52 protein-coding genes (2 of these 52 only partly in view) are annotated in these 57,671 nt (G+C 33.8%); 31 read left to right on the top strand and 21 right to left on the bottom strand.

Annotation, left to right across the window (positions count from 1 at the left end; genetic code table 11):
• Together thrA and M0M57_RS14805 are read left to right on the top strand one after the other, a co-directional pair.
• A protein-coding gene (gene thrA, locus M0M57_RS14810; RefSeq protein WP_248433845.1) for a bifunctional aspartate kinase/homoserine dehydrogenase I crosses the window boundary here: on the top strand, positions 1-2,133 show its 3' portion. Its footprint begins 315 nt before the window's first position; only the last 2,133 of its 2,448 coding nucleotides appear in the window; its start codon lies beyond the left edge, outside the window; its stop codon occupies positions 2,131-2,133.
• Positions 2,134-2,255: 122 nt separating this feature from the next.
• Complete coding sequence (locus tag M0M57_RS14805; protein ID WP_248433844.1) at positions 2,256-3,176, top strand: homoserine kinase; 921 nt, start codon at positions 2,256-2,258, stop codon at positions 3,174-3,176.
• Positions 3,177-3,184: 8 nt separating this feature from the next.
• Here M0M57_RS14805 and M0M57_RS14800 read toward each other — a convergent pair whose 3' ends face one another.
• Both M0M57_RS14800 and M0M57_RS14795 read right to left on the bottom strand, forming a co-directional pair.
• The gene (locus M0M57_RS14800) at positions 3,185-3,529 is read right to left on the bottom strand and encodes a hypothetical protein (protein WP_248433842.1); all 345 of its coding nucleotides are present in this window, start codon (positions 3,527-3,529) and stop codon (positions 3,185-3,187) included.
• Positions 3,530-3,532: 3 nt separating this feature from the next.
• The gene (locus tag M0M57_RS14795) at positions 3,533-4,702 is read right to left on the bottom strand and encodes a THUMP domain-containing class I SAM-dependent RNA methyltransferase (RefSeq protein WP_248433840.1); all 1,170 of its coding nucleotides are present in this window, start codon (positions 4,700-4,702) and stop codon (positions 3,533-3,535) included.
• 71 nt (positions 4,703-4,773) lie between these two features.
• Between M0M57_RS14795 and M0M57_RS14790 the strand changes: the two genes are divergently transcribed.
• The 12 genes from M0M57_RS14790 to M0M57_RS14735 all read left to right on the top strand — a co-directional run bounded on the left by M0M57_RS14790 (position 4,774) and on the right by M0M57_RS14735 (position 12,489).
• Positions 4,774-5,538, top strand: coding sequence for a class I SAM-dependent methyltransferase (locus M0M57_RS14790; RefSeq protein WP_248433839.1), 765 nt, complete (start codon positions 4,774-4,776; stop codon positions 5,536-5,538).
• Positions 5,538-6,272, top strand: a complete 735-nt coding sequence (locus M0M57_RS14785; protein WP_248433838.1) for a ZIP family metal transporter — start codon at positions 5,538-5,540, stop codon at positions 6,270-6,272. The genes M0M57_RS14790 and M0M57_RS14785 overlap by 1 nt, the downstream gene beginning before the upstream one ends.
• Positions 6,273-6,443: 171 nt before the next feature.
• On the top strand, positions 6,444-7,259 hold the full coding sequence (gene murQ, locus M0M57_RS14780; RefSeq protein ID WP_248433837.1) for an N-acetylmuramic acid 6-phosphate etherase: 816 nt from the start codon (positions 6,444-6,446) through the stop codon (positions 7,257-7,259).
• Positions 7,260-7,305: 46 nt separating this feature from the next.
• The gene (locus tag M0M57_RS14775; RefSeq protein ID WP_248433836.1) at positions 7,306-8,031 is read left to right on the top strand and encodes a hypothetical protein; all 726 of its coding nucleotides are present in this window, start codon (positions 7,306-7,308) and stop codon (positions 8,029-8,031) included.
• Positions 8,032-8,037: 6 nt separating this feature from the next.
• On the top strand, positions 8,038-8,265 hold the full coding sequence (locus tag M0M57_RS14770; RefSeq protein WP_248433835.1) for a DUF6095 family protein: 228 nt from the start codon (positions 8,038-8,040) through the stop codon (positions 8,263-8,265).
• Positions 8,249-8,824: a DUF1572 domain-containing protein gene (locus M0M57_RS14765; protein ID WP_248433834.1), complete on the top strand. Its 576-nt coding sequence runs from the start codon at positions 8,249-8,251 to the stop codon at positions 8,822-8,824. Before M0M57_RS14770 ends, M0M57_RS14765 begins: the two co-directional genes overlap by 17 nt.
• 10 nt (positions 8,825-8,834) lie before the next feature.
• Positions 8,835-9,203, top strand: coding sequence for a DNA topoisomerase IV (locus M0M57_RS14760; RefSeq protein ID WP_248433833.1), 369 nt, complete (start codon positions 8,835-8,837; stop codon positions 9,201-9,203).
• 34 nt (positions 9,204-9,237) lie between these two features.
• Positions 9,238-10,014, top strand: coding sequence for a TerC family protein (locus M0M57_RS14755; RefSeq protein WP_248433832.1), 777 nt, complete (start codon positions 9,238-9,240; stop codon positions 10,012-10,014).
• Between the two features lie 75 nt (positions 10,015-10,089).
• A complete protein-coding gene (locus M0M57_RS14750; protein WP_248433831.1) occupies positions 10,090-10,926 on the top strand; it encodes an alpha/beta fold hydrolase in 837 nt (278 codons plus the stop codon).
• A gap of 1 nt (position 10,927) precedes the next feature.
• Positions 10,928-11,413 (top strand): RNA polymerase sigma factor, encoded by a 486-nt coding sequence (locus tag M0M57_RS14745; RefSeq protein WP_248433830.1) that lies wholly within the window; start codon positions 10,928-10,930, stop codon positions 11,411-11,413.
• Positions 11,410-11,979 (top strand): hypothetical protein, encoded by a 570-nt coding sequence (locus M0M57_RS14740; RefSeq protein ID WP_248433829.1) that lies wholly within the window; start codon positions 11,410-11,412, stop codon positions 11,977-11,979. Before M0M57_RS14745 ends, M0M57_RS14740 begins: the two co-directional genes overlap by 4 nt.
• 72 nt (positions 11,980-12,051) lie before the next feature.
• Positions 12,052-12,489 carry a DUF4252 domain-containing protein gene (locus tag M0M57_RS14735; protein WP_248433828.1) on the top strand — a complete coding sequence of 146 codons (438 nt, stop codon included), beginning with the start codon at positions 12,052-12,054 and terminating at the stop codon, positions 12,487-12,489.
• Between the two features lie 128 nt (positions 12,490-12,617).
• Here M0M57_RS14735 and M0M57_RS14730 read toward each other — a convergent pair whose 3' ends face one another.
• Positions 12,618-13,298: a TrmH family RNA methyltransferase gene (locus M0M57_RS14730; RefSeq protein ID WP_248433827.1), complete on the bottom strand. Its 681-nt coding sequence runs from the start codon at positions 13,296-13,298 to the stop codon at positions 12,618-12,620.
• Positions 13,299-13,356: 58 nt separating this feature from the next.
• Between M0M57_RS14730 and M0M57_RS14725 the strand changes: the two genes are divergently transcribed.
• The 3 genes from M0M57_RS14725 to M0M57_RS14715 are packed head-to-tail and all read left to right on the top strand — an operon-like array spanning position 13,357 to position 15,423.
• Positions 13,357-13,890, top strand: coding sequence for an RNA polymerase sigma factor (locus M0M57_RS14725; RefSeq protein WP_248433826.1), 534 nt, complete (start codon positions 13,357-13,359; stop codon positions 13,888-13,890).
• Positions 13,887-14,684 carry an anti-sigma factor gene (locus M0M57_RS14720; protein WP_248433825.1) on the top strand — a complete coding sequence of 266 codons (798 nt, stop codon included), beginning with the start codon at positions 13,887-13,889 and terminating at the stop codon, positions 14,682-14,684. The genes M0M57_RS14725 and M0M57_RS14720 overlap by 4 nt, the downstream gene beginning before the upstream one ends.
• Positions 14,685-14,733: 49 nt before the next feature.
• Positions 14,734-15,423, top strand: coding sequence for an SIR2 family NAD-dependent protein deacylase (locus M0M57_RS14715; protein WP_248433824.1), 690 nt, complete (start codon positions 14,734-14,736; stop codon positions 15,421-15,423).
• Here M0M57_RS14715 and M0M57_RS14710 read toward each other — a convergent pair whose 3' ends face one another.
• Complete coding sequence (locus M0M57_RS14710; protein WP_248433823.1) at positions 15,424-15,828, bottom strand: DoxX family protein; 405 nt, start codon at positions 15,826-15,828, stop codon at positions 15,424-15,426.
• Between the two features lie 173 nt (positions 15,829-16,001).
• Here M0M57_RS14710 and purB point away from each other — a divergent pair, with 173 nt between their 5' ends.
• The 3 genes from purB to M0M57_RS14695 are packed head-to-tail and all read left to right on the top strand — an operon-like array spanning position 16,002 to position 19,881.
• On the top strand, positions 16,002-17,348 hold the full coding sequence (gene purB, locus M0M57_RS14705) for an adenylosuccinate lyase (RefSeq protein WP_248433822.1): 1,347 nt from the start codon (positions 16,002-16,004) through the stop codon (positions 17,346-17,348).
• Between the two features lie 57 nt (positions 17,349-17,405).
• Positions 17,406-18,017, top strand: coding sequence for an NAD(P)H-dependent oxidoreductase (locus M0M57_RS14700; RefSeq protein WP_248433821.1), 612 nt, complete (start codon positions 17,406-17,408; stop codon positions 18,015-18,017).
• The gene (locus M0M57_RS14695) at positions 18,010-19,881 is read left to right on the top strand and encodes a monovalent cation:proton antiporter-2 (CPA2) family protein (protein ID WP_248433820.1); all 1,872 of its coding nucleotides are present in this window, start codon (positions 18,010-18,012) and stop codon (positions 19,879-19,881) included. The genes M0M57_RS14700 and M0M57_RS14695 overlap by 8 nt, the downstream gene beginning before the upstream one ends.
• A 62-nt stretch (positions 19,882-19,943) precedes the next feature.
• Here the strand turns inward: M0M57_RS14695 and M0M57_RS14690 are convergent, their stop codons facing one another.
• A complete protein-coding gene (locus M0M57_RS14690) occupies positions 19,944-20,630 on the bottom strand; it encodes an SIMPL domain-containing protein (protein WP_248433819.1) in 687 nt (228 codons plus the stop codon).
• A 145-nt stretch (positions 20,631-20,775) separates the two neighbouring features.
• Entirely contained in the window at positions 20,776-21,417 is a 642-nt protein-coding gene (locus M0M57_RS14685) for a rhomboid family intramembrane serine protease (RefSeq protein WP_248433818.1), read from the bottom strand.
• A gap of 103 nt (positions 21,418-21,520) precedes the next feature.
• Here M0M57_RS14685 and M0M57_RS14680 point away from each other — a divergent pair, with 103 nt between their 5' ends.
• A complete protein-coding gene (locus tag M0M57_RS14680; RefSeq protein WP_248433817.1) occupies positions 21,521-22,390 on the top strand; it encodes a lysophospholipid acyltransferase family protein in 870 nt (289 codons plus the stop codon).
• 3 nt (positions 22,391-22,393) lie between these two features.
• On the opposite strand, the gene M0M57_RS14675 is transcribed toward M0M57_RS14680, so the two are convergent.
• The gene (locus M0M57_RS14675; protein WP_248433816.1) at positions 22,394-23,875 is read right to left on the bottom strand and encodes an aminotransferase class V-fold PLP-dependent enzyme; all 1,482 of its coding nucleotides are present in this window, start codon (positions 23,873-23,875) and stop codon (positions 22,394-22,396) included.
• Positions 23,876-24,020: 145 nt separating this feature from the next.
• Between M0M57_RS14675 and M0M57_RS14670 the strand changes: the two genes are divergently transcribed.
• Together M0M57_RS14670 and M0M57_RS14665 are read left to right on the top strand one after the other, a co-directional pair.
• Positions 24,021-24,950 (top strand): TolB-like translocation protein, encoded by a 930-nt coding sequence (locus tag M0M57_RS14670; protein ID WP_248433815.1) that lies wholly within the window; start codon positions 24,021-24,023, stop codon positions 24,948-24,950.
• Positions 24,951-24,954: 4 nt separating this feature from the next.
• Positions 24,955-25,362, top strand: a complete 408-nt coding sequence (locus tag M0M57_RS14665) for a 5-fold beta-flower protein (protein WP_248433814.1) — start codon at positions 24,955-24,957, stop codon at positions 25,360-25,362.
• Here M0M57_RS14665 and def read toward each other — a convergent pair.
• Together def and glmM are read right to left on the bottom strand one after the other, a co-directional pair.
• Positions 25,359-26,006 (bottom strand): peptide deformylase, encoded by a 648-nt coding sequence (gene def, locus M0M57_RS14660; RefSeq protein ID WP_248433812.1) that lies wholly within the window; start codon positions 26,004-26,006, stop codon positions 25,359-25,361. The two genes, M0M57_RS14665 and def, sit on opposite strands and share 4 nt — an antisense overlap.
• A 1-nt stretch (position 26,007) precedes the next feature.
• Entirely contained in the window at positions 26,008-27,408 is a 1,401-nt protein-coding gene (gene glmM, locus M0M57_RS14655) for a phosphoglucosamine mutase (RefSeq protein ID WP_248433811.1), read from the bottom strand.
• 117 nt (positions 27,409-27,525) lie between these two features.
• On the opposite strand from glmM, the gene M0M57_RS14650 reads away from it, so the two are divergent.
• From M0M57_RS14650 to M0M57_RS14635, 4 genes are all read left to right on the top strand, one after another.
• Positions 27,526-28,110: an acyl carrier protein phosphodiesterase gene (locus M0M57_RS14650; RefSeq protein WP_248433810.1), complete on the top strand. Its 585-nt coding sequence runs from the start codon at positions 27,526-27,528 to the stop codon at positions 28,108-28,110.
• Positions 28,107-29,789: a gamma-glutamyltransferase gene (gene ggt / locus M0M57_RS14645; RefSeq protein ID WP_248433809.1), complete on the top strand. Its 1,683-nt coding sequence runs from the start codon at positions 28,107-28,109 to the stop codon at positions 29,787-29,789. Before M0M57_RS14650 ends, ggt begins: the two co-directional genes overlap by 4 nt.
• A gap of 37 nt (positions 29,790-29,826) precedes the next feature.
• A complete protein-coding gene (locus M0M57_RS14640) occupies positions 29,827-31,641 on the top strand; it encodes a chloride channel protein (protein WP_248433808.1) in 1,815 nt (604 codons plus the stop codon).
• 62 nt (positions 31,642-31,703) lie between these two features.
• Positions 31,704-32,660, top strand: coding sequence for a Fic family protein (locus M0M57_RS14635; RefSeq protein WP_248433807.1), 957 nt, complete (start codon positions 31,704-31,706; stop codon positions 32,658-32,660).
• Positions 32,661-32,718: 58 nt separating this feature from the next.
• Here the strand turns inward: M0M57_RS14635 and M0M57_RS14630 are convergent, their stop codons facing one another.
• Entirely contained in the window at positions 32,719-33,240 is a 522-nt protein-coding gene (locus tag M0M57_RS14630; protein ID WP_248433806.1) for a hypothetical protein, read from the bottom strand.
• 108 nt (positions 33,241-33,348) lie between these two features.
• On the opposite strand from M0M57_RS14630, the gene uvrA reads away from it, so the two are divergent.
• Together uvrA and M0M57_RS14620 are read left to right on the top strand one after the other, a co-directional pair.
• On the top strand, positions 33,349-36,180 hold the full coding sequence (gene uvrA, locus M0M57_RS14625; protein WP_248433805.1) for an excinuclease ABC subunit UvrA: 2,832 nt from the start codon (positions 33,349-33,351) through the stop codon (positions 36,178-36,180).
• A gap of 29 nt (positions 36,181-36,209) precedes the next feature.
• Entirely contained in the window at positions 36,210-36,935 is a 726-nt protein-coding gene (locus tag M0M57_RS14620; RefSeq protein ID WP_248433804.1) for an LOG family protein, read from the top strand.
• A gap of 60 nt (positions 36,936-36,995) precedes the next feature.
• Here M0M57_RS14620 and M0M57_RS14615 read toward each other — a convergent pair whose 3' ends face one another.
• Complete coding sequence (locus M0M57_RS14615) at positions 36,996-38,255, bottom strand: aminotransferase class I/II-fold pyridoxal phosphate-dependent enzyme (protein ID WP_248433803.1); 1,260 nt, start codon at positions 38,253-38,255, stop codon at positions 36,996-36,998.
• Between the two features lie 166 nt (positions 38,256-38,421).
• On the opposite strand from M0M57_RS14615, the gene M0M57_RS14610 reads away from it, so the two are divergent.
• Positions 38,422-39,177 carry an NYN domain-containing protein gene (locus M0M57_RS14610; RefSeq protein ID WP_248433802.1) on the top strand — a complete coding sequence of 252 codons (756 nt, stop codon included), beginning with the start codon at positions 38,422-38,424 and terminating at the stop codon, positions 39,175-39,177.
• A gap of 217 nt (positions 39,178-39,394) precedes the next feature.
• On the opposite strand, the gene M0M57_RS14605 is transcribed toward M0M57_RS14610, so the two are convergent.
• The 7 genes from M0M57_RS14605 to M0M57_RS14575 form a co-directional block, all read right to left on the bottom strand.
• A complete protein-coding gene (locus tag M0M57_RS14605; protein WP_248433801.1) occupies positions 39,395-40,186 on the bottom strand; it encodes a T9SS type A sorting domain-containing protein in 792 nt (263 codons plus the stop codon).
• A 167-nt stretch (positions 40,187-40,353) separates the two neighbouring features.
• On the bottom strand, positions 40,354-41,685 hold the full coding sequence (locus M0M57_RS14600; protein ID WP_248433800.1) for a pectate lyase family protein: 1,332 nt from the start codon (positions 41,683-41,685) through the stop codon (positions 40,354-40,356).
• An 18-nt stretch (positions 41,686-41,703) separates the two neighbouring features.
• The gene (locus tag M0M57_RS14595; RefSeq protein ID WP_248433799.1) at positions 41,704-44,922 is read right to left on the bottom strand and encodes a pectinesterase family protein; all 3,219 of its coding nucleotides are present in this window, start codon (positions 44,920-44,922) and stop codon (positions 41,704-41,706) included.
• 5 nt (positions 44,923-44,927) lie between these two features.
• Positions 44,928-46,007, bottom strand: a complete 1,080-nt coding sequence (gene pelA / locus M0M57_RS14590) for a pectate lyase (RefSeq protein WP_248433798.1) — start codon at positions 46,005-46,007, stop codon at positions 44,928-44,930.
• A gap of 134 nt (positions 46,008-46,141) precedes the next feature.
• Positions 46,142-47,923 carry a RagB/SusD family nutrient uptake outer membrane protein gene (locus tag M0M57_RS14585; protein WP_248433797.1) on the bottom strand — a complete coding sequence of 594 codons (1,782 nt, stop codon included), beginning with the start codon at positions 47,921-47,923 and terminating at the stop codon, positions 46,142-46,144.
• A gap of 17 nt (positions 47,924-47,940) precedes the next feature.
• On the bottom strand, positions 47,941-51,171 hold the full coding sequence (locus M0M57_RS14580) for a SusC/RagA family TonB-linked outer membrane protein (protein ID WP_248433796.1): 3,231 nt from the start codon (positions 51,169-51,171) through the stop codon (positions 47,941-47,943).
• Positions 51,172-51,206: 35 nt separating this feature from the next.
• A complete protein-coding gene (locus M0M57_RS14575) occupies positions 51,207-52,667 on the bottom strand; it encodes a glycoside hydrolase family 28 protein (RefSeq protein WP_248433795.1) in 1,461 nt (486 codons plus the stop codon).
• Between the two features lie 235 nt (positions 52,668-52,902).
• Between M0M57_RS14575 and M0M57_RS14570 the strand changes: the two genes are divergently transcribed.
• Positions 52,903-53,925, top strand: a complete 1,023-nt coding sequence (locus M0M57_RS14570; RefSeq protein WP_248433794.1) for a LacI family DNA-binding transcriptional regulator — start codon at positions 52,903-52,905, stop codon at positions 53,923-53,925.
• Positions 53,926-53,985: 60 nt separating this feature from the next.
• Here M0M57_RS14570 and M0M57_RS14565 read toward each other — a convergent pair whose 3' ends face one another.
• The 3 genes in view from M0M57_RS14565 to M0M57_RS14555 are tightly spaced (at most 10 nt apart) and all read right to left on the bottom strand, a layout consistent with a single transcriptional unit that may run on beyond the window.
• Positions 53,986-55,596 carry a UxaA family hydrolase gene (locus M0M57_RS14565; protein WP_248436763.1) on the bottom strand — a complete coding sequence of 537 codons (1,611 nt, stop codon included), beginning with the start codon at positions 55,594-55,596 and terminating at the stop codon, positions 53,986-53,988.
• Between the two features lie 10 nt (positions 55,597-55,606).
• The gene (locus M0M57_RS14560) at positions 55,607-57,073 is read right to left on the bottom strand and encodes a tagaturonate reductase (protein ID WP_248433793.1); all 1,467 of its coding nucleotides are present in this window, start codon (positions 57,071-57,073) and stop codon (positions 55,607-55,609) included.
• A 3-nt stretch (positions 57,074-57,076) separates the two neighbouring features.
• Positions 57,077-57,671, bottom strand: partial view of an MFS transporter gene (locus tag M0M57_RS14555; protein ID WP_248433792.1) — the 3' end only. 938 nt of this gene lie beyond the right edge of the window; only the last 595 of its 1,533 coding nucleotides appear in the window; its start codon lies off the right edge, out of view; it ends in the stop codon at positions 57,077-57,079.

Below are 57,671 nucleotides of genomic sequence, written 5' to 3'. Positions count from 1 at the left end.
TGCTATTTATTGGGTGAATTGACCGCTCGTACTTCAGATATGATTGTGAGTTTTGGTGAACTATTATCATCTTACATCATTGCTGAAGCGATGAAACAAAAGGTAGCAAATAGTAGTTTTAAAGACAGTCGCGAACTCATCAAAACAGATACAAATTTTGGTAAAGCTGAAGTATATTTTGAATTAACAAACAAAAATATTCAAAATTATTTTTCAGAAGATTCTACACAAGTGACTGTCATTCCTGGTTTTATTGCCTCGTCATCAAATAAAAACACAACAACTTTAGGTCGTGGTGGTTCCGATTATACAGCAGCAATTTTAGCAGCAGCCTTGAACGTAACAGAATTGGAAATTTGGACCGATGTGAACGGAATGTTTACCGCCAATCCTAAAATTGTAAAACAAGCTCAACCCATTGAAAAAATCACGTATGAAGAAGCTATGGAATTGTCTCATTTTGGAGCAAAAGTGCTTTATCCGCCTACAATTCAGCCGGTTTTGAGTAAAAATATTCCAATTTGGATAAAAAATACGTTTGAACCGGAAGCTTTTGGAACCTATATTTCATCTGAATCCAATCCAAACGGAAATCCCATTAAAGGAATTTCGCATATCGACAAAATCAGTTTGATAACGTTAGAAGGTTCAGGAATGGTGGGTGTTGCCGGAGTTTCCAAACGTTTGTTTGAAGTATTGTCAAATCATTCCATCAATGTTATTTTTATCACACAAGCTTCTTCAGAACATTCCATTTGCATTGGAATTTTGAATGCGGATGCAGATTTGGCAAAAACAGCGATTGATAAAATCTTTGAATTAGAAAATTCACAACAAAAAATCAATCCGTGTGTGGTTGAAAAAGATTTGTGTATCGTGGCTTTGGTAGGCGAACAAATGAAAAATCACCAAGGAATTAGTGGGAAAATGTTTAGTACATTAGGCAAGAATAACGTAAATATTCGTGCGATTGCCCAAGGTGCTTCAGAGCGAAATATTTCTGTGGTAATCAATGAAAATGATGTAAAAAAAGCATTGAATACATTACACGAACGCTTTTTTGAAGAGCAAACAAAGCAGCTGAATTTATTTGTGATGGGCGTTGGAAATGTAGGCGAAAAATTCATCGAACAAATTCACCAACAAAAGAAATTCTTAAAAGAAAATTTAAAAATAAATCTGCGGGTTATTGCACTTTCCAATTCCAGAAAAATGGTTTTTGATGAAGAAGGAATTTCATTAAAAGATTGGAAAACTGATTTGGATAATGGTGAAAAAACTTCAAAAGCTGATTTTATTGAAAAAACAAAAGCCCTCAATCTTCGCAACAGCATTTTTGTTGATATTACGGCGAATACTGAAGTTTCGAAAACCTACGAACATTATCTTCGAAAAAATATTGCGGTGGTAACGTGCAACAAAATAGCTTGTTCATCTGAGTATGATAATTATTTGAATTTGAAACGCTTATCGCGAAAATACAATGCTCCTTTTTTGTTTGAAACGAATGTTGGAGCTGGTTTGCCAATTATTGATACGTTGAAACATTTAATTGCATCTGGAGATCGAATTCATAAAATTCAAGCCGTTTTATCAGGAAGTTTGAACTTTATTTTTAATAATTTTAGCGAAACCTATACTTTTCACGACGTAGTGAAAGAGGCCGGCGTGCAAGGATTCACCGAACCTGATCCAAAAATCGATTTAAGTGGTGTTGATGTGGCTCGAAAAATTCTGATTCTTATTCGCGAAAGCGGTTATCAAATGGAAATGGAAGACATTGAAAATATTTCGTTTTTACCAAAAGAATGTATGGAAACCAAAACCAATGAAGACTTTTTCAAATCCTTAATCAAACACTCGAGTCATTTTGAGAATTTATTAAAAGAAGCGAAAGAAAAAGATTGTCGTTTGAAATTTGTTGCTAAATTCGATAACGGAAAAGCCAGTGTTGGTTTACAATTTATTCCAAAGGAAAGTCCGTTTTACAATTTGGAAGGAAAAGACAATATAGTTGAATTTTTCACCGATCGATATGTAGATCAACCGCTGATAATCAAAGGAGCCGGTGCCGGTGCTGCTGTGACTGCTTCGGGTATTTTTGCGGATGTGATTCGGATTGGAAATGTATAGAATTGTTTAAAATAGTTTAAATGGTTTAAATGTTTAAAAGTTGTTGGTATCTACTAACTCAACCAATTTAAACAAACTTAAACCATCTAAACTATTTTAAACAAACTTAAACCCTAACTAAAATGAACCAAATAAAAATATTCTGCCCTGCCACCGTAGCCAACTTATCCTGTGGATTTGATGTGTTAGGATTGTGTTTAGAAGGCATTGGCGATGAAATGATTATTCGCAAAAGCGATGAAAAAGGAATCCGAATTACAAAAATAACCGGAGCCGATTTGCCTTTGGAAACAAATAAAAATGTAGCGGGTGTTGCCGGATTGGCAATGTTAAACCACTTGGATTTAGAATTTGGATTTGAGATTGAAATCCACAAAAAAATTAAAGCCGGAAGTGGAATTGGAAGCAGTGCGGCAAGTGCAGCAGGAGTTGTAGTTGGAATTAATGAGTTATTAGGAAACCCTTTGCATCGAAAAGATTTAATTCCGTTTGCAATGGAAGGTGAATTTTTGGCCAGTGGAAGTTATCACGCCGATAATGTGGCTCCTGCAATTTTGGGCAGATTTACGTTAGTTCGTGGTTATGATCCGTTGGAAGTTATTAAAATTAATAGTCCGAATGATTTGTATGTAACAATTATTCATCCGCATATTGAAGTAAAAACTTCGGAAGCAAGGAAAGTTTTACCTAAAGAAATTCCGCTAAAAACAGCCATTACACAATGGGGAAATTTAGGTGGTTTCATCAGTGGATTATATACCGAAAATTATGCTTTAATGGGTCGTTGTTTGCAAGATGTTGTAGCTGAACCTTATCGAAAAAACTTAATTCCCGAATTTGATAATGTCAAAAAAGTTGCTTTAGAAAATGGTGCGTTAGGTTGCGGAATTTCCGGTTCAGGACCATCAATTTATGCATTGAGTAAAGGAATTCAAACAGCTGAAAATGTGGGCGATAAAATTAAAGAAGTCTATTCAAAAACCGGAATTGAATATGCTATTTATGTTTCGAAGGTTTGTGATTTTGGGGTGAGAGTGATTTAAAAAACTACTTATTTATTAATTTCTTTAAATTTAAAAACTAAAGCTTCAACTTCCTTTTTATCAACTTTAAACAGTGGAATTTCAATCGTTGAATTCTTTGATTTAATAATTAATTTATCTTTTTCCTTATACTTACTAAAAATTCCTAAATCAAAAATAAAATCAATTACTAAACTAAAAATTGATATAATCCAATTGGTTTTACCTTTAACTAAATTAACCGAAATAATAGAATTGTATTTGAAATCACCACTATTTGAAGGATTATCATCATCAATCAAATGAAAATCACTATCATTAAATGTAAATAATAATTTCGGTTTCTTTCTTAATTCGTAAATTGTTGTCGCCATCAATTAATCCTCTTCCCTATTCTGAAACTTCGCTCGTTTACTTCCTTCATAAATATCATATTTCAACAATCTTGCTTCTAATTTTCCATTGAATAATTTGATTTTTCGGGAAGGTTTTAATCCCACAAACTTCAACGCTTCTAAATTGGCCGTGATAAACCAAGCTTGCGTGTTGGGATAACTTTGTTTGAACGTGTCGCCGATTTCTCTATAAAATCGTTCCATATCAATATCTAAACGTTCACCATACGGCGGATTGAAAACCATATGAAGCGGACCTTCCGTCTGTTTTTCTGTTTCAAAAAAGTCTTTCTGTTCTATCGTAACATAATCATCCAAATTGGCATTTTGAATATTGTCTTGTGCTTTTCGAACGGCACTTGGAGCCTTATCAAAACCTTTAATCGTATAATGAAATTCACGTGTTTTCTTCATCAAACTATCGATAATTTGGTCGAATAAATCATTATCCCAATCATTCCATTTTTCAAAAGCGAATTCTTTTCGATTGATGTTTGCAGGAATGTTGCAAGCAATCATTGCTGCTTCTGCTAAAATAGTTCCGCTTCCGCACATTGGATCGAGAAAATGAGAAGTTCCATCCCACCCGGAAAGAATCAACATTCCGGCTGCTAAAACTTCATTTATTGGAGCAATATTCGTAGCCGAACGATAACCTCTTTGGTGTAATGATTCACCGGAAGTATCCAATGAAACCGTACATTGATCACGATCTAAGTGAATATGAATTCGCAAATCGGGAAAATCTTTATCAATACTCGGACGAACACCGGTTTTTTCACGAAATTGATCCACAATCGCATCTTTCGTTTTTAAAGCTACAAATTGTGAATTGTTAAACGCTTCAGAATACAATGTGACATCAACCACAAAAGTCTGCTTTTCATTCATAAACTGACTCCAATCTATGCTGTAAATACCATCATATAAACTCTTATCATTAAACACTTTAAACCATTTAATTGGCTTCAAAATTTTAAGAGCTGTTCGCAACGATAAATTGGCTTTGTACATAAAACCTTTGTCGCCGGAAAAAGTGACAACTCGTGTCCCGGTTTGCACATCTTGTCCGCCTAATTGCTGAACTTCTTTGGCTAAAATATCTTCAAAACCAAAAAAGGTTTTGGCTACCATCTTAAAATTCTTCTCCATAACTGTTTAAATCTGTAAAACTTGGCAAAAATACACTAAATTTGCACGTTCTTAAAGCATCTATCCAATTAATGTCAGAATCTAAAATTCCTTCAACCCGCAACTCGCAACTCGCCACAGAAAACTGGTACGCCTCTTGGTTTGACACTCCGTATTATCATATTCTTTACAAAGACAGAGATTATGAAGAAGCACAGGCGTTTATGGATAATTTAACCGAATATTTGAATTTACCCGAAGAAGCCAAGATTTTAGATTTAGCTTGTGGAAAAGGTCGTCATTCTATCTACTTGAATCAATTGGGTTATGATGTAACAGGAGCCGATTTATCTGAAAACAGCATAAATGCAGCTTCAAAATCATCGAATGAAAAACTGCATTTTGTGGTTCATGACATGAGAATTTCATTTGAAGAAAAGTTTGATGCCATTTTCAATTTATTCACCAGTTTTGGTTATTTTGAAGATGATGCAGATAATTTAACAACGCTAAAGGCCATTCGCGAAAGCTTAACAGAATACGGATTTGCAGTCATTGATTTTATGAATGTGGATTTTGTTTTGGAGAATTTAAATCCTGCTGAAACAAAAACAGTGGATGGAATTGATTTTCATATTAAACGATATGAAAAAGACAATCATATTTATAAAGAAATTTCGTTTTCTGATAAAGGAAAGGCGTTTCATTTTACCGAAAAAGTACAAGCTCTCCGATTAACTGATTTTGAAAAGATGATGGAAGAAGCCGGAATTTATTTATTGGATGTTTTTGGGGATTATAAACTCCGAAAATTCTACAAATCACAATCTGAACGTTTAATTTTGATATTCAAATAATGCAATACATCATCACTTTTGCAGCCGTAATTTTAGGTTTTTTAATTGCTTTATTTTTAAAACCTCAAAAGAAAAAAAACATTAAATTATTACTGGCTTTTAGTGGAGCTTTTTTACTTTCACTAACGGTTTTGCATTTGCTTCCTGAATTATTTCACGAAGGTCATCACCATGTTCACGAAGGCGAACACGAACATCACACACTACCGGTTGGGGTTTTTATTATGATTGGAATTTTGTTCCAAATTATCCTCGAATTTTTCTCGAAAGGTGCCGAACACGGTCACGTTCACGTGCATACCGATGAAAACAATGAAGTACATCAAATTCCGTGGTTATTGTTTATCAGTTTGTGTATTCACGCGTTGTTAGAAGGATTTCCGATTCACGAAAATACCAATTTGGCTTACGGAATTGCGGTGCACCACTTCCCTATTGCGATTATTCTAACGCTGTTTTTTGTGAATGCAAAGATGAATAAAATGATGGTTTTTGCTTTTATGTTTTCGTTTGCTTTGATGACGCCAATCGGGACGTTATTAGCGGAACAATTGCATTTTGCACAACATTATTCCAAAGAAATTTCAGCCATTGTAGTTGGTATTTTATTTCATATTTCTTCTACTATTATTTTTGAAAGTAATGAAGGTCACAAATTCAATTTAGCGAAAATAACAATGATTGTATTGGGATTTTTATTGGCTTATGTGATGGAAATGGGGCATTCGCATTAAGGTTTTCTGTTGTCGGTTGTCAGTTTTCTGATTTGGGATGACGTTATATTTCATCATTATCATCAAAAAAACTCAGATTCTCAGCTTCTCAGCAACTCAGCAACTTTTTTTGCGTCTTTGCGACTTTGCGAGAATCTTAATTTGACTTATCTTTGAGTGAAAATTAAAAGTATGTCTTTTACCAAAACTACCGAACAATCCTCTAACTACGAACATCTGGAAAAGATGTCGGTTTCCGAATTACTACAAAACATCAATAACGAAGATAAAACCGTTCCATTAGCGGTTGAAAAAGCGTTGCCACAAATTGAAAAATCCGTTCAAAAAGTGGTTAGCCAATTAAAAAATGGCGGACGTCTTTTTTATATCGGAGCAGGAACATCAGGAAGATTAGGTGTTGTGGATGCTTCGGAATGTCCGCCAACCTTCGGAGTTCCATTTGATTTGGTGGTGGGAATTATTGCCGGTGGCGACAAAGCCATTCGCAAAGCGGTAGAATTTGCCGAAGATGATACTGAACAAGCTTGGAAAGATTTATCGGAATTCAACATCAGTCAAAATGATTTCGTCATTGGAATAGCTGCTTCGGGAACTACGCCTTATGTGATTGGTGGTTTGGAAAAATGCAATCAAAATAACATTCCAACGGGTTGTATTACTTGCAACGAAGGTAGTCCGCTCTCACAAGTTTCACAATTTCCGATTGAAGTGGTAGTTGGTCCCGAATTCGTAACCGGAAGTTCACGAATGAAAGCCGGAACCGCTCAAAAGTTGGTTTTGAATATGATTTCTACCGCTACGATGATTCAGCTTGGAAAAGTGAAAGGTAACAAAATGGTAGATATGCAATTGAGCAACAACAAATTGGTTGACCGTGGCATTCGAATGATTATGAGCGAAATTCCGGTGAGTTATGAAGAAGCTGGAATTTTGTTGGAGAAGTTTGGAAGTGTGCGGAAAGCAGTGGAGAGTTATCTGTCGCAGTAAACAGTCACTCCAGATAGCTATTGGGATTCAGTAAGATTTTAAGAAAATGAAACGCAGAGAAAGTAAAAATAATTTTATTTATTTTGGAATTGCCATTGTTGCAATTACATTCTTGTTTGTTTTATTTTCTTATGAAAAACCATCAAGATTTTGCAAAAATGAACTTTTTATAATTTCCACTGATAGCTTACTAAAATTTAATCTTAAACTAAATCAACTGAAAGATAGTTTAGCAAAAGATGTAGAGCATTTTTTTTATGATTCTGATATTTGTGATAAAAATATCAATTTTGGATTGATATTAAGTAATAAAGAAGTTGTGAATGTTTCTGTTTTCAAAGAATGTGATTTAAATCTTCTGATGAGTAATCGCAACAGATTTTCAATACTTTTAAATCATAAAGGGCAATTATTATTAGATGAAGATATGACTACAATAGATTCTATTCCTAATAAAATTTTAAAACAGTTTATAAATGATTACTCTGGATATGAAAAACATTATTCTCCGTATCAAAATTTACATAATCAATCCTTCTTTGTTAATTGGAGACTATTAACACCAAAAGATTCTATTGAAAAAGTTCTTTTAAAAACACAAGAAGGGTTTGTCAAAATATATGACGAATTAGCAAATAAGCGATATAGTAAAAATTTATGCGAGTTAAATGAAAAAGAATTGTTTGAACTAAAAAATGGTTTTGACTGCCATTTAGTTTTAGATTTTTTTCCACTACCACCTCCTCCTCCACCTCCAACAATAATTAAATAAAAATTTATGGACAACAAAGAACTTCTCTTTAAAGGAATAAAATATGCCGTCGGTTCCATTCCATTAATGTTTTTGGGACCAATCCTCATTCATAACGCCTTTATGAATAAGCATACCAACTGGCATTATGTTGTATTAGGAATCGGAATTTTTATTTGTATTACCGCCGTATCGTTGATGTTCAAAGGAATAAAAATTATGATGAAAAGTTTATTTGATGGAAACGAAAACTAATTACCTCGAAAGTGTCAAAAAACAATTTCTCTACTATAAAACGTTGGGAGAAAAAGCAATGGAACAACTTGAACCTGAGCAACTTTTTATTTCTGTGAATGAAGACACAAATTCTATTGCAATTATTGTGAATCATATGGTGGGAAATATGCTTTCGCGATGGACCGATTTTCTAACCACCGACGGAGAAAAAGAATCGCGAAATCGTGATGCTGAATTTGAAGAAATTCTCACAACCAAACCTGAACTTATAGCTCATTGGGAAAAAGGTTGGCAATGTTTATTTGATGCGTTAAATGGTTTACAACCGGAACAACTAGACGAAATCATCTATATTCGAAACGAAGGTCATACCGTTATAGAAGCCATAAATCGTCAATTGGCTCATTATCCTTACCATATTGGGCAAATCGTTTTTTATGCCAAAATGTTGAAAAAAACCGAATGGCAAAGTTTATCCATTCCTAAAAATAAATCGAAGAATTATAATGCAGATAAATTTTCTAAAGAAAAAAGCATTAAGAATTTTACGGATGATGAATTAAAAAAATTACAATGAAAAAATTACAATGAAAAAATTACTTCCAATCTTATCTTTACTATTCATTTCCTGTTACCAACAAGAAAGAAATTGCACCGATTTCAAAACCGGAAAATTTCAATTTGAACAAGAAATTGATGGCAAAAAAGAAATTTCAATTTTTGAACGAAATGATACGTTACAAATAGAGACCTTCCGAGGAAAAACAGATTCTTCCTCCGTTCGATGGTTAAATGATTGCGAATTTGTGTTGCAGAAGCTTCATCCAAAAGGAATGAAAGAAAAAAAAGCAATACACATGAAAATTTTAACAACAAACGAAAAAAACTATACATTTGAATATTCTTTTGTAGGCGAATCGGCTAAACAAAAAGGTGTTGTAACAAAAGTGAATTAATTGCGTATAAGTATCATTAATCAAACTAAACTGTATGGAAGTATTTGCTAATCCAGATGCGTGGATTGCCCTTTTAACACTGACATTCCTTGAGATTATTCTCGGAATCGATAACATTATTTTCATCTCGATTGTAACAGGAAAACTGCCTGAAGAAAAACGAAAAAAAGCCACAAGAATAGGTTTGTTTTTAGCCATGTTTATGCGAATTGCGATGCTCTTTGGTATTTCGATTTTAATTGCCATGAAAGCTCCTTGGTTTTCTGTCGATTGGGGTTGGTTTAGCGGAGGTTTTACCGGACAAGCAGTAGTGTTATTTTTAGGCGGACTGTTTCTGATTTATAAAAGTACCAAAGAAATTCACGAAAAAGTAGATCATAAAGGAGTTGAAGAAAAAGAATTAAAAACTTCTGCTGCCAAATCGTTTGGAAATGTAATTTTTCAAATTCTTTTGATTGACTTAATTTTTTCTGTCGATAGTATTTTAACCGCTGTTGGAATGACCAACGGTGTGGAAGGTGCTTTATATATCATGGTAACGGCTGTTGTTATTTCAGTTGGTGTGATGATGCTTTTTGCGGTTCCGGTTGGTAATTTCGTTAACGCAAATCCATCCATTCAAATCCTTGGTTTGGCGTTCTTAATCTTAATCGGATTTATGTTGATTACAGAAAGCATGCACTTATCCGAAGCTTCTTTGTTAGGTCAACACGTTGGAGCAGTTCCAAAAGGGTATCTCTATTTTGCTATTGCTTTTTCACTAGCTGTGGAATTTATTAATATGAAAATGCGGAAGAAAAGCGGGCAATAACAAAATTATTTAAAAAAATATGTAACAATTTTCATTGTGATGAATCAAAAGGAAAACTTTTAAAAATCACAACTTATGAAAACTGTTACATTTTTTATTTTATCACTTGTAAGTTCATTAGTAACTTCAATGTACGCTCAAAAATCATTTGACGTTACTATCAAAGGAAAAGGAGAACCAGTCTTTCTTTTTCCAGGCTTTGGATGTACGGGCGAACTTTGGAACGACACTGTTTCCGAACTTTCTAAAACTAACGAATGCCACATTTTTACTTTTGCCGGTTTTGGTGATGTTACTCCAATTGAAATGCCTTGGTTTTCCACTATCAAAGAAGAAGTTATTACTTATACCAAATCAAACAAAATCAATAAACCAACTTTAATTGGGCATAGTTTAGGTGGAACTTTAAGTTATTGGTTGGCATCTTCTGAACCCGATTTATTTAAAAGAGTGATTGCTGTTGATGCTCTTCCCTGCTCTGCCGCCTTAATGATTCCGAATTACAAAGGAGAAAAAATTCCGTACGATAATCCGCAAAGCAAAATGATGTTGCAAATGGATGATGCTGCTTTTAAAGGAATGAATGCACAACAAGTTCAGTTTATGTGTAAAAATCAAGAAAAGCAAAAAGTAATTATTGAAATGATGAATAAAGCCGATCGAAAAACCTACATCAATGGTTATATTGATATGTTGAATTTAGATTTGAGAGAAGAAATTTCAAAAATAAAAGTTCCTGTGATTATCTTAGCTGCTACATTTCCTGATAAAGCTACGGTTGAAAAAACCTATCAAGCACAATTCGAAAAATTACCTTCAGTTAAAATAAGTTATGCCGAAAATGCTGCTCATTTTGTAATGTATGATCAACCGGAATGGTTTAGAAAAAATTTAATCGAAAATTTAAACTAACTTGGAAAAGCAAGCCCAATTTAACGAATTATTCAATACACATTATCCCAAGGTTTTGCGATTATGTAAAGGATATTTCAATGGCGATGCTGATTTGGCAGCCGATGCTTCCCAAGAAGTTTTCATTAAAGTTTGGGAGAATTTAGATTCTTTTAGAAATGAATCCGGTATTAGCACGTGGATTTTCAGAATTACCGTAAACACTTGTTTGGTTTATTTACGAAAGAAATCAACGAAAAAAGAAATTCGTTCTGAACAATTTCCAAACCTTGAATCCGAAAATTATTCTCCTGAAATTGAAGAAAAATTGAGCAAAATGTATGCTTGTATTCAAAAACTGGAAGAAATGGGAAAAATGATTATTCTAATGGCTTTAGAAGGAATGGATTACAGCGAAATTGCTCAAGTTGTTGGTTTGACCGAAGAAACGCTTCGAGTTCGAATTCATCGCATAAAAAAAAGTTTAACTCAATGTGTACAAAAATGACAGAATTTAATAACATACAAGAAATTTGGAATTCGCAATCGGATTCAAAACCAAGTACAACTGCTTCCGCATTGATTGCTAAAGCGAATGAACATACCAAAACCTTAAAACATAATCATTATTGGACAATCGGAATTATTTCTGTGACCGTTTTAATTCTATTATTTTACTTTTTTTGGACTAATTCGCATCAATTTAATTCTTTAACAATTGGTTTGAGTGTGATGATTGGTATGTTGATTTTTAGAATTATTTTGGAAATCAATAGTTCTACCAAATTAAAAAGCATAAAACCGGATGTATCATTAGTAGACTATTCTCAAAAAGTAAAATCATTTTATGAATGGCGAAAAAAGATTCATCTAATTCTAACACCAATCATCTACATCAGCTATTTTATTGGTTTTACAATGCTTTTGCCGACTTTTAAAGCCAATTTCAGCAACGGATTTTATATGTATTGTTTGGTAAGTGGTTATGGATTTTTCTTTGTCTTTGGCTATTTTTTAATCAAACAAATAAGGAAAGAATTAAAATTGATTGAATTTCTTAATCAGGTGAAATAATTTTAAGATTGAATGTTACAATAATACAATTGATTCGTCTTCAATTTATTATTAATCAAAAAACAATCAATTATGAAAAATTTAATTTGTGTTTTAGCTGTTCTTTTTATCTCAATTTCTTCTTTTGCTCAATCTTTTGAAAAATTAGAAAAAGATGAAAATGTAACCAAAGTTGTAGTAAGCAAAGGATTATTTTCACTTATTGGAAAAGTATCCGACAAGAAAAACTTGACTACTGAAGACAAAAAAGTAATGGATTTTATTGACCGAATAAAATCATTTAAAATGTACACTTCTACCGGAAATACGCAACGTAATGAAATGAAAGCAATTGCCGGAAAGTACCGTAAATCTAAAGAATTTGAAGAATTAATGCGAATTAATGATGGCGGAAAAGAAGTAGAATTTTTAGTAAAAACCGGAAAAAAAGATGAAATTTCAGAACTCATAATGTTTGTGGAAGGTTCCGGCGATAATGAATCGGTTATTTTTCAACTTTCATTGAGTTAATTAGTATGGCTTAATAGTCAAAAATAGTTGATAAAACAACTGTGATGTATTATAAAATATGATGTTCCCAAAAGTTTATTGAAATTAGTTTCAATAAACTTTTTCTATTTATAAATAAATTTGAAAATCTATTCTTGATTTTGGCATAATTGAATAAACCTCTCCTCAATCCTTTCAATATCTTTAATCGATTTTTTAGCCCAATCAATTCGTTTTAAAAAAATTTCTTCTTCACTCAATTTCCAATCTAATTCTGAATTTCGCAATCGACTTGTCAAATTTTGTAAAATAATTGCCGCTGCCACCGAAATATTCAAACTTTCAGAAAAACCCACCATCGGAATTTTCAAAAAACAATCGGCCTGAGCCATTACTTCTTCCGATAAGCCATCACGTTCGGTTCCAAAAAACAACGCTGATTTTTTAGAAACATCAAAATCATCCAACAAACACGAATCAATATGAGGCGAAGTTGCTACAATTTGATATCCTTTTTCTTTCAAAGCATTTATACATGATTGATTCGTTTGATATTGATGTACATCTACCCATTTTTGAGCTCCCATCGCAATTTCTGCATCAATACTTTTACCAAATTTCTGTTCTACTACATGAAGTTCCTGAATTCCAAACACATCACAGCTTCGCATCACAGCACTCGTATTATGCATTTGAAAAACATCTTCAATAGCAACCGTAAAATGTTTTGTTCTAAATTGTAGTACTTCTAAAAACTTTGCTTTTCTGTTTTCGGTTAAAAAGTCCTCTAGATAAATAAGGTATTCATTCGTTTTTATCATTTCATTCATACAAAATTGGTTTTTAAATCTTAAGTTGTTATCTTGGCTACTTCAAAAAAAGCTAAATATGACACAAGAAGAATTATTGCCCCTAATTTACAAAAAAGATGATAGGGCGTTCACACTTTTGTATGACATGTACTCAAAAAGTCTCTTTGGTGTAATTAGTAACTTAATTAAAGAACGTGAAGAAGCCGAAGATGTTCTCCAAGATGTATTTGTAAAAATCTGGAAAAACATCGATTCTTACAGCGAAGACAAGGGTCGGTTCTACACCTGGATTGTCAATATTGCTCGAAATAGTTCCATCGACAAACTTCGTTCTAAAGGATTTAACAATAGTCAAAAAAACCTATCGGCAGATAATTTCGTACATCTACTTGACGATAACACAAGACTGAACAATAAGATTGATTCCATCGGGATTCAAGAATTTGTTAAAAAATTAAAACCTAAATGCATTAAGATTATCGACTTATTATTCTTCAAAGGATTCACCCAACAAGAAGCGTCAGACGAACTCGAAATTCCGTTAGGAACCGTTAAAACACAAAACAGAAACTGTATTAACGAATTAAGAAACTTATTACAAGTATCATGAGTACACAAGAGTATATAGAATCAGGAATTCTGGAATTGTATGTCTACGGTAAACTAAACGACTCCGAAATTGAAGAGGTCGTAAAGATGGCCAAACAACATGCGGAAATTAAAGCGGAAATCATTGAGATTGAAAACGCAATGGTTTATCTGTCAGGAAGCGTTGCACCTCGTTTGTCCGGCAAAAACTATGAAGCCATCAAACAACAAATTTTTGGTGACACGACCAAAGTTGTTGAATTGAAACCGGAAACAAAACGAAAAGCAAATTTCAGTCAATACCTTGGATGGGCGGCCGCAATTGTTTTCCTTGTGGGAGGCGGCTATTTATACCAACAAGTTGAAGGTAAAAAAGAAGCTATTGCAAACATCGAAAAAGAAAAAGGTAAATTACAAGAAGCCGTTGTTGATTTGGAATTGAAAAACAAAGCAAACGAAGAAGCTCTTGCATTGGTTAGAGATCCAAAAAATACTATTGTTCCGTTAGCTGGTCAGGAAGTTTCGCCAACATCATTTGCAAAAGTATATTGGAATCAGGAAACCCAAACAGTTTATGTAGACGGAGCCGGTTTACCGGAACCACCGGAAGGATATGTGTATCAAGTTTGGGCTTTAAAATTAAACCCTTTAACACCATTAAGCATTGGTCTCTTGGATGACTTTAAAGGAGATAATAAACGAATCTTCGCTGTGGATAATGTTGTAGAAGCCGAAGCCTTCGGAATCACGCTCGAACCCGCCGGTGGAAGTGTAAGTCCAACTTTAGAGCAGTTGTACACCTTAGGAAAAGTATAAAAATTTATATTTCAAAACCCTTTCACATTGAGAGGGTTTCTTTTTACGTATGAAAAAATTAGTAGTTTTAAGCGGAGCCGGAATTAGTGCCGAAAGTGGTATCAAAACCTTTCGTGATGCATACGGACTGTGGGAAGGCCATGACATCATGGAAGTGGCTTCACCTTTGGGTTGGAATAATAATCCCGAATTAGTATTAGATTTTTATAACAAAAGAAGAAAGCAATTGCTTGAAGTGCAACCCAATCAAGGGCATTATATTTTAGCCGAATTAGAAAAATATTTTGATGTGCATATCATCACTCAAAACGTAGATAATTTACATGAAAAAGCAGGAAGCACCAAAGTTTTACATTTACATGGCGAACTTTTAAAAGTAAAAAGCACAAATGATGAAAATTATATTTTAGATTGGAATGACGATTTAACCTCTGCTCATAAAGATCCTAACGGAAACCAAATGCGACCTCATATTGTTTGGTTTGGCGAAGATGTTCCTGCCATTGAAGAAGCGATTGATTTAGCTGAAGTAGCAGACTATTTCATTGTTATTGGCACTTCGCTTCAAGTTTATCCTGCAGCAGGAATTATGCATTACACTCGACCTGAAACACCAGTTTTTTATATCGATCCAAAACCGGCAAGTGTTGTTCAATTAGCGAATCCGTTAGAAATTATTCCGCTTTCCGGTTCAGAAGGAATGATGATGTTGAAAGAGCGATTATTGCTGTTGAAATAATTATTTTAAGAAAATATTCTTCCAAACTTTGTAATAAAATCCGATAATTATAAGTGTAAAAGCTAACGGAATTCCGGTTTCAACCAATTCTTCCGGTCTGTTATCCAAAAACAAATGAAGAATAAAAATATTGAATATAATAGGTAATAAAACAATTGCTCCTAATAATCTGGTTCTCGGAATAAGCAACAAAATTCCAGACAAAACCTGAAAAAATCCAACTACTTTTAACATTCCTGACTGACACATTCCGGTAATAACCTGCTGATATACTAACGGAATTGTACTAGTTTCGTCATACACTTTACAAGGTGACAAAAAATGTTTATTCACTCCTTTGTAAATAAAAAATAGTCCTAAAATGATGCTTAACACAACAATCAAAAGTTCAAAACCTCTCTTCATGTTTTTTTTATTTTTAATTAATCTAAATTGCAATTGCAATATTACTCTATTTTTATAAAAAAACAACATATTGAACAAACTTTTTCATTTCCTTTTCTTGACTATAAAAACTATATTTGCACTTCGAATAAAACCTGACAAATTCAGAAAATCAACCCAACAACACAACTACTATGCATCCTTTAAATGAACTTAACGCCATTTCTCCAATAGACGGAAGATACCGCAATAAAACCGTTTCGTTAGCAGCTTACTTTTCAGAAGAAGCTCTAATAAAATACAGAGTTTTGGTTGAAATTGAATATTTTATTGCTCTTTGTCAACTTCCTTTACCACAATTAAAATCGGTTGATGCAAGTGTTTATGAAAAACTGAGAGATTTGTATCGGAATTTTTCAACTGAAGATGCCTTATCTATCAAAGAAATTGAAAAAACGACCAATCACGATGTAAAAGCAGTTGAATATTTTATCAAAAATGGATTTGACAAATTAGGTTTAGAAAATCACAAAGAATTTATTCATTTTGGGTTAACGTCACAAGACATCAATAATACAGCGATTCCGCTTTCTGTGAAAGAGAGTTTTGAAAAAGTATATTTACCACTTTTAGTCAATGTCATTTCAAAATTAAAAGACTTGAGTCAGGAATGGAGAGATGTTCCAATGCTTGCACGCACACACGGGCAGCCTGCCTCTCCTACCCGCTTAGGAAAAGAATTTGGTGTTTTTGTAGAACGTTTAGAAGAACAAATGCGTCAGTTATTCAATATTCCTTTTGCAGCAAAATTTGGTGGTGCAACCGGAAATTATAATGCTCACCATGTGGCTTATCCTCAAATTGATTGGAAAAAATTCGGAACTCAATTTGTTGAGGATACATTAGGACTTCATCATTCTTTCCCAACCACTCAAATTGAACATTACGATCATATTGCTGCTTATTTTGATTGTTTAAAGAGAATCAATACCATTTTAATTGATTTAGACAGAGACATTTGGACGTATGTTTCTATGGATTATTTCAAACAAAAAATCAAAGCCGGAGAAATTGGTTCATCGGCTATGCCACATAAAGTAAACCCAATTGATTTTGAAAATTCGGAAGGAAATTTAGGTATTGCCAATGCAATTTTTGAACATCTTTCTGCCAAATTGCCACTTTCTCGTTTGCAAAGAGATTTAACCGACAGTACCGTTTTACGAAACATCGGAGTACCAATCGGTCATACATTAATTGGTTTTGAAGCCACTTTAAAAGGATTAGATAAATTGTTATTAAATCCATCCAAATTAGAAGAAGATTTAGAACGAAATTGGGCTGTTGTAGCCGAAGCAATTCAAACCATTTTACGTAGAGAAGGTTATCCAAATCCGTATGAAGCGTTGAAAGGTTTAACCAGAACCAATGAAGTGATGAATCAAAAAACCATTCATGCTTTTATCGAAACATTAGAAGTTTCTAATGAAATTAAAGCGGAATTACTTCAAATCACACCATCCAATTATTTGGGAATTTAATCTTATTTTGTTAAAGTTGCATTGCTTTTTTATTGAAAAAAAGTTGTAGTTTTGAGCATGCCACAAAATAAAATATTAATTCTATTTGCTCATCCTTTGTATGAAAAGTCGTTTGTGAATCAAACATTGGTTAGTCATATTCCAAAGTCAAACCACATTACTTTTCATGATTTATATGAAGAATATCCTGAATTTGATATCGACGTAAAAAGAGAACAAGCCTTGCTTGAAAAGCACGATATTATCATTTGGCATCATCCTTTGTACTGGTATAGTTGTCCGCCATTGCTCAAACAATGGATAGACATGGTTTTAGAATATGATTGGGCTTACGGCAAAAAAGGGAAAGCATTGCAAAATAAAATGATTTTTCAGGCAATTACGACCGGTGGTTTAAAAGAAAATTACTGCGAAACCGGACGAGATCGTTTTACAATCCCGGATTTATTAGAACCATTTAATCAAACCGCAAAAGTGTGCAATATGATTTATCTTCCGCCATTTGTTGTGCATGGAACCCATAAAATGAATGAAGAAGAAGCAATTAATCATGCTAAAACATACGCTGAATTATTACTTTTTCTGACCAAAAACGAAATCAATTCAGAAGAAATCAATAGTAATTTCTATATGAATGAATGGTTTTTAAAAATAAAATCAAATGGATAACGGATTTTTTATACAAGCCATCATCTATTTAACTTCGGCCATTGTTTGTGTTCCGATAGCTAAAAAATTGGGATTAAGTTCCATCTTAGGCTATCTTTTTGCAGGAATTTTTATTGGTCCGTTTGTGTTAGGTTATATTGGTAACGAAGGTGAAGACATCATGCATTTTGCCGAATTTGGTGTGGTTATGATGCTATTCCTTATCGGATTGGAGCTTGATCCCTACAAATTCTGGAAGATGCGAAAATTCATCCTCGGAATGGGTTCTATGCAATTAATTGGAAGTGCGATTGTCATATTTATACTTTGTCAACTTTTCTTAGATTGGTCTTGGCAAACCACGGTTGTTATTGCTTTGGCACTTTCGCTTTCCTCCACTGCGATTGTTTTACAAACTTTAAAAGAAAAAGGACTTTCGCAAACTTCGATGGGAAGATCTTCTTTTGCCGTTTTACTTTTTCAAGATATTGCTGTGATTCCAATTTTGGCGATTATTCCGCTAATGGTTTCGGGAAGTACTGTTGAGGCAGAGAATTTGCATTCTTCATTAATATCCGATTTTGATGCTTGGATTCAAACAGTTATTGTTACAGCAACAATTATTGCTGTTTATTTTAGTGGAAGATTGTTGGTAATTCCTGTTCTTCGAATGGTTGCCAAAACGCGTTTGCAAGAATTATTTACTGCTTCGGCTCTTTTGTTGGTAGTTGCGGTTTCCTATTTAATGCAAATGGTTGGATTAAGTCCGGCTCTTGGTGCTTTTTTAGCCGGAGTTGTATTAGCTAATTCAGAATTCAGACATGAGTTGGAAGGCGATATTGCTCCATTTAAAGGATTGCTGTTAGGTTTATTTTTTATTGGCGTTGGTGCTTCCATCAACTTTAAATTAATTATTGAAAATCCAATATTTATACTAGTTTTTGGAGCAATTTTTACAGCGGTCAAGTTTTTTGTGCTTTTTGGAATAGGAAAATTTTATAAAAAAAGTAATGACCAAAATTTATTATTTTCTTTTGGATTAAGTCAAGCCGGTGAATTTGGATTTGTAATTCTGAGTTTCTCCATGCAATTGAATATTTTACCAAATATTTTAGCCAATCAAATGATGGCAATTATTGCATTGAGTATGCTTTCGACTCCTTTTTTACTTTTAATTAATGAAAAATGGATAGATCCTTATTTTGGAGTTAAAGAAAAAGAAGATAGAAAACAGGATGAAATTGATGAACATAACGAAGTTATCATTGCCGGATTTGGACATTTTGGAAGTACAATTGGTCGTTTGCTACGTGCAAATGGAGTAAGTGCAACCATTTTAGATCATGATTCAGATCGCGTTGATTTACTCCGTAAAATGGGCTTTAAAGTTTATTATGGCGATGCTACTCGATTAGAATTACTCAAAGCAGCCGGAGCCGAAGATGCCAAAATTTTTATTGCCGCCATTGATAATCCGGAAGTAAATTTAAGTGTGGTTGAAATTTTGCGGAAACATTTTCCACACCTGAACATTTTAACCCGAGCCAGAAATCGAGTGGATGCGTATGAATTAATTGATCATGGCGTTGATAAAATTTACCGTGAAACCCTTTATACTGCCGTTCATTTAGGCGTTGATGCGTTGACGCAACTTGGGCACAGAAAATATTCTGCTACTCGACAAGGACAGCGTTTTATCAAATATGACGAAGCTGCCATTCGAAAATTAGCCGCCAAACGACATGATAAAATGGCTTACTTGGCCACAGTGAAAGACGAAATTGAAATGCAGGAACAATTATTAAAAAGTGACATGCTTATCAATTTTTCAGCAACGGACCATGCTTGGGATAGTGAACATTTGAAAAAACAGATTTCAGAATAATTTTCATAAAAAACCACGAAATCAATTGAATTCGTGGTTTTTAAATTTTGGTTTATTTTTTGTTATTCTAACATAAATGTCACATTAATGTTAGTTAAAATTTCAATTTCACCAATAGCTAAGGTTTCTTGAGAAGAATCCATCGCTTCTGCTTTCATCATCACATTTCTGTACATTTGTGGTTGATACATCGGTTGAGAATTATCCGTAATCAAGATTGCTTTCCCAACTTTTTGATTTAAAGCAGATGCAAAATCTTCCGCTTTTTTCTTAGCATCCAAAACAGCTTGTTTTCTGGCAGTTACTTTGTGCTCTTCTAATTTAGATGATTTAAACTCTACACCATTAATGTTATTAATTCCCGTGTCAACCAATCCCATCATTAATTCATCATATTTTTTGATGTCTTTTAAAGTAATTGTGATGGATTGTGACGCTTGAAAATTATGTTTCTTTTTTTCATAATCATACGATTTGTATAAACTCACATTTGTAGTTTGAAAATCGGAAGTTGGAATACCAAATTTTTTGATATACTTCACCACTTTATCCACTGTTTCATCGTTCATTTTTTTTACTTCAGCTGCATCTTTCCCAGTGTTTTGAACACCTAAATTGATGACAACTTGGTCTGGAGCAACTTTTACTTTTCCTTCTCCGGAAACGGAAATCTGAGGAACAATTTTGTTTTCTTGTGCATTCATTGACGTAGCTACTAACGTTAATAAAATAATAATTGACTTTTTCATATTGATTAGGTTTATTTTTCAGAAAACATTCAATTTGTATGCCAAAACAATCGTTTGATGTATTTGTTGATGTATTTCTTTTGATTTTTAATGACGAAGCTAAACTAACTTATTCTTCTATAAGAAATTATAAAAAATAAAAAAATCAAATTTTTCCCATCTTAGCCAAAATAAATAAAATGACAATCGGAATGGCAAGTAAAACAACCATCAACGTATTTTCTGTCAGCAATTGAGGTTCTTTAGCTATTGTGATTAAATAGCCACCAATCGCACCACCAAAGTGAGCCGTGTGACCAATATTATCATTTCTGGATTTCATTCCATAAATAGAATAGAGCAAATAACCTATTCCAAAAATATAAGCCGGAATTGGAATTGGAATAAAAAACAGAAATAAATTCATATCCGGTCTAAGCAATATGGCAGCATACAAAATTCCCGTTACAGCTCCTGAAGCTCCAACCGCTCTGTAGTGATATTCATCTTTATGAAATTGCAATGTTAATAAACTTCCACAAAGTAAACTTCCAAAATAAACCATTAAAAAAGAAGGTACTCCTAAAAAAGCAATTACTGTTGGTGCAAAAAAATACAAGGTTAACATATTGAAAGCCAAATGAGCAATATCCACATGCAAAAAAGCAGAGGTAATCATACGAAGATGTTCACCCGCACGAATGCTACCAATGTGGAATTCATACTTTCTAAAGAAAAACTGATCGTCAAATGCTTTAAAACTGATTAATGCATTTGCCACGATAATGACAATTAAAGCGATATTCATACTAAATTTTTAGAATTGTAAAAATAGCAATTGTTTCTTTACCATTTGTTAAACCTTGATTTATAAAACCTGAAATTACTGTATATTTGCAAAAATTATTGGCATGCAATTTCTTGTTTATATTTTACTTTATCCTATTCTTTGGTTAATTTCGATTTTGCCTAACCGACTATTCTATTTTTTTTCTGATTTTATCTGTTTTATTGTTTATCGAATAATTCGTTATCGAATAAAAACAGTTCGAAACAATATCGCCATCGCTTTACCGCATTTAAATGGGAAAGAAAGATTGGAAATTGAAAAAAAATCCTATCAGCATTTGTGTGATTTATTTTTAGAAATGATTAAAACCTTGACTATTTCTGAGGAAGAAATGGACAAACGTTTCGTCATAACTAATATTGAATTACCAAAAGAATATGAAAAAAAAGGAAAAAGTATCGCTTTGATGACCGGTCATTATGCTAGTTATGAATGGTCTATTTCTATGAATAAACATTTTACGCATCGTGCTTTTGCTATTTATAAAAAAATCGCCAATCCTTACTTTGATAAATTAGTGCGTGCTATTCGTTCAAAATTTGGAGCGTCACTTATTACAACAAAAGAGACGATTCCTACTATAGAAAAGAATCATCAAAACAATTTACTTTCAATCTACGGATTTGCCAGTGATCAGTCACCAAAATCGTCGCGTGCCTTTCATTGGGGAACTTTTTTTGGTATAGAAACACCTTTGCAAACCGGTGCAGAAATGTTGGCTAAAAAATATGATATGACAATGTTGTATCTTAAAATTAAGAAAGTAAAAAGAGGGTATTATGAAGCTTCTTTTGAAGAATTAACAGAAAATCCTAATCAGTTTCCTGATTTTGAAATTACCGATTTATTTATGAAAAAACTGGAAGCACAAATTTTGGAAGCTCCTGAATATTACCTTTGGTCGCACAAGCGATTTAAAGTGAAAAAATAGAACCTACAAGAACCAACCTTTTACCATTTCTTTTTCTAAAACCAAATCATTTTTATGACGGAAGTTGTTTGATTTTCCATCATACAAATAATCCTCAGCCCAAGTTGAGTGATTTTCAGCTAATTGTTTGATGCTTTCGCAAACAAATTTAATTTCTTCGGATGTTGTAGTTGGATGAATCGACATTCTAATCCATCCCGGTTTTTTAATTAAATCGCCTGATGAAATTTGACAAACCAATTCATTCGAAGTTTCTTCATCAACATGAAGCAAATAATGCCCATAAGTTCCTGCACAACTGCAACCGCCGCGGGTTTGAATTCCAAATTTATCATTCAGAATTTTTACACCTAAATTAAAATGTAAATCTTTTATGTAAAAAGAAATCACACCCAATCGATCTTTATGTTGATTGGCTAAGATGGATAAATTTTCAACATTTTCAAGTTGTTCAAAAACATAATCAACCAATTCGTGCTCGCGATCAAGAATATTTTGAACACCCATTTTTTCCTTTAACTGAATAGCTAAAGCGGTTTTAATAACTTGCAAAAAGCCAGGTGTTCCACCATCTTCTCTGTCTTCAATATTGTCGATGTATTTGTGTCCACCCCACGGATTTGTCCAAGAAACAGTTCCTCCTCCGGGACAATCCGGAACATTATTTTTGTATAAATTTTTATTAAAAACCAAAACTCCTGAAGTTCCCGGTCCGCCTAAAAATTTATGTGGAGAAAAGAAAATAGCATCTAAATACCCCTCATTATCGGGATGCATATCAATCTCAACATAAGGTCCGGAACAAGCAAAATCAACGAAACAAACACCATTATTTTGGTGCATTATTTTAGCTACTTCGTGATAAGGTGTTTTAATTCCTGTTACATTGGAGCAAGAGGTTATGGATGCTATTTTGAAACTTCTATCGCTATATGCTTCAACTAATTTTTTAAATTCATTAAGACAAAAAAGCCCTTCTGAATCGGCAGGAATCAAGACAACATCCGCAATTGTTTCTAACCAAGAAGTTTGGTTAGAATGATGTTCCATGTGCGAAATAAACACTATTGGTTTAATCGCTTTTGGAATTTCGGTAAACTCTTTTAAATTTTCAGCAATACGTAAACCCAAAATGCGTTGAAATTTATTCACAACTCCGGTCATACCAGTTCCATCTGTAATCAACACATCATTTTCATTGGCGTTCACATGCTTTTTGATGATGTTTCTCGCTTGATGATAAGCCATCGTCATTGCTGTACCGGAAATCGTTGTTTCGGTATGCGTATTGGCAACATACGGACCAAACTCGTTCATCAATTTTTCTTCAATCGGACGATATAATCTTCCACTGGCAGTCCAATCCGTATAAACCATTTTTTGCTTACCAAAAGGCGAAACAAATTCCTGATTGATTCCGATGATATTTTCACGAAATTGTTGAAAATACAATTCCAGTTGCGTTGTCATTTCCGTAGTAATCATAACAAAAGAGTTTGGACAAAGATACATTTTTTTGGTAATTTCTATCATTAAAACCAACTCGCTTGAAGTGTTAAAATAATTAAAATGTAGATTTTTGATTCTATTATTAAAGTATATTTGAATAGTGTTTTTTAATTTAGCTAATATGACAAACTATTTACTTTCGATTATTTTCATTTCTTCAATTGCTTCATCACAAAATAATAATTCGGTTGAACCGGCTTTTGAATTCCTTTCAAACTACCATCACGTAAGAGATTTTACGATTTCATCCAATCAAAATGAAGCCTATTTTTCGATAGTGAGTCCGAATGAAAAATTATCGGCAATTGCATTTATGAAAAAAGTAAAAGACCAATGGAGCAAACCGGAATTAGTTTCTTTTACAGGGAAATATAAGGATTTAGAACCTTTTTTATCAACTGATGGATTACGAATGTATTTTGCTTCCAATCGACCTTTAACAGAAAATGGCGAAGCAAAAGATTATGATATTTGGTATGTGGAACGAAAAAACATCAGAAGTGAATGGTCTGCTCCTATCAATATTGGAAGTCCGATAAACACTACTGCAGATGAATTCTATCCTACAGTAGCAAATAATAAGAACCTTTATTACACCTCTGATTCTGATAAATCAATGGGAAAAGATGATATTTTCATGAGTGTTTGGAATGGAAAAAATTATGAAAATCCGATTCGTTTAGATGAAAGCATTAATAGTAAAGGTTATGAATTCAATGCATACATTTCACATGATGAAACGTTCTTGATTTATACAATTTATGGTTCGCCCGAAGGTTTGGGAAGCGGAGATTTATATATTAGTTTTAAAGATGCTGATGGCAATTGGAAAAAATCATTCAACTTAAAAGAATTCAATTCTGAAAGTATGGATTATTGTCCGTTTTATGATGCTTCTACACAAACGTTATATTTTACAAGTAAAAGAAGTCTTCCAACTACAAAATCCTTTCAAAACCTAAAAGAATTTGAATCAGAAATTCAGAAATACCAAAACGGCTTAAGTAGAATTTATAAAGTTTCGTTGAAAGACGTTTTAGAAAAAAATTAAAACCATGAAAAAATTCATAATCCTTTTTCTTCTTTTTTCATATTTAATTTCTATTGGTCAAACCATTCAAAACAACAATTACGGAACAACCGGCTATATTAAAAACGATGGAACTATTCAAGACAGAAACTACAGAACCGTTGGTTATATCAAAGAAAACGGAACTATTCAAAACAGCAATTATTCCACAATTGGATACATCAAAAGCGACGGAACCATTCAAAACAACAATTATTCTACTGTTGGTTATGTAAAAGAAAACGGAACGGTTCAAAATAACAACTATTCCACTTTAGGTTACATCAAAGAAGACGGAACCGTTCAAAACAACAATTATTCTACTATTGGCTATGCCAAAGGAGTCAAAAAAGAATGGGCTGCCGTGGTGTTTTTCTTTTTTAAGTTTGATTAATTCCGCTTCAGTTTCTTCTTCAAAAACAAATTCACATCATTATTAATCGATTGAACATTCCAATTGGTTTGTTCATTAATTCTATCGGTAAACAAAATTCCGTTTAAATGATCTTCTTCATGTTGAAAAATAACGGCGGTAAAACCTTCTATCATTTCTTCTTTAAAATTTCCTTTTAAATCAAAATAAGTGACTTTGATGGTATAATTTCGATAGACATCGCCTCGGTCTTCGGGAATAGAGAGACACCCTTCCATGCCTTTTCGCAACAAATCCGATTGCCAAACAATTTTTGGGTTGATGTAAAACTCAAACGGTTCGCCGGGTTTATCTAATCGTTGCACCCAAAATAAATTTCTATTAATTCCAACTTGTGGAGCGGCAATACCTATTCCGGGATTGGCAGGATTTCGCATGGCCAAATACATTCTTTTGGCAATATGTGGAATTAATTTATCTTTCGGATTCACATCGGTTGAAACCGCTTTCAAAATTTTCAATTCATTGGGTTCAGTTATCTGAATTACTTTGAACATTTGGGTTGAATCGGCTTCCAAAATAAAATCACGTTCTTCTTTAGTGAACTTTTGAGAAAAAGCCACAATCGAAATCAATAAAAAAGAAACCAGAATTGAATTTTTCATTTTATTTTGAGATAACAGCTTTAATTTCGTCAATGATTCGCAAAGCCAATGCATCTGCTGCTTGTTGCGTTGGAGCTTCCGTATAAATTCGAATGATTGGCTCTGTATTCGATTTACGCAAATGAACCCATTCGTTTGCAAAATCAATTTTTACACCATCAATAGTAGAAATTTGTTCGTGAGCATATTTAGCTGTCATCTCAACCAAAATAGCATCCACATCAATTTCAGGAGTTAGTTCAATTTTATTTTTACTCATATAATATTGTGGATACGAAGCACGAAGTTCCGCCACAGTAACATCCAAATTGGCTAAATGCGTCAAAAATAAAGCTACACCCACCAAACTATCACGACCATAATGCGACTCAGGATAAATGATTCCGCCGTTTCCTTCTCCACCGATAATGGCGTTGGTAGATTTCATTAATTCCACCACATTTACCTCACCAACAGCACTGGCTTGGTATTTACCGTTGTGTTTTTCAGTAATATCGCGTAAAGCTCTTGAAGAAGACATGTTAGAAACTGTATTTCCGGGCGTTTTACTCAACACATAATCGGCCACGGCAACTAAAGTATATTCTTCTCCAAACATTTCACCATCATTTGAAATAAACGCTAAACGATCCACATCCGGATCAACTACAATTCCGAAATCGGCTTTTTCTTTCACAACCAATTCGCAAATATCGCCTAAATGCTCTTTCAAAGGTTCAGGATTGTGAGGAAAATGTCCGTTTGGTTCACAATACAATTTCACGACTTCCACACCCATTTGTTCTAGTAAATTTGGAATAATGATTCCGCCAGAAGAATTTACACCATCAACCACCACTTTAAATTTTCGTTTGGCAACCGCTTCAGCATCAACTAAAGGCAAATTCAACACTTCGTCAATGTGAATATCCATGTAGGCATCATTCACAGTAACTTCACCTAAACTATCTACATCAGAAAAATCAAATGCTTCACTTTCTGCAATTTCAAGGATTTTAACACCTTCCGCACCATTTAAAAATTCACCTTTTTCATTCAATAATTTCAATGCATTCCATTGTTTTGGATTGTGCGAAGCGGTTAGAATAATTCCGCCATCAGCCTTTTCCATCGGAACGGCAATTTCAACCGTTGGCGTTGTAGAAAGCCCTAAATCAATTACATCAATACCTAATCCAATCAACGTGTTCATCACTAAATTATGAATCATCGGACCGGAAATTCGAGCATCACGACCAATAACCACTTTCAATTTTCTTCCAGCTTCCATCTTCCCTCTTCCCTCTTTTAAAAAAGTTCCGTAGGCTGAAGCAAATTTTACTGCATCCACCGGAGTGAGATTATCACCTACTTTTCCGCCAATTGTTCCTCTAATGCCTGAAATTGATTTAATTAATGTCATTGAATATATTTTTGATTATATTTTTAAATTGAAAAACACGACAAAGATAAAGAATTGAAATGTTGTAAAAGTGATTTAAAATTCAATTTTTTAAGAATAAATTCCTAATTTAGGCAAATGAATTTTCTAGCACATATATACCTTTCTGGCGACAACAAGCAAATTCAAATCGGAAATTTTATGGCCGATGGTATTCGTGGCAACGATTATTTGAACTATCCCGACGATATTCAAAAAGGTATTATTTTGCACAGAGCCATTGATACGTTTACTGATGCTCACCCAATTTTTAGGAAAAGTAAACATCGTTTACATGAAAAATACGGACATTATTCGGGAGTAATTATCGATATTTTTTACGATCATTTTTTGGCTAAGAATTGGCAAAAGTATTCCGATGAACCGTTGGAAAAAACAGCTGCTGATTTTTATGAAAATTTAAGTTCGAATTATGCCATTTTAACCGAACGAACCAAAGGAATGATGCCTTATATGATTGCCCGAAATTGGTTGGTGAGTTATGCTTCCCTCGAAGGTTTATCGATGATTATGTTTCAAATGGATCATCGCACAAAAAACAGAGTAGATATGCATCTTTCGATGAATGAATTAAAAGAATTTTATACTGAATTTGAAGAAGAATTCACAGCCTTTTTTGAAGAATTACAAATGCATTGCAAGGAAAAATTAGCTACTTTATGAAAAATATTGCCTTCTTTTTTTTATTGATATTAATAGGATGTAAATCCGAGCAAACTACCATTCCAACCGGATTAGTCACTGAAAAAGCAATGGTTGTTTCTGCTCGTGAAGAAGCTTCTAAAATTGGTGTAGAAATTATGAAACAAGGCGGAAATGCTTTTGACGCCATGATTGCTACCGAATTGGCTTTGGCAGTTGCCTATCCGTATGCCGGAAATATTGGCGGTGGCGGTTTTATGGTTTTTAGAAAATTTTCCGGCGAAACAGGTAGTTTAGATTACCGTGAAAAAGCTCCATTGGCTGCTAATTCAAGTATGTTTTTAGATGAAAAAGGAGATGTCGTAAGCGGAATGAGCACTGAATCTGCCAAAAGTATTGGCGTTCCCGGAACTATCGCCGGTGTTTTTGCTGTACATGAAAAATTTGGAACGCTTCCGATTGAAACTATTTTAAAACCGGTAATTGAATTAGCCAAAAAAGGTGTCATCGTAACCAAAAAACAAGAAGAACGATTGAACCATTATCGAAACGCAATCATCAAAGCAAACGGAAATGAATCGCTGTTTTCAAAATCATACAAGGAAAATGACACAATTCGATACTTTGCCTTAGCGAATACATTAGAACAAATTGCCAAAAATGGTAGAGATGAATTTTATAAAGGCGAAACGGCTAAAAAATTAGTCATGTACATTCAAACCAAAGGCGGAATCATCACATTAGAAGATTTGGAGAAATATCAAGCGGTTTGGCGTGATCCAATTTCAATTAATTATAAAAATTACAAAGTAACTTCAATGGCTCCGCCAAGCAGTGGTGGGATTACGTTGGGTCAGATTTTAAAAATGATTGAGCCGTATGATGTACAAACATTGCAACATAATTCGGAAAAGTATATTCAACTTTTGGTGGAAGCCGAACGAAGAGCTTATGCCGACAGAAATCATTATTTAGGCGATCCTGATTTTGTAAAAATTCCAAGTAAAGAACTATTGGATGATGTGTATTTGAAAAGCCGAATGAGTAATTTTTCATTTGATGAAGCTACAAAATCAAGTGATGTTTCAAAAGGAAACGTTCAATTTTCCGAAAGTATGGAAACCACTCATTATTCTATTGTCGATCAATTTGGGAATGCCGTTTCTGCCACTACAACAATTAATGATGCATATGGTTCTAAGTTTTTTTGTGATGAATTAGGTTTCTTTTTAAACAACGAAATGGATGATTTTTCAGCAAAACCGGGCATCCCAAATATGTTTGGTTTAACCGGTTCCGAAGCCAACAGCATTGCTCCTCAAAAAAGAATGTTGAGTTCTATGACACCAACCATTATTGAGAAAGACGGAAAATTGTTTATGGTTTTAGGAACTCCTGGTGGTTCAACAATTATAACTTCCGTTTTACAAACTTTTTTAAATGTAGCCGAATTTGAAATGAGTATGAAAGAAGCTGTAAATGCTCCTCGTTTTCATCATCAATGGTTGCCGGACGAAGTGATTTTTGAACCTGAAAGTTTTTCAAAAGAAATTCTTCAATCGTTAAAAAAGAAAAATTATCTCATCAACGAAAAAGCCACTCCAATTCTCGGAAAAGTTGACGCTATTTTAGTTCTTCCCAACGGAAAATATGAAGGTGGAGCAGACAAAAGAGGCGATGATAAAGCAGTTGGTTTTTAAATTAAGTTTTATCTTAGCGGTTTAAAACTGAATTTTTATGCCAAACCAAAAAAAATCAATCTTTAAAACATTTTTCAGAAAGAACTTCAGAAGATTGGAAGGATTTATTTTTTATTTAAAATCTTTTTTATCACCAAGACAATTTATTTATTTAGCCTGTTTTTTGGTGGGAATTTCCTCTGCTTTGGCTGTAATCGTACTAAAAACTTTTGCTCACTGGGTGTACGTTTTTGCACAATACATCGATTCAATTTTTCATTTACCTTATAGTAACAGTACGCTTCCTATTATCGGAATTGTGCTTACTGCTTTTGTAGTTAAAAAAGTATTAGACGGTTCCATCGAAAAAGGAACATCTCAAATTATGTATGCCGTTGCCAAAAAATCGGGCATCATGCCGAAAAAGCAAATGTATGCTCAGATTATTACCAGTTCGCTTACAGTTGGCATGGGTGGATCTGCCGGATTAGAATCGCCTATCACCATTACAGGAGCTGCTTTTGGAAGCAATTTTGCTCAAAATTATCGTCTGAGTTATAAAGACCGAACGTTGCTTTTGGCTTGTGGAGTTGCTGCCGGAATTGCTGCTGCATTTAACGCTCCAATCGCAGGAGTACTTTTTGCCATTGAAGTGGTTTTGATGGATGTGAGCATCACAGCTTTTATTCCAATCATGATTTCGTCTGCAACCGGAGCGATTGTTTCGGCTATTTTATTGAAAGATGAAATTCTATTTACGTTCAGTAAACAATTGGATTTTGATTATCATAACTTACCTTTTTATATTCTATTGGGAGTAGTTTCAGGTTTTGTTTCCGTAAATTATGCCAGAACCTTTCGAAAAATTGAACATCATTTTGAAAAATCAAAACTCAAACCCATCCGAAAAGCATTCTACGGAGCTTTTATTTTAGCGATTCTGATTTTCTTTTTCCCTACGTTGTTTGGCGAAGGTTATGAAAGTATAAAAATGCTCGCCAATACCAATCCGCAACAAATTTTAGACAACACCGTACTTCAAAAATTTAAAGATAATATTTGGGTTTTACTTCTTTTTGTGGGAGCTACCATGCTTATTAAAGTTTATGCCACCAGTATCACCATTGGAAGCGGTGGAAACGGAGGAAACTTTGCTCCTTCCCTATTTGTGGGTTCTTATTTAGGATTTGTTGTAGCTACATTTTTCAACCAAATTGGATTTAAACTACCGGTAAGTAATTTTACATTGGTTGGTATGGCAGGAATTCTGAGTGGCTTATTTCATGCACCGCTCACTGCCATTTTCCTTATTGCCGAGATTACCAGCGGCTATAGTTTAATGGTGCCGCTGATGGTGGTTTCATCCATTAGCTTTGCTATTTCCAAACGGTATGAACCGTATTCTTTTGATATAAAAAATCTGGCAGCAAAAGGCGATGTATTTACCGATGATCGAGATAGAAATATTCTTTCCGGGATTACACCTTCCAATCTCATTCAAACCAATATTCAGACGTTGAAATTATCAAATTCATTGGAAGAATTAGTAACTAAAATTTCTTCTCATAATCAATCTGTTTTCCCGATAGTAAATGATAAAAATGAATTGATTGGTATGGTCTATTTTGAAGATATCCGACCTTATATTTTCAATTCTTATAAAGTAAAATATACTAAAATTCAAGAGATCATGCGTCCTGCTGCAGAACAAATAAACTATGATGAAATCATGGATACCATCATGGAAAAATTTGATCGAACTGAAGAAGAATTTCTTCCGGTTTTAAAGAATAATCAAGTAATTGGTTTGTTATCAAAATCCTCAATTTTAGAAGCTTATCGTGTTAGATTCAAGAATATGATTATTGAGTAATATTCTTAATATCGGATAGAATATTTTTTTTATCCAACCGATAGTAATATCTTTGTTGGGTTATGTGGAATATTGATACATCATATCGACCTGAATTTCAATCAACATTTGAACGATTGTATGAAAAGCTAACTGTTTTAAAACAAAGCAGACCGCTTCCTTCAATTGCTTTGCATAAAATCAAAGAATCCTTAACGATTGAATGGACTTATAATTCCAACAGTATCGAAGGAAATACATTGACTTTGCGTGAAACTCAAATGGTTTTGCAGGAAGGAATTACCGTAAAAGGCAAATCGCTTCGTGAACATTTTGAGGCCAAAAACCATGAAAAAGCAATTGATTATTTGTATTCTTTCGTTGATGAAAATTATACTTTACGGAGCATTGATATTTTATCATTACACGAATTAGTTTTGCGAATGATTGAAGATGAATTTGCAGGACGAATTAGAAATGGTGGTGTTCGTATTACCGGGGCAAATTTTGTTCCGCCCAATGCCAATAAAGTTTCCGATTTGTTGGATGAATTGATTGATTTTGTCAATACAAATCCACTTGGTTTGAATGATATTGAGTTGGCAACCGTTTTTCATCATAAATTAGTTTGGATTCATCCCTTTTTTGACGGAAACGGAAGAACAGTTCGTTTAGCGATGAATTTATTATTGATGAGAAAAGGTTTTCCACCTGCTATCATCTTAAAAAATGACAGAAAGAAATATTATGAAGCACTCAATCAAGCCAATTCAGGAAATTATCAAAAACTAATTTTGTTGATGAGTCAGGCTTTGGAAAGAACACTGAATATTTACATTAGTTCATTGCCGGACAATGATTATGATTTTCAAGAAATTTCCAACATAGTTAGCGAACCAAATGAATTGCCTTATGGTCAGGAATACATCAGTTTACTAGCCCGTCAAGGGAAAATTGATGCTCACAAAGAAGGTAGAAATTGGTTTACAACAAAAAAAGCCATTGAAAAATACATTGCGAATAGGAAACGGATGAGATAGTTTTCAGTCGCAGTCTCAGTTGGCAGTAATATCTGTAAACTGAGACTGCAACCTGAGACTATTTACTCTTCTCCCCCACAAAATAATCATTCGTACTTTTAAACAACACATTAAACGTAGTTAAACTACCGTAAATTCTAGTGATATACTGTTGTAAATCCACTTTTTCTGCTGCGTCAAGATTACTTGCATTTATTTTTTGCTCCATCACTCTCAAACGATCTCGAACCATAATAATTTTATGAAAAAAAGTATCAATTGGCACTTCTTTGTTTTGCGTTGCCGTACCGGGTTCCATAATTAATTTTCCGCCTTTCCATTTATCGGCAATCGGAACAATTTGCGTAACATCAGACCATTTTTGCAGCAGATTTTTTAAAGTTTTTTCAACTTCATAAAAACTTACTGAATCTACTTCGTCTTCCAAGGCTTCAATAACTTCAAATTCGCTGTCAACATCAATGGTTTCTAATCCGCTTTCGATAAAAGTTACCCAATAATGTTTGGCCGTAACGTTTGTAACTACTCCTGCTCCGTGTTCCGGATGTTTAATTCGGGAGCCAATTCCTAATATCTTCATATTCTAAATTTAATTTTTTCAAAAATAGAAATTGTTTAACAAATTCTTCTTATCTGTCTGCATAAATCTTGCTGTTAAAATCGTAACTTTGCGTTTTGCAAAAAAACTATGCAACAACCAGACGAAACGATTGAAATTTTAGGAGCTCGGGTTCACAACCTTAAGAACATTGACGTATCCATTCCAAGAGAAAAATTGGTGGTCATTACCGGACTCTCAGGTTCGGGAAAATCATCGTTGGCTTTTGATACTATTTATGCGGAAGGACAGCGACGATACATCGAAACTTTTTCGGCGTATGCCAGACAATTCTTAGGCGGATTAGAACGTCCGGATGTGGATAAAATTGACGGACTTTCTCCTGTGATTGCCATCGAACAAAAAACGACCAGCAAAAGTCCACGCTCTACCGTTGGAACCATTACTGAAATTTATGATTTCTTACGTTTGTTATTTGCCCGTGCAGCTGATGCTTACAGTTATAACACCGGCGAAAAAATGGTTTCCTATTCTGATGAGCAAATCAAAGAGTTGATTGTTGAAAATTTCAAAGGGAAACGCATCAATATTTTGGCTCCGGTCATTCGTTCACGTAAAGGTCATTATGCCGAATTATTTCAACAAATCGCCAAACAAGGATTTGTAAAAGTTCGTGTGAATGGCGAAATTGTTGACATCACAGCCGGAATGAAATTGGATCGATACAAAACCCACGACATCGAAATTGTCATCGACCGAATGCAAATTGATGAAGATGAAAATACCGATAAACGATTAGCCGATAGCATCAAAACAGCGATGCACCACGGTGATGATGTAATGATGGTCATTGAACACGAAAGTAAAGAAGTTCGGTTTTTCAGTCGAACGTTAATGTGTCCGACTTCAGGAATTTCTTATCCGAATCCGGAACCGAATAATTTTTCGTTCAATTCGCCAAAAGGTGCATGCGATCATTGCAATGGATTGGGAACAGTGAACGAAATTAATTTGAAAAAAATCATTCCAAATCCAAAACTAACTATCAAACAAGGTGGATTTGCTCCGCTTGGCGAATATAAATCGAATTGGATTTTTAAGCAATTGGAAACGATTGGCGAAAAATATGGTTTTAAATTAACCGATTCAGTTGATAGTATTTCAACCGAAGCAATGGAAATGATTTTAAATGGCGGAAAAGAAAAATTTTCAGTTCAATCGAAAACGTTGGGAATTACCAAAGAATATAAAATTGAATTTGAAGGAATATCTAATTTCATCAAGAATCAATTTGACGAAAGCAGTTCAACGTCCATCAAACGTTGGGCAAAAGAATTTATGGATGAAATTGAATGCCCTGAATGTCACGGTTCTCGATTGAAAAAGGAAGCATTATATTTTAAAATAAATGATAAAAACATTGCCGATTTATCGCAAATGGATATTTCGGAATTAGCATATTGGTTTTTAAATTTAGACGAAAATTTATCCGATAAACAAAAAGCCATCGCCATTGAAGTTTCCAAAGAAATCAAAGCTCGATTACAATTTTTGTTGGATGTTGGTTTGAATTATTTATCGTTAAACCGAAGTTCCAAATCACTTTCGGGTGGTGAAGCTCAACGTATTCGATTGGCAACACAAATTGGTTCGCAATTGGTTGGTGTTTTATATATTTTGGATGAACCAAGCATCGGTTTGCATCAGCGAGACAATGAACGTTTAATTAATTCGTTAGAAAATCTTCGTGATATTGGCAACTCTGTTTTAGTAGTCGAACACGATAAAGATATGATAGAACGTGCCGATTGGGTAATCGATATTGGTCCGAAAGCAGGTCGTTTTGGCGGAAGAATCATCAGCGAAGGAACTCCAAAACAGTTATTATTAGAAAATACAATGACGGCTCAGTATATGAGTGGGAAGATGAAAATTGAAATTCCCAAAAAACGTCGTGAAGGAAATGGAAAAGTGCTCAAATTATCGGGAGCAACCGGAAATAACTTAAAAAATGTGACGGCAGAATTTCCTTTGGGAAAACTAATTTGTGTGACCGGAGTTTCAGGAAGTGGAAAATCTACTTTAATTAATGAAACGCTTTATCCCATTCTAAACGAACACTTTTTTAATGCGGTAAAAAAACCACAACCGTTCAAAAAAATTGAAGGTTTGGAACATATTGACAAAGTAATCGACATCGACCAAAGTCCGATTGGAAGAACGCCACGAAGCAATCCTGCTACTTACACCGATGTTTTTTCGGAAATCAGAAGTCTGTTCACGCAAACTCCCGAAGCAATGATTCGTGGCTACAAAGCCGGACGTTTTAGTTTTAATGTGAATGGCGGAAGATGTGAAACCTGCGAAGGTTCCGGTGTTCGAACCATCGAAATGAGTTTCTTACCGGATGTTTATGTGGAATGTGAAACGTGTATGGGAAAACGTTTTAACCGAGAAACATTAGAAATTCGTTTCAAAGGAAAATCGATTTCAGATGTATTGAATATGACGGTGGATGAAGCAGTTGAATTCTTTGAAAACATTCCTAAAATATATCGAAAAGTAAAAACAATTCAAGATGTTGGTTTGGGTTATATAACGTTAGGTCAACAAAGTACAACGCTTTCGGGCGGTGAGGCCCAACGAATTAAATTGGCGACCGAATTATCAAAAAAAGATACGGGAAACACTTTTTACATCTTAGACGAACCCACAACCGGTTTGCATTTTGAAGATATTCGTGTGTTGATGGAAGTCATCACAAAATTAGTTGATAAAGGAAATACAGTATTAGTTATCGAACACAATATGGATGTTATCAAGCTAGCCGATTACATTATTGATATTGGTTTGGAAGGCGGAAAAGGCGGCGGAGAAATTATTTGTAAAGGAACTCCGGAGGAAATTGTTAAAAACAAAAAAAGCTTCACAGCACAGTTTCTAAAAAAAGAATTACTTTAGCATGTTTGTTTAATTAAAAAGAAAAATAGATGTCAGTAATAGAATACGAAAATGACGATGATAGAATCCAGGCCAATTTTAAGCAAAAAAACTGGAATGAAATAAGAACGAATGATTCTTGGGCGATTTTTAAAATTATGTCCGAATTTGTAAATGGTTACGAAAGTATGGCCAGAATTGGTCCGTGTGTTTCCATCTTTGGATCTGCCAGAACAAAACCTGGTGAAAAATATTATGAATTAGCCGAAAGTGTAGCTTATAAAATTAGTAAAGCAGGTTACGGTGTGATTACCGGAGGTGGTCCCGGAATTATGGAAGCCGGAAACAAAGGTGCTCATCGAGGCGAAGGAACTTCGGTTGGATTGAATATCGTTTTGCCGTTTGAACAACATTTTAATCCGTATATCGATAAAGATAAAAACTTGAATTTTGATTATTTCTTCGTTCGAAAAGTAATGTTCGTCAAATATTCGCAAGGATTTGTAGTAATGCCGGGCGGATTTGGAACGTTGGATGAATTATTTGAAGCCATCACCTTAATCCAAACTAAAAAAATAGGCAAGTTTCCAATTATTTTAGTGGGAACTGAATATTGGTCAGGTTTACTAGATTGGATAAAAAATGTGATGATTGACAAGCAGAAAAATGCAAGTCCGGATGATATGAATCTAATCAAATTAGTTGATACTGAAGACGAAGTAGTTGAAGTACTCGATGCATTCTACAAAAAATACAATTTGAGTCCGAATTTTTAAAAGTAAAAAAACCGCAAATTTCAATTGAATTTGCGGTTTTTCATTATAATTTATCTTGTTTTAAGAAACATCTACCGTAGTAGCGTCTGCAATTTTTTTGTAAGTTCCGTTTACTAATTTTTCTCGGATTGCTTCAAAAGCAGTAAGTGTTTCATCAATATCAGAAAGTGTGTGTGATGAAGTAGGAATCATTCTTAACAAAATTATTCCTTTTGGAATAACAGGATAAATTACGATAGACAAGAAAATACCGTAGTTTTCTCTTAAATCGTTTACCATAACCATTGCTTCAGGAACGCTACCTTCTAAATAAACCGGTGTAACACAGGTGTTTGTATCACCAATATTGAAGTTTCTTTCTCTTAAACCTGATTGTAAAGCATTTACATTTTCCCACAATTTATCTTTTAATTCTGGGTGATTACGTAGTAATTCCAAACGTTTTAATGCTCCAACAGTTTGAATCATTGGTAAAGCTTTTGCAAACATTTGCGAACGTAAATTATATTTTAAGTAATCAATAATATCTTTATCTGCAGCAATAAATGCTCCAATGCTAGCCATTGATTTTGCAAAAGTTGAAAAATAAACATCAATTCCGTCTTGACAGCCTTGCTCCTCACCTGCTCCTGCTCCTGTTTTTCCTAATGTTCCAAAGCCATGAGCATCATCAACTAACAAACGGAAATTGTATTTTTCTTTCATTGCAACAATTTCTTTCAATTTTCCTTGTTGACCACGCATTCCAAAAACACCTTCGGTAATAAAAAGAATTCCACCACCTGTTTCTTCAGCCATTTTGGTGGCACGTTGAAGGTTTTTCTCCATGCTTTCTAGGTCGTTATGACGATAGGTAAAACGTTTTCCCATATGTAAACGAACACCATCAATAATGCAAGCGTGAGCATCAACATCATAAACGATGATATCATTTTTTGTAACCAATGCATCAATTGTTGACATGATTCCTTGGTAACCAAAATTCAATAAATAAGCTGATTCTTTCATTACAAAAGCAGCCAATTCATTTTCTAGTTGTTCGTGAGCATCTGTGTGACCACTCATCATTCTAGCTCCCATTGGATAAGCAGCACCATATTGCTTTGCAGCATCAATATCGGCTTGACGAACTTCCGGATGATTTGCCAATCCTAAATAATCGTTCAAACTCCAATTTAAAATATTCTTACCTTGAAATTGCATTCTTGGTCCAAGTTCTCCTTCTAATTTAGGAAAAACAAAGTAACCTTCTGCTTGAGATGCCCATTTTCCTAGCGGACCTTTATTGTTCTGAATTCTTTCGAATAAATCTTTTACCATGACTTTTTGTGTGTTAAAAAACGTGGCAAAAATAAGGATTTCAAAACTACTTTCATAATATTTTTTGTAGAATGATTTTGGTTTTATACGAACTCTTATTTAATTTAAAAAAAGTGTAATGAGAATGTGTTAATATCTGTATATTTGATTGATAAATTTGATTGATATGAGTAAACACGACGATAACGATTTAAAATTAGCGGTTTTAATTGATGCCGATAATGTTCCGTTTAGCAATGTGAAAGGTATGATGGAAGAAATTGCAAAATATGGTACGCCTACAACAAAGCGAATTTATGCCGATTGGACTCGACCAAATGCAAACGGGTGGAAAGCAGTTTTACTGGAAAATGCCATCACTCCTATTCAGCAATATGGTTATACAACCGGAAAAAATTCTTCGGATTCTGCTTTAATTATTGATGCGATGGATTTATTGTATTCTGGAAAATTAGATGGTTTTTGCATTGTTTCGAGTGATAGTGATTTTACGAGATTAGCTATTCGTTTGCGAGAATCAGGTATGAAAGTGATTGGAATTGGCGAACAAAAAACTCCTAAACCTTTTATTAGTGCTTGTGACCGATTTATCTTTATTGAAGTATTAGAAGGTGCCAAAAAGAAGAAAACTACTGCTACTTCGTCTGACAAAAGGAAAGAAGAAAAAATATTCACCAAAATTGATGTAGACACAATTGATATCATAGAATCAAGCATAGAAGACATTGCAGATGATGACGGTTGGGCATTTTTGGGTGATGTGGGCAATTTGATTGTGAAGAAAAAACCCGAATTTGATCCTCGTAATTTTGGCTTTCCTAAACTAACTCCTTTAATGAAATCGCTTACGCATTTGTTAGAAATCCATGAACGTGAATCAGATAAAAAAGGAATTAAACATGTGTATGTGCGATTGAAATAAGGTTTTAAATTTTTTAATAAAATTTGTTACAACTAACTCAAATCGGTAAATTTTTAAATTCTTTAAATATAGACTTTTGAAGAAAATATTCTTTTGATGATAGTATTTTCAACCAATTACTTTTAGATAAAAAAAACAGTAGCAAATTAAATTTACTACTGTTTTTACAAACTAAAAATTATTACTTAACTAATCTCTAAAGAGAAAGAAGAAATAGTTAGTTCATTAGAACTTTTACTGATTTTTCTCCTTCTTCTGATTTTACATTCACGATGTAAAGACCTTTATTTAATTCGAAGTTTACGTCTGAAGTTGTGTTAAACGATTTTACTAAAGCTCCTGTGATTCCATATACTTTAACTTCTGTATTAGAAACTACATTTTGAACATACACTTGATTTCCTGCACCAAAAACATTAGTCGTTAATTTGTTTAGATTTTCTAAACTTAAAGAAGTATTTACAGTTGCACCTGTAACTTCAACTTTGTAAAGATTACAAGCAGTATCTCCGTATATATAATATCTGCCTGTAGCTGGAACAGCTGCTGTTAATATAGTCTGATCTCCTCCAGATGTCGCTGAAGTAGCTTGACCTATAACAGTAGTACCATTAGTAACATAAATAGTACGTGCAGCATCTGCACTACCCGGTCTAAACCATACTTTAACAGTGCAGGCACCACTTACATCTATAAACAAATAACGTTGAGTTGGCATTACTTGAAAAGGTCCTGTAGGATATCCAGCTCCGTTCATTTGAAATCTTTGAGTTGCAGTATAACCATCAGGAAATGTTGCATTATTTCCAGTTATTGCTCCAAAATTGATATTTCCTGCTGGCAAAGGAAATAACCCTAAGTTATCAACTACCATTGGAGTATTTCCTATTCCACCAGACAAAGGCCAAGTTGCCGTATCATTTCCAAAATCCCAAATTTTGGTTTGGGCATTTACAATAGTTCCAAAAAATAAAATTGGAAGAACAAAAGAGAGTAATTTTTTTCTCATGATTTATGAATTTTTAAGGTTTTAATTATTTTAAGTAATCGATTACGTAAAAGTAGTAAAAAAAATGATTTTGCAACTATTTTAATGATTTTTTTTTGTTTTAAATATATTTAAAACATATTTTCTTTTAAAAACACAATTTATATGTACTAATTCACTTATTCTAGCTAGGATTTAATGAATTTAAAATGATGCGTTTTATGGTTAACAATTACTCTTCCAAAATATAATCCGGAGGATAAATTTTCTAATTCTAAAGTGATGTTTTCAGTAGGTAATGTAGTTTTTGATTCCTTTTTAAGATGTTGCCCATTAGAATTAAACAATTCAATTTGCACAGATTCTAATTGATCTATCTTTATTTCAATAGTCAAATTATTTTTCACAATCGTTGGATAAACTCTAATAAAATCATTTTCTGTGTAATCAATTACATTCAAACTTTCACATTCATTTGGAGAAATTACACCTTCGGCAGAAACTTGTAAAGTTGCTCCTGCACCACACGTTGCATCGGTCAGTAAGCCTTGCACTTCATTCACAGGAACTGTAGTGGCTGTATAAGTTGGAGCTGCAACTGTACCAATATTGTTTGCTCCATCCAAGCAGTTGTTGAAGGAAAGAGCTACAGTTCCTCCATCTGAATTATTATAACTTGTATAAACATTATTAATATCGGTAAAATCGGTATTTTCAACATAACAAGTTGTATTGTTTGCACCACCGCCCAATCCAAGTGCTCTTGAATTTGAAATACCGGTATTATAGTAGCAATTTAAAATATGCAGTTGAGCATTTCGAGCTCTTGGCATTCTTTCTCTGCAACCAGATCCCCAAAAACAATTTTGAAAGGTTACACTAAAATGTCCGTCTGCCGGAGCATCATTGCTTCCAGAACCAACTAAATTGGAAAATCTATGGTCATTCGAACCGCCTGAACCGCCTGCTAAAGGTGGCTTTAGGTAGGTAAACTTGCACCAAGAAACGGTAACATTATCGGTGTTGCCTTTCATATCAAAATTACCATCCAAACCGTCTTGAAATTCGCAATGATCTACCCATAAATTGGTGCATCCGTCTGCTGTGAGTGAATCTTCTCCATCAGTATCATAGGCTCCAGGTCCTTCAAAAATTATATTTCTGATAATTACATTGTTTGATCCCGGTCTTAGATAAATAATTCCTCCACCCGGATGAGCCTGGGTAGCACTTACTAATCTAGCTCCGGGAAGTCCGATTAAGCTTTTATTGGTAATAACAGCTCTTAATTGTTGATTTGCCGGAACAGTTATTACTCCGGAAACCAATATAACTTTTGAACCTGCCGATTGCATTTGGGTTCGCAAATTGGCCCATGTTGTTACCGTTACTGGAGTTGCATTTCCTCCTCCGGTTGTTGCAGCACCATATCCTTGTGGAGTTGCAAAATAATAATTTTGTGCATTAATTTGGTAAACAAATAATAGTGAGATAAGGCTTAAAAAAACTTTTTTAATCATAACATTTATTTTTTTGAATTAATTTGTAATCAACTTAACCGATTTTCTTCCTTCAGAATTTCTAACGGTTACTATCCAAAGACCCGGATTCATAACAAAATCAGTTTCATTAGTGATGTTGAATGATTTTACTTTTGCTCCGCTTATATTGAAAATAGTTACGTTTGTATTTTCCTTTACATTTTTAATGTAGATTGTATTCTTAACTGAAAAAATGTCGATTGAATCTTGTCTCACATCTGAAATACTCAACGGATCATTGGCAATCAAATTTGGTAACGGATCCCAATTGTCATTTCCTTTTGTAAAATTGAACGTTGTAATTGGTGTGCCATCATTCAAAATTGGGTTTGCTAATTGGGTTGACCAACTTGCTCTACTTGGACCGTTGTTTACACCGGAAAGTTCAATTGTTCCAAATTCATACATTCCGCTTGACGTTCCACCTAATGTATTTTGCCATCCTAAAGGTAAAATCAACGAATTATCAATAAATCCGGGATAGTTTGATGTTTCAATGGTTGTGTTATAAAAAACAACTTCGCTTGTAGTAGCTTGCCACGGACGACCGAAATAACCCGGTTTTGAACGGTAAACAGAAGCGGTTTCTACGCCTGGTTCTGTTGAAGTTATTGTGCATTCATACATTAGATAACCTCTTCCGGAAGTTTGTTGAGCTGCAGTAATATAAGCAACATCATTAGAAGCATCACTTGTATTCATAACCAAATTGGTTTTATAAAACACGGCATCCATCCCACCAAAAATATAGTCTACAGCTCCCATCACATCGCCTTTATATACAACAACTCTCGCTCCTGCTCCACCAAAAAATGAATCTTGACGACCAATTACTCTACATTTATTCAATATCGCTTTGTCTGTATTGTTTACGAAAGCAATAGCAGCAGCTCTTTCTACTAATATTCTGTTTTGAACAGCTGTGTTTCCAACATTTGTTGGTCTCGCACCCGGACTTCCGGTTGGCCAAGCGACAAGAACATCTTGAGCTTCTTTTTGAGAAATATATTGATTGAATGAATTTTCAAATATGATGTTTTCGGCTTCAAATCCATTGGCACTGACTACCACTGTTGCATTCCAATACGAACCATTGGTTGTACCTGCACCTGCATTTGGATTAGTGTAAAATCCATTCTGCAAACTCACATTTAAAACATCTTGATTCCATTTTTGTTTGTTATTCATACTATAATAATGATAGCCATGACCATAGTAGGAAGTTACCCTAACAGCTCCCGGTGCAATATCAATACCTCCGTTCAAAATGGATGTATTTGCATTGGAATCTGCATTTTTTAACGTGATGTTCGGAAGATTAATGACTAACATTTCTTCATAATTTCCGGCATCTATCATAATAGTCACTCTTTCTTCACTTGTTCTGTTCATATAGGAAACAGCTTCTAAAGCCGCATTGATGGTTTGATAGTCTTTGTCAACTCCAACAGTTATTGTTTCAGAATAGGAAATAGTTGGAATTACTCGAATTTCTGTGAAATAGGATGTTAAAGATGCAGCACCGCCAACATTAATTGTAACCGTTCCCGGATTTGTGCCGGAATAGACATACTGAACATTTTCTACAATTGATGTACTGTTGGTTGAAGTGGTAATTACTTCTCCACCTTCAATTGAAAAATTGGCTGTGTAATAATAATAAACCAATACTCTTTCATTTGGATTTACAGGAATTACGAGTGATGATCCTGTTTTTGCTGTTAAATGACCAGAGGCAACAACAGTTGTAATTTGACCATTCAATTGCATTCCTTTATAATACGTTGAAGTGGTTGAGTTAATTACTTTATCATCAAAAGACCAAACTGTAACCGGAACAAAAGATAACGTTTTAGAAGCGGAAGCATTATTTACAGTAAGATTTGACGTTAACGCCAACTGTAAAGGATAATTATCTAACCCATTTGCTGTAATTTTATATGTTCCGTTTCTTAATGAAATAGAAGTTAAATCAGTAAATGTATAGTTATAACCTTCTTCGTTTAAATTGGTAAATGTTAGTTCTAAATCACTTTCTTGAGCAATAGTTAAACCAATTGTTTCAATTGAAATTGGAAAAACCGGTTTTGGAATAAATGTTATATCTGATGAAGTATTCTCGGTTATAGTAATTGTATTGGTTTCAATTTCAAAATCATTCACACCTTGAGCTAAAATTGTATAGGGAATGGACGATTCTAATTGAACACTGTACGTTCCGTTATTACTATTTACATTCGCAATCGGAATAAAAACACTTTCACTGGAGGAATCAGGTGTAAAATTGAGTTCTAAGTTTGAAATTTCAGTTCCAAGCCCAATAATATTTCCGGTAACGGTGAATAAAGTAATGCCTGAAATGGCAATGTTATGCGAAACATTTGGCGTAGTAACGCCGGTTGTGTTGAATGTATCGCCAGCAGAAATGATGTATCCGTTGGCATCAACTAAATTAATTGCATATTGATATCCCACAGGAACCGAAACATTATAGGTGTTTGAATTAATTTCTGCCGACCACGTTTTTCCTGCTTCATTGGTAAAAACAATAGAATAATCATTTGGAATTCCGGCTGCTTGCGTTAAGTCAATTGTTCCGTTAACATTGGTATAAACGGCATCTTTTCTATAAATTCGATAGAAACTTGCTTTGGCTAATTGATCATAAATGCGATAAGCTCCGGCTGTTTGAGCGACAAATTTCACTTCTGTCACATTTCCGGAAGCGGAAGTTATGGGAAACGTATTTGTTTGTAAACTTGGATTTGCTTCGTTAACGAATGTCAATACTCCATCTGTATCACCTCTGGCAATAATTGTGATTTCATCATCTTCAACAACTGTAATTCGTAAATATCTATTGTTTGGTAAACCGTTTGTTGTTGTTACTGTTCCGTTGCAATAAACTCTTCCTGAATAAGCAGCAACACTGGCCACATTGGCATCAAAACGGGATAAATTGGTGTTAGTTGTTCGTAATCTGTCGCTTGCATTTCCTACCCAAGAAAGTGAGCCTGCTGAAAATGCTGTTGGAAAGTTTACTCCTGCAGTTCCAGGCGTAACGCCAACATACCAAGCATTAATTACACTTTCGTTTAATTGATTATTGTACTCAGATTCATTGAGTTGAACGGCACCAAAATCCCATACGTCTGTATTTTGAGCATAATTCATTGATGTAAAAAACATCAAACAGAAAAGTAAATTTTTTTTCATTTTTATTAGTTTAATGATTTTTTCCAATTGGAATATTTTTTTAAAACTTCTTTAGGTTCATTGGTATACCATCCATAGCCCATTCTGCGTTCTTGACTAATTTCAGATAAGTTGTATTTTTTCTTTCCGTTTCGATCACAAAAGAAAGGTCTGTTATCATTCATTTCCATAAATCTTGCCCAAAGTGGTTCGGCATCCGGGCTTTCAACAACAATTCTGTCCTGTTCATCTTTTTTTCCGGTAGAAATTGTTTCAATTTTAATTCCGGTAATTTTTGTTTTTTCAAACCAATTTACGGCTGAATTTATTGCAGTAATTACTTCTGTTGATGGATTCTCTATCGACATTAATAACAATACTATTTTGGCTGATTCTTTGCCGCTTAACGAGGGTAATTCATACGCACGAGCTTTTGCAGGTTGAAGCGTTTCACGATCATGTTGTGCACACCAAGCAGTTAACCTACCGCTTTGTTTGTATTGAGTTTTTAGTATGCAATCGATTCCTTTATTAAAAGATGATTCTGCCATTTTAGCGATTTCATCAGGAACGGAAATTGAGTAGAAATCGGATTTGCTTTTAACTTCTTTCAACAATTTCAAAACATTCACCATGGCATTATCATTGTAAGTGATGTGCGTGTAATATCCTTCTTTTAATGGGTAAAACTGTGGCCATCCCCCATTTTTGTACTGAGCAGTAATCAAGTAAATAACTCCTTTTAAAAAAGCCATTTTATATCGTTCATCAGGATTTGATTTATAAACTTTTGATAGAAAAAGTAATTCCTGACAAGTTGCTCCGTTATCAATCGTACAACCGGTTGGATCTGATTTTAACTTTTTAAGGTCTTGCTTTTCTTTTTCTGAAAGCTCATTTTGAATTTCAATATTCTTGGGCCAACCGCCAATTTCACGTTGGTATAGCAAAACGTTTTCGGCTATTTTTTTGGCTTCTTCTGTTGCAAACCAACTTTCATCGTTATTTTCTGTGATGCTTTTCCATGTTATTTTCTTATCTTGAGCAAAGTTGTCAAAAGAAATTAGCAGTAGAAGTAACACTAAATTGTATTTTAAATTTTTCATATTAATTTTTTTAAATCGAATCCAATTTTTTTTAATTTTTAAGCAACATCGAATTCTTTAACTTAAAAAACTCACCATTTTAAATGAACAAAATGATGAGTTTTTTAAAATGTAACTTGGTTAATTATGGACTTTTAATAACCATAATCGTTCACTAATGTACTATTACTATTATCTAAAAACACTTGCCAAATTGGCCAGAATTGTTTTGTGTCAGGATTATTTCGATAAATAGCATTTATTTTAGAGTCTGTTAAAGTTGTCCAAGGTGTTGCTGTCCATCCTGTTCCGGGATCATTTATTTCTCCTCTATTTAATCCGTAAATGATTAATGTTTCATTATCAGCGGCATATTGAGTATAGAGAGTAGTTGGAACATCTGCATACTCCCCTTCTCTAGCTCTCAAACGGAATAATTTTTCCTTAGCTAAATCAATATTAGTCTTTAATAAATTCCATCTAATTAGAGCTTGTTTGCGTTCCATTTCGCCTGTAAATTCAAATTTATGTTCTTCAACAATAGCATTAAACATCGCTTGTTTTGAAGTTAACGCATTAACATACGCATCTACTTTTATTGCATGATCTGCAGGATTGAAAGCTCTTTCTCTTAGCATCTTTAAATAAACTGCTGCTGCTGCTGGGCCTTCTAATTCATTAGCGGTTTCAGCTGCCATAAGAATTACTTCTGCATAACGCATATACATTTTGTTTACACCATCATCATTATCTGACCTTACAAAACGTAACATCCATTCATAGCGGTATTTACCGAAATACCATGTATTAAAAGGGTTTAATTGTTGCCTTGCAAATCCATTGACTGTGGGGCCATACTTGTATGGTACACAGGTTACATTTCTTCTAGTATCTAATTCATCATAATCATAAAATACATAAGGTAATGGTCCAGATTGTCCTCCTCTATTGTTTCCATTTTCATGATGCTGATTATTGTTTGTATGTCTTACAGCAAATGTAAATAACATTCTTCCTCTACCTCCAGCAAAAGGAATTTCCCACAAAGATTCTCTACCGGCAGTAAGAACTTCTTCATTATATTTTCTCCATAAACCTTCAAAAGAAGGGTCTAAAGTTGAAGTTCCACTTTCAATTACCGATTTACATTCGTTAAAAGCCAGAGCATACATATTTGCTACAGAAAGATCTGGATCGTTACTTCTTCTAACACCATCAGGGTATTGTTGAAATCCACTAGCGGCTAATGCTAAACGAGCTCTAAGTCCTTTTACAAATGCTTTGTTTACTCTTTCTACACTAGTAGTTGCTGCGGTTTCATTAGGCCAAGGCACCAAAGTTGCTGCTTCTGCTAAATCTTCAATTAATTGTTTATAAATAATATCTCTATTTGATTTAGGTATATATAATGTTTCAGAAACAATTGGTTCAAAACGTGCAGGAACATCGCCCCAAGCTTTTAATAAATCGGCATAAAAAACAGCTCTTAATGTTAATGCTTCACCTAATAAATAGCCTAACTCTGCATTTTCAGTTGGATTTCCATATCTACGTAATCCGCGAATACACAAATTGGCTCGTTCGATACCGGAATACATCATTGCCCAAGCATTATTAATTGTGTTCATTTGACCGTTATTTGGCTTAGCATCATAAACACATAAATCGGGGTTATCATTTGAAGTGGTTTCGGATGAATTATACCATTCTGTATCGTTATTAAAACCATACCAAGGTAAGAACCGACCTCTGTAAGAATTTGTTTCTCCAAATGGTATTTTAATTCCATCTACAGCTCCTTTTGCTAAAGCGGGGGTAGAAAAGATGACAGACTCATCTAAAGTAGATTGAGTTTGAGCTTCAAGCATATCCTCTTCACACGAAAAGAATAGTATAGATAAGCTAAATATTCCTATTAGTAATAATTTATTTTTCATGACTTATATTTTTTTAATTAAAAATTCACATTTAGACCAAAAACAAACTGTCTGCTACGCGGATAAGGAGAATAATCAACACCAGGTGTCAATGGAGTTTGTCTTCGAGTAGATACCTCTGGATCTAAGCCAGAATAATTGGTTAAAACGAAAACATTTGTTGCTGTTCCGTATAATCTCAATCTTGAAATACCGATTTTTTCAACCAAAGTTTGTGGTAAAGTATAACCTAAGGTTAATGTGTTTAATCGTAAGAAAGAACCATCTTCTACAGCCCAATCTGTTACTAGAAAGTTACCCATGTATGGCGACCACATTGAAGTATTTTGATTTAATGCAGCCAATTCTGTTGGATCTGTTACTAACTCTCCTGTTGTTGGGTTTAAGTTTGTCCATCTAACTCCATCTGCCATTTCAGATGTTAAATTTCTATATTGTCCATTTGGATTATTTGTTGTAGCTGATGTATGCTCAATTTTTGTTGCATTATATACATCATTTCCATAACTCCAGTTAAAAGCGGCAGAGATGTCAAAATTGTGAATATTAGCATTTAATGTGATACCTCCTGTATGTTTTGGATTAACATCTCCAATAATACTTCGATCATCTGCATTTATGACATCATCTCCGTTAGTGTCTTTTAACTTCAACATACCTGGTCTAACTGGACTGCCTAAAATTGATGAGGCATTTGCTACTCCTTCTTTAAGTGTATATACTCCATTTTCATAGTTAAAATCTGAGACTTCATAACGACCATCGTTTTGATATCCATAAATTGCTCCAATAGGTTGACCAACCCAAACTGCGAAATCATTACCAACACCTGAATTCCATTGCGTATCCACTTGATAATTTTCCATACCCAATGAATTGATTTTATTTTTGTTAAATCCGATGTTAAATGAAACATTTAAACCATAATTTTCTTTTCTTACAGCTGCGACATTCAAATTGGCTTCAAATCCTTTATTTTCAACTTCACCTAAATTTCTATATTGAAAATCATATCCAGTTCCGGCTACATTAAATCTATTTAATAAATCTTTGGTAATATTGTTGTAATACTCAAAAGATCCACTAACTCTTCCTTTAAAGATTTCATAATCTAATCCTAGATTTTGAGTAATCGTTGTTTCCCATTTTAAATCTGGATTAGCTAAAATTTTTGAGGCTGCCCAAAAATTATCTATATCATTAATCCAGGTTGCACCAATATTTGAATTTAGATAGTTTTGAATAGTTTGACCAGTTGGTATGTTATTATTTCCCGATTCACCATAACTCGCTCTAATTTTAAGTAAGTCTAACCAAGAAACATCTTTTAAAAAGTTTTCTTCTGAAATTTTCCAAGCAGCAGCAGCAGATGGGAAATAACCCCAAACGTTATCGTTCAAAAATATACTAGAACCATCGGCACGAAAAGTAGCAGTTAATAAATATCTGTTTTTGATGTCATAATTTACTCTACCAAAAAATGAAAGTAATTTATCATCCGGATTATTAAAATTATTAACCGATTGTGGAATTGCAATAGTAGTTAAATTCATTGCGTTTTGAAATGTAAAATCTAAAGGATAACGATGCATTATGTGCGTTAAAATATTAGATTTATAGATTAATGTTTCTTGACCAAGAAGTATTTTTAATTGATGATTTTCTCCTAAGTGTCTTTTGAAATCAAAATTTAAAGTATTGGCATTTCTAAATCTATTTTCTTCACGATTACTAAATATCATTGCAGGTGCTCCTTGATTTTCCGGTGCTGGCTGATTTCTAATGTAGTAAGTTGTTAGTCCATAAAATCGAAAATCGTCATATCTATAATTATCTAATCCAAAATCAGATTTAAATTGAAGATCTTTTGTTACTTTCCATGTAACACCACCTGTCATATTAAAATTCTTTCTCTTTTGTAACCTATCATTGTCTTCTGCAACTCGAAATGGATTTATTAAATATCCTGCAGCAGCTTCGTCTGTTTCATCATCAACCAAACCGGGAATTGGAATTGGAGCATAACCTATACTATGTTTTAATCTCGAATCCGTTGAGGAAAACTCACTTCTGTCATTTGCTCCACCTCCTTCAATCTCAGTATCAGAATAACGAATACCGAAATTTACTTGTAATTTCTCACTGATTTTGCTTTTTAAATTAAGTGATAAATTATTTCTTTTGAATGTAGAACCAATCATAATTGCTTCTTCTTCAAAACGAGTATAATTAAAATTATAACTCAACAAGTCTGAACCACCGCGAATTCCTAAACTATGACTTTGTACCAAACCGGTGCGACCGTAAATTTCTCTTTGCCAGTCTGTACCTTGAACATTTTCATATTGACCAATTTCACCATAAGTTCCAAAAAAGTCTTCATACGAAGTTAAATTACCTCTAAGCGAAGCATATTCATATTGCCATTTAGTGTAATCTGCCGGGCTAAGTACATCTAATGTTTTTGCGATTTTTTTAACTCCTGTAAACATATCATAGGTAACACTCACTTTCTCTCCAGCTTTACCACTTTTTGTTGTAACTAAAATTACACCGTTGGCTCCACGTGCTCCATAGATAGCTGTAGAAGAAGCGTCTTTTAACACGGTGATATTTTCAACATCAGATGATGAAATATCATTCATACTATTAACCGGAAAACCATCCACTATAATTAATGGAGAACTGTCTTGCGTTAATGAACCACCACCTCTCACACGAATATTAATTTCGGCATCCGGAGAACCTTCTGCAGAGGTAACTCTAACACCAGCCATACGACCGGTTAAAGCTTCAGAAATGTTAGAGATAGGTTGCTTTTTTAAATCAGCTCCACTCATTGTTGATACAGCTCCCGTTAAATCAGATTTTTTAACCGAACCATATCCAACTAAAACAACCTCTTCAAGAGCTTCTTGGTCAAGTGCCAATTCAATGTTGATTGAAGTTCTCCCTTTTAACTCAATCGTTTGCGTTTTATAGCCAATAAAACTGACTACAAGTGTTGCGTTGCTGGATTTAACATTAAATTTAAAAGCTCCATCAAAATCGGTTGAAGTACCATTTGATGTTCCTCTTTCTATAATGTTAACTCCGGGAATTTCCAATTTATCGGCTGCATCAATTACTTTACCCGATATTGAGACGGAGTTTTGAGCATAAGTTTCTTGCAGTCCGAATACGGAAATAAAAATAAATAGTGTTAGAGTGTATCGTAACCTATTTAGTACTAATAATTTTGCTTTCATAATCTGCGTGGTCAATTTTAGGTTTGTTTGTTTTCTTAATTGCTTGTTAGGTTTACTTTTTTGTTATTTATATAGGTATCGATTAATTTTAGATTTTTTACGTGCTTCAATGAAAAATTCTCTTTTACAGTATCAATTTTTACGTTTTTGAAGGTGATGTTTTCTATGGGAGAATTTTCAAGTCCATCTGCAAAAATGGCATACTTTCCTGCGTTTTCTACTGTGATGTTTTCTAAAAGAATATTTTTAATTTTTGGAATAAAATTGCCGTCCTTCTGACCAGCATAAACCGAATAATTCATCGTAATGTGCAAAACAGCTTGTTTTACTTTACCCACTTTAATGTTTCTAACATAAACACCATCGACCGTTCCTCCTCTTTTGGTATTGGTTTTTAATCGAATAGCTCTGTCAAGTTGCGGACTATCCATAAAGCAATCTTCTACAAAAACATTTTTTACTCCGGCAGACATTTCACTTCCAATCACCACTCCTCCGTGACCATCTATCATTTTACAACTTCTAACGACAATATTTTCACTCATAATACCTACTTTTCGACCTTCGTGATCTCGTCCTGCTTTAATGGCAATACAATCGTCACCCGTATTGAAAGTACAATTTTGAATGATTACGTTTTTAGAATACTCAGGATCACAACCATCATTGTTTGGACCGTGGCTATCAATAGTCACACCATCAACAATAACATTTGTACATTTTAAAGGATGAATAATCCAAAAAGGAGCATTTATAATTTTAATGTCTTTGATTAAAACATTTTCGCAATCAAATGGTTCTATAAAATTTGGTCTCAAATACTTATTATTTCCAAAAACTCTTTTGTCAATCGGAACATCTTTCTCAGCCATTTTCATCAAGGCTGGCAAATTCAAACTGTCTAATTGCGAAGGTTCTCCGGGCTTGTAACCATAAACATCACCTTCAGAAGTTTTACCTTTCCATGGCCACCAATACGTATTGTTTGCTTGACCATTCAAAGTTCCTTTCCCTGTAATTGCTATATTTTTTTTGTTTTTTGCATAGATTAGCGGAGAATAATTCATCAATTCCATTCCTTCAAAAGATGTGTGAACTAACGGATAGTAATCATTTGGGTTAGTGCTGAATAATATCTCTGCTCCTTCTTCCAAATGAAGATTTACATTGTTATCTAAATGAATTGGTCCTGATAAGAATTTTCCTGTAGGAACAACTACTTTTCCACCGCCATTTTCTGTACAAGCTTTGATAGCTAATCGAAAAGCTTCAGTATTCATCGTTTTTCCATCTGCTTTTGCACCGTAATCGAGTACTGAATAATTTACATTTTTGAAAGTAGGTTCTTTGGTTGCGGCTAAGATAGCTTCCATCTTATCCCACGGATTTTCTTCGCTCACTGCTCTAGTTTGGTTCTTTTCTCCACAAGAAATAAAAAGTAGTACAAGGTTTAAATAGATAATTGTTTTGTAATTCCGCATTATAATTGCTTTCATTTTAGTAAATGTTGTTATGTAATCGATTACCAAAAATAATTAATACAATAATAATAACCAAGCTTTTTTTTATAAAATTAAAAAATAATATAAAATTTATGATTTATTGATAATTGACACCTTTGTTTTCAAGTCTTTTTTTTTAAATAAAAAAATAAATATTCAATGTAATTGTTACATTTGTGTTCATAAAAATCAAAGATTTAGTAAAATATACCTTTAAGTTTATCTCTTAATGAAGAAAAAAACCACTATCTACGACATCGCGAAGAAGCTAAATATTACAGCTGCTACAGTTTCAAGAGCTTTAAACAACAACCCAAATATCAGCGATGCTACCCGTGAGCTTGTTGTGAATATGGCTACTAAAATGAATTATGAGCAAAACCGACTTGCTTTAGCATTAAAAAGTGGAAAGAGTAATAACGTTGGTGTTGTGGTTCCAAGAATTGACAGTAATTTCTTCGGTTCTGTAATTCACGGAATTGAAGAAGAATTAAATAAACACGGATATCACGTTATTATTTGTCAAACGGATGGAGTTGAAGCTAAAGAAGTGGCCAACATTGAAGCACTTTTGAATTCTCAAGTAGATGGAATTTTAATTTCAACTTCCAGTAATAATGTTTCAACTTTTGATCGAATTATGAAAAAAGAAGTTCCATTAGTATTTTTTGATAGAAAAAAAACAATGAAAAATGTTAGTTCTGTGACCATAAATGACTTTGATGGAGGCTACAAAGCTACTCAACATTTAATTGACACAGGCTGCAAACGTATCGCCTACTTTTCAGGAGATACGAATATTGAAATTTTTAAAGATCGTTTTTTAGGTTACAAACAAGCTTTGGAAGACAATAATGTAGAGTTCGTAAAAGAATATATTGTTCAAACTAAAAGTACAATTGAAGAAGGTAGAAAAGCAGTTAAAAAACTTTTAAAACTTGCTACACCTCCTGATGCCATCTTTTCTTCGAGTGATTTTGCCGCATTGGGAGCCATTCAAGAATTAAGAGCAAAAAATATTAAAATTCCAACTGATTTTTCGGTCATTGGATTTAGTAATGAGCCGTTTACAATGTTTATGGAATTGTCTATCAGTACAATAGATCAGTTTCCATTGGAAATGGGAAGAATGACTGCCAAAGTCTTTTTGGAACAAGTAAACAATTCGGATAAAATAAAAATTGAAAAGAAAGTGGTTTTGGAGCCTGAATTAATTTTAAGAAAATCAACTCGAAAACTAATTGAGAAGTAATAAAAAAATCCGTTCAGCTATGGAACTAAACGGATTTGAAAAAAAATACTAACTAAAAAATTATAATGAAACTCCTCGTTTCCAAGGAATAAAATCATCTTGGTTTAATTGGTCTGCTTTGGAAATAATCCGTCCGCTTGCCACTTCAATAATATATTCTAAAATGCTATCCCCTACTTCTTCTATTGTTTTTTCGCCACTAATTACCGCACCCGTATCAATATCAATAATGTCATTCATTCGTTGAGCTAAAATTGTATTCGACGAAACTTTAATCACCGGAGCAATCGGATTTCCTGTTGGAGTTCCTAAACCGGTTGTAAATAAAACAACTGTTGCACCGGAACCAACCATTGCTGTTGTGCTTTCTACATCGTTTCCGGGTGTATTTAGTAACGTTAATCCGGACTCTGAAACATATTCACCATAATCCAAAACATCTGTAACGGGAGAAGTTCCGCCTTTTTTGGCTGCTCCTGCCGATTTCATCGCATCAGTAATCAAACCATCTTTGATGTTGCCGGGAGACGGATTCATATCGAAACCGGAACCTGCATCAACAACCGATTTTTCGTATGCTTTCATCAACGATAAAAATTTGTTTGCTTTTTCTTCGGTGACGCAACGGTTCATTAATTCTTGTTCCACACCACATAATTCCGGGAATTCTGCCAAAATACTTTTTCCGCCCAAAGCTGCCATTATATCAGATACATGTCCCAATGCCGGATTAGCTGATATTCCTGAAAAACCATCCGATCCACCACATTCTAAACCAATACAAAGTTTGGATAACGGTGCGGGTTGACGTTGAATTTGGTTAGCTCTTTTAATTGCTTCAAAAGAATCTTTAATTATCGTTTGAAGCATCGTATCTACCGTTCCCATTTGCTGTTGTTCGTAGATAATCACTTCTTTATTTAAGTTTGGATTGATTGCTTTCAATGTATTTTGAAACAATTCAATCTGTAAATTTTGACAACCTAAACTCAAAACGGTTGCTCCGGCTACGTTGGGATTGTTCACATAACCGGCTAAAAGTCGGGCTAAACTTTCAGAATCTTGTCTGATTCCACCGCAACCGCCTTGATGAGTGATGAATTTTACTTCAATATTATCAAATGCATTGGTGCTTTTTTCTTCAATCACTTCATCTTGACTGGTGTTGTTTACTAATGAACGAAGCAACATTTGATAGCTATCAGTTTTCTTTGGCATTAATTCCTTTTCGAAAACTTCTTTTAGACGTTCTATGTTTTTATTTTCACAAAAGACTAAAGGAAAAAATAACCAAACATTTCCCGTTCCCACTTGTCCATCGGCACGATGATAACCCATAAACGTTCGGTCTTTCCATTTATCAACGTTGGGTGGATTCCAAGAAGTTGTTTCTGTTTTTTGAGAAACTTTTCCGCTTTGGTGCTTAACGTTTGATGTCGTTAATACTTCACCTTTTTGAATATTTTGACTGGCTTTTCCAACCAAAACACCGTACATAAAAATGCTGTCACCGGTTGAAAAATCAAACTCAGCAATTTTATGTTTTGCTTTCACAGCAGTGGTTGTCGTGATTTCTTTTGCTTCAAAAGCAATGGTTTCACCTTGTTCAATATCTACCAAAGCAACAATTATGTTGTCATCTGGATGAACTTTTATTAATTTCTTTTGCATAATCGTTTCGTTATGAATCATATTGATTTTTAAAACTTATGAATCCGTTTTCTATTCCTTTATTTTCTATTTCTGTCAGAGCAAAAACGAGTGCTTCTGTTAAACCAATTACCTCATTTAAATCATTTTCCCAGAATTCTAAATTTGAAAGTGTTTGTTTAACTAAAATTTCTAAATCATTTGATTTCCAATTGTTTTCAAAAAATGAAATAATCTCTTTTGTGTCATTAATAGGTAAAATTCTGTCTTGCCATTCTTTCTTATAAAAACGAATTAAACAGGCAAATGAGAACGTTAAATGAACAGGTAATTTTTGATTTATTTTAACATATTCAAGCAAACTTGGCAATACTCTCACTTTGAATTTTGAAACCGAATTTAGAGCAATATCAGCCAATTGATGTTTGATAAACGGGTTTCTGAAACGATCTAACACTTCATCTGCAAATAAATCTAATTCCGATTTTTCCATTGGAAGTGTTGGATTGATTTCGTTGAAAATTGCTTTCGTCACAAAATCTTCCGTAAATTTATTATCCAATGTTTCTTTCACCGTTTCATTTCCATATAAAATTGAAAAAGGAACCATTGCCGTGTGAGCACCGTTAAGAATTCTCACTTTTCTTGTGCGATACGGTTGCATATCCGACACAATTTTTACATCCAAATTGGTTTTATGAAAAGGCAATTTTTCTTTCAATTTCTCATCACCTTCAATCACCCAAAGGAAAAATGGTTCGGCAGTCACTAAAATATCATCGTGATAGTCTAATTTGTTATTATAGTCTTCAATTTCATTCCGAGGATAACCCGGTACAATTCTGTCAACCAATGTATTATGAAAAGTACAACCTGTGGTTATCCAATATTTATATTCTTCGCCTAACTGCCATAAATCGGCTAATTTTAGCAAAATTTCTTTTAAAGTATCTGCGTTATAATTGATTAATTCGCATGGAATAATAGTCAAACCTTTCGAAACATCGCCGTTAAAATGTTTGAATCTTTCATATAAAAACACAGACAATTTTCCCGGAAATGAGTTTGGTGGTTGCATTTCTTTTTTGTCCGAATCAACATACTCAATTCCGGCTTCAGTTGTGTTTGAAATAACGAATTCAAGTGTTTCAACTTTTGCTAAATCAAGGTATTCCTGAAAATTCTTGTATGTATTAATTCCTTGTACAACATTAGTAATCAATTCAATATCATGAATCTTTTCGCCTTTTTTTACACCATTCATAAACAAAGTGTACAAGCCATCTTGTTCATTTAATAAGTGAACCATTCCGTTATCAAGTGGTTGAATAACAGCAATTCCGCCGTTAAAATCGGCTTTTTTATTTAAGATTTGAAAAGCATAATCAACAAATGCTCTTAAAAAATTTCCTTCTCCAAATTGAACAACTTTGATGGGATATTTTGTTGAAAATCCGATACTTTCTCTACTTAATTTTTGTTTTACTAGATTTTCCATTTTTTAATATTTGATTACTTTATATTTTGGTACTAATGTTTTCATAATTCCCCACGCAATAAGGTATGCCACGGCACAAATGGAGAAAATAATCATATAACCTTTATCAATTCCGTCTGAAACAACAGCACCTGATTTTTCTAATTCTGCAAATAGATTTTCAGGAATACGATCATTTATATACTGCGGAAATTTTTCTAAAAGCGGTACCCCATCCACAGTTGTCCACGTTTTATGTGAATAATCAAATAAAACTCCGGAACCTTTATTAATTAAAAATGAACCAATTCCGCCCGCCATTCCGCCTATTCCAGTGATAGTTGCGATGGCTCTTTTTGGAAACATATCACCAACAGTTGAGAAGATATTTGCCGACCAAGCTTGATGAGCCGCACCCGCAATTCCGATAATGATAACCGGAATCCAGTACGAAATGTCTCCTCCCGGTTGAGCCAATAAAGCTAATAAAGGGAAAAAGGCAAAGATTAACATCGCTTTCATTCTTCCGTCATACGGATTTAAACCTAATTTATCCACGAAATATTTTGGCAACCATCCACCGATAATGGATAATAATGTGATGACATATAAAACTACT

The sequence above is a fragment of the Flavobacterium azooxidireducens genome (assembly GCF_023195775.1).
Classification (GTDB): domain Bacteria; phylum Bacteroidota; class Bacteroidia; order Flavobacteriales; family Flavobacteriaceae; genus Flavobacterium; species Flavobacterium azooxidireducens.
Note: the sequence above shows the minus strand (reverse complement) of the source record. Positions and strands in the feature narration are given on the sequence as shown.

Excerpts from the sequence above, each read along its gene's own strand:
- M0M57_RS14805 (WP_248433844.1), top strand. The coding sequence starts at position 2,256 with ATGAACCAAATAAAAATATTCTGCCCTGCCACCGTAGCCAACTTATCC.
- M0M57_RS14800 (WP_248433842.1), bottom strand. The coding sequence starts at position 3,529 with ATGGCGACAACAATTTACGAATTAAGAAAGAAACCGAAATTATTATTT.
- M0M57_RS14795 (WP_248433840.1), bottom strand. The coding sequence starts at position 4,702 with ATGGAGAAGAATTTTAAGATGGTAGCCAAAACCTTTTTTGGTTTTGAA.
- M0M57_RS14790 (WP_248433839.1), top strand. The coding sequence starts at position 4,774 with ATGTCAGAATCTAAAATTCCTTCAACCCGCAACTCGCAACTCGCCACA.
- M0M57_RS14785 (WP_248433838.1), top strand. The coding sequence starts at position 5,538 with ATGCAATACATCATCACTTTTGCAGCCGTAATTTTAGGTTTTTTAATT.
- murQ (WP_248433837.1), top strand. The coding sequence starts at position 6,444 with ATGTCTTTTACCAAAACTACCGAACAATCCTCTAACTACGAACATCTG.
- M0M57_RS14775 (WP_248433836.1), top strand. The coding sequence starts at position 7,306 with ATGAAACGCAGAGAAAGTAAAAATAATTTTATTTATTTTGGAATTGCC.
- M0M57_RS14770 (WP_248433835.1), top strand. The coding sequence starts at position 8,038 with ATGGACAACAAAGAACTTCTCTTTAAAGGAATAAAATATGCCGTCGGT.
- M0M57_RS14765 (WP_248433834.1), top strand. The coding sequence starts at position 8,249 with ATGGAAACGAAAACTAATTACCTCGAAAGTGTCAAAAAACAATTTCTC.
- M0M57_RS14760 (WP_248433833.1), top strand. The coding sequence starts at position 8,835 with ATGAAAAAATTACTTCCAATCTTATCTTTACTATTCATTTCCTGTTAC.
- M0M57_RS14755 (WP_248433832.1), top strand. The coding sequence starts at position 9,238 with ATGGAAGTATTTGCTAATCCAGATGCGTGGATTGCCCTTTTAACACTG.
- M0M57_RS14750 (WP_248433831.1), top strand. The coding sequence starts at position 10,090 with ATGAAAACTGTTACATTTTTTATTTTATCACTTGTAAGTTCATTAGTA.
- M0M57_RS14740 (WP_248433829.1), top strand. The coding sequence starts at position 11,410 with ATGACAGAATTTAATAACATACAAGAAATTTGGAATTCGCAATCGGAT.
- M0M57_RS14735 (WP_248433828.1), top strand. The coding sequence starts at position 12,052 with ATGAAAAATTTAATTTGTGTTTTAGCTGTTCTTTTTATCTCAATTTCT.
- M0M57_RS14730 (WP_248433827.1), bottom strand. The coding sequence starts at position 13,298 with ATGAATGAAATGATAAAAACGAATGAATACCTTATTTATCTAGAGGAC.
- M0M57_RS14725 (WP_248433826.1), top strand. The coding sequence starts at position 13,357 with ATGACACAAGAAGAATTATTGCCCCTAATTTACAAAAAAGATGATAGG.
- M0M57_RS14720 (WP_248433825.1), top strand. The coding sequence starts at position 13,887 with ATGAGTACACAAGAGTATATAGAATCAGGAATTCTGGAATTGTATGTC.
- M0M57_RS14715 (WP_248433824.1), top strand. The coding sequence starts at position 14,734 with ATGAAAAAATTAGTAGTTTTAAGCGGAGCCGGAATTAGTGCCGAAAGT.
- M0M57_RS14710 (WP_248433823.1), bottom strand. The coding sequence starts at position 15,828 with ATGAAGAGAGGTTTTGAACTTTTGATTGTTGTGTTAAGCATCATTTTA.
- purB (WP_248433822.1), top strand. The coding sequence starts at position 16,002 with ATGCATCCTTTAAATGAACTTAACGCCATTTCTCCAATAGACGGAAGA.
- M0M57_RS14700 (WP_248433821.1), top strand. The coding sequence starts at position 17,406 with ATGCCACAAAATAAAATATTAATTCTATTTGCTCATCCTTTGTATGAA.
- M0M57_RS14695 (WP_248433820.1), top strand. The coding sequence starts at position 18,010 with ATGGATAACGGATTTTTTATACAAGCCATCATCTATTTAACTTCGGCC.
- M0M57_RS14690 (WP_248433819.1), bottom strand. The coding sequence starts at position 20,630 with ATGAAAAAGTCAATTATTATTTTATTAACGTTAGTAGCTACGTCAATG.
- M0M57_RS14685 (WP_248433818.1), bottom strand. The coding sequence starts at position 21,417 with ATGAATATCGCTTTAATTGTCATTATCGTGGCAAATGCATTAATCAGT.
- M0M57_RS14680 (WP_248433817.1), top strand. The coding sequence starts at position 21,521 with ATGCAATTTCTTGTTTATATTTTACTTTATCCTATTCTTTGGTTAATT.
- M0M57_RS14675 (WP_248433816.1), bottom strand. The coding sequence starts at position 23,875 with ATGATTACTACGGAAATGACAACGCAACTGGAATTGTATTTTCAACAA.
- M0M57_RS14670 (WP_248433815.1), top strand. The coding sequence starts at position 24,021 with ATGACAAACTATTTACTTTCGATTATTTTCATTTCTTCAATTGCTTCA.
- M0M57_RS14665 (WP_248433814.1), top strand. The coding sequence starts at position 24,955 with ATGAAAAAATTCATAATCCTTTTTCTTCTTTTTTCATATTTAATTTCT.
- def (WP_248433812.1), bottom strand. The coding sequence starts at position 26,006 with ATGAAAAATTCAATTCTGGTTTCTTTTTTATTGATTTCGATTGTGGCT.
- glmM (WP_248433811.1), bottom strand. The coding sequence starts at position 27,408 with ATGACATTAATTAAATCAATTTCAGGCATTAGAGGAACAATTGGCGGA.
- M0M57_RS14650 (WP_248433810.1), top strand. The coding sequence starts at position 27,526 with ATGAATTTTCTAGCACATATATACCTTTCTGGCGACAACAAGCAAATT.
- ggt (WP_248433809.1), top strand. The coding sequence starts at position 28,107 with ATGAAAAATATTGCCTTCTTTTTTTTATTGATATTAATAGGATGTAAA.
- M0M57_RS14640 (WP_248433808.1), top strand. The coding sequence starts at position 29,827 with ATGCCAAACCAAAAAAAATCAATCTTTAAAACATTTTTCAGAAAGAAC.
- M0M57_RS14635 (WP_248433807.1), top strand. The coding sequence starts at position 31,704 with ATGTGGAATATTGATACATCATATCGACCTGAATTTCAATCAACATTT.
- M0M57_RS14630 (WP_248433806.1), bottom strand. The coding sequence starts at position 33,240 with ATGAAGATATTAGGAATTGGCTCCCGAATTAAACATCCGGAACACGGA.
- uvrA (WP_248433805.1), top strand. The coding sequence starts at position 33,349 with ATGCAACAACCAGACGAAACGATTGAAATTTTAGGAGCTCGGGTTCAC.
- M0M57_RS14620 (WP_248433804.1), top strand. The coding sequence starts at position 36,210 with ATGTCAGTAATAGAATACGAAAATGACGATGATAGAATCCAGGCCAAT.
- M0M57_RS14615 (WP_248433803.1), bottom strand. The coding sequence starts at position 38,255 with ATGGTAAAAGATTTATTCGAAAGAATTCAGAACAATAAAGGTCCGCTA.
- M0M57_RS14610 (WP_248433802.1), top strand. The coding sequence starts at position 38,422 with ATGAGTAAACACGACGATAACGATTTAAAATTAGCGGTTTTAATTGAT.
- M0M57_RS14605 (WP_248433801.1), bottom strand. The coding sequence starts at position 40,186 with ATGAGAAAAAAATTACTCTCTTTTGTTCTTCCAATTTTATTTTTTGGA.
- M0M57_RS14600 (WP_248433800.1), bottom strand. The coding sequence starts at position 41,685 with ATGATTAAAAAAGTTTTTTTAAGCCTTATCTCACTATTATTTGTTTAC.
- M0M57_RS14595 (WP_248433799.1), bottom strand. The coding sequence starts at position 44,922 with ATGAAAAAAAATTTACTTTTCTGTTTGATGTTTTTTACATCAATGAAT.
- pelA (WP_248433798.1), bottom strand. The coding sequence starts at position 46,007 with ATGAAAAATTTAAAATACAATTTAGTGTTACTTCTACTGCTAATTTCT.
- M0M57_RS14585 (WP_248433797.1), bottom strand. The coding sequence starts at position 47,923 with ATGAAAAATAAATTATTACTAATAGGAATATTTAGCTTATCTATACTA.
- M0M57_RS14580 (WP_248433796.1), bottom strand. The coding sequence starts at position 51,171 with ATGAAAGCAAAATTATTAGTACTAAATAGGTTACGATACACTCTAACA.
- M0M57_RS14575 (WP_248433795.1), bottom strand. The coding sequence starts at position 52,667 with ATGAAAGCAATTATAATGCGGAATTACAAAACAATTATCTATTTAAAC.
- M0M57_RS14570 (WP_248433794.1), top strand. The coding sequence starts at position 52,903 with ATGAAGAAAAAAACCACTATCTACGACATCGCGAAGAAGCTAAATATT.
- M0M57_RS14565 (WP_248436763.1), bottom strand. The coding sequence starts at position 55,596 with ATGCAAAAGAAATTAATAAAAGTTCATCCAGATGACAACATAATTGTT.
- M0M57_RS14560 (WP_248433793.1), bottom strand. The coding sequence starts at position 57,073 with ATGGAAAATCTAGTAAAACAAAAATTAAGTAGAGAAAGTATCGGATTT.